The sequence below is a fragment of the Sphingomonas naasensis genome, from assembly GCF_004792695.1.
Classification (GTDB): Bacteria; Pseudomonadota; Alphaproteobacteria; order Sphingomonadales; family Sphingomonadaceae; genus Sphingomonas; species Sphingomonas naasensis.
The window spans coordinates 1,057,085-1,113,566 of sequence record NZ_SRXU01000001.1 but is presented as its reverse complement, the minus strand read 5'-3'; the positions used below and the strand labels follow the sequence as shown (position 1 = coordinate 1,113,566).

At 66.7% G+C, this 56,482-nt stretch carries 52 protein-coding genes and 1 pseudogene (2 of these 53 cut by a window edge); 22 read left to right on the top strand and 31 right to left on the bottom strand.

All coding sequences use genetic code 11. The features are described 5' to 3' along the window. Together E5A74_RS05130 and E5A74_RS05125 are read right to left on the bottom strand one after the other, a co-directional pair. On the bottom strand, positions 1–119 hold the start of the coding sequence (locus E5A74_RS05130; protein WP_135983140.1) for a substrate-binding domain-containing protein. 913 nt of this gene lie to the left of the window's left edge; only the first 119 of its 1,032 coding nucleotides appear in the window; its start codon is at positions 117–119; its stop codon lies beyond the left edge, outside the window. Between the two features lie 75 nt (positions 120–194). Further along, complete coding sequence (locus E5A74_RS05125; protein ID WP_135983139.1) at positions 195–1,397, bottom strand: ATP-binding protein; 1,203 nt, start codon at positions 1,395–1,397, stop codon at positions 195–197. Between the two features lie 62 nt (positions 1,398–1,459). On the opposite strand from E5A74_RS05125, the gene E5A74_RS05120 reads away from it, so the two are divergent. The 5 genes from E5A74_RS05120 to E5A74_RS05100 all read left to right on the top strand — a co-directional run bounded on the left by E5A74_RS05120 (position 1,460) and on the right by E5A74_RS05100 (position 5,018). Next, positions 1,460–1,849, top strand: coding sequence for a hypothetical protein (locus E5A74_RS05120; protein ID WP_135983138.1), 390 nt, complete (start codon positions 1,460–1,462; stop codon positions 1,847–1,849). A 355-nt stretch (positions 1,850–2,204) separates the two neighbouring features. Continuing rightward, a complete protein-coding gene (locus E5A74_RS05115) occupies positions 2,205–2,483 on the top strand; it encodes an HPr-rel-A system PqqD family peptide chaperone (protein ID WP_135983137.1) in 279 nt (92 codons plus the stop codon). Continuing rightward, a complete protein-coding gene (locus E5A74_RS05110) occupies positions 2,471–3,331 on the top strand; it encodes an HprK-related kinase A (protein WP_135983136.1) in 861 nt (286 codons plus the stop codon). Before E5A74_RS05115 ends, E5A74_RS05110 begins: the two co-directional genes overlap by 13 nt. Continuing rightward, on the top strand, positions 3,328–4,326 hold the full coding sequence (locus E5A74_RS05105; RefSeq protein WP_135983135.1) for a nucleotidyltransferase domain-containing protein: 999 nt from the start codon (positions 3,328–3,330) through the stop codon (positions 4,324–4,326). Before E5A74_RS05110 ends, E5A74_RS05105 begins: the two co-directional genes overlap by 4 nt. Positions 4,327–4,703: 377 nt before the next feature. Then, entirely contained in the window at positions 4,704–5,018 is a 315-nt protein-coding gene (locus E5A74_RS05100; protein WP_135983134.1) for a hypothetical protein, read from the top strand. On the opposite strand, the gene E5A74_RS05095 is transcribed toward E5A74_RS05100, so the two are convergent. From E5A74_RS05095 to E5A74_RS05085, 3 genes are all read right to left on the bottom strand, one after another. Further along, the gene (locus E5A74_RS05095; protein ID WP_135983133.1) at positions 5,003–5,473 is read right to left on the bottom strand and encodes a GAF domain-containing protein; all 471 of its coding nucleotides are present in this window, start codon (positions 5,471–5,473) and stop codon (positions 5,003–5,005) included. The two genes, E5A74_RS05100 and E5A74_RS05095, sit on opposite strands and share 16 nt — an antisense overlap. Positions 5,474–5,606: 133 nt before the next feature. Further along, the gene (locus E5A74_RS05090; protein ID WP_135983216.1) at positions 5,607–6,167 is read right to left on the bottom strand and encodes a manganese efflux pump MntP; all 561 of its coding nucleotides are present in this window, start codon (positions 6,165–6,167) and stop codon (positions 5,607–5,609) included. An 8-nt stretch (positions 6,168–6,175) separates the two neighbouring features. After that, positions 6,176–6,853, bottom strand: coding sequence for an HAD-IA family hydrolase (locus E5A74_RS05085; RefSeq protein ID WP_135983132.1), 678 nt, complete (start codon positions 6,851–6,853; stop codon positions 6,176–6,178). Between the two features lie 74 nt (positions 6,854–6,927). Here E5A74_RS05085 and glmU point away from each other — a divergent pair, with 74 nt between their 5' ends. From glmU to glmS, 3 genes are read left to right on the top strand one after another with little or no spacing between them, the layout of a single operon-like run. Beyond that, positions 6,928–8,280, top strand: a complete 1,353-nt coding sequence (glmU, locus tag E5A74_RS05080) for a bifunctional UDP-N-acetylglucosamine diphosphorylase/glucosamine-1-phosphate N-acetyltransferase GlmU (protein ID WP_135983131.1) — start codon at positions 6,928–6,930, stop codon at positions 8,278–8,280. Next, positions 8,277–8,588, top strand: coding sequence for a hypothetical protein (locus E5A74_RS05075; protein WP_135983130.1), 312 nt, complete (start codon positions 8,277–8,279; stop codon positions 8,586–8,588). The genes glmU and E5A74_RS05075 overlap by 4 nt, the downstream gene beginning before the upstream one ends. A gap of 23 nt (positions 8,589–8,611) precedes the next feature. After that, complete coding sequence (gene glmS / locus E5A74_RS05070; RefSeq protein WP_135983129.1) at positions 8,612–10,435, top strand: glutamine--fructose-6-phosphate transaminase (isomerizing); 1,824 nt, start codon at positions 8,612–8,614, stop codon at positions 10,433–10,435. Positions 10,436–10,460: 25 nt separating this feature from the next. On the opposite strand, the gene E5A74_RS05065 is transcribed toward glmS, so the two are convergent. Both E5A74_RS05065 and E5A74_RS05060 read right to left on the bottom strand, forming a co-directional pair. Beyond that, positions 10,461–14,600, bottom strand: coding sequence for a beta strand repeat-containing protein (locus tag E5A74_RS05065; protein WP_135983128.1), 4,140 nt, complete (start codon positions 14,598–14,600; stop codon positions 10,461–10,463). 360 nt (positions 14,601–14,960) lie between these two features. Next, positions 14,961–15,347 (bottom strand): winged helix-turn-helix transcriptional regulator, encoded by a 387-nt coding sequence (locus E5A74_RS05060; RefSeq protein WP_135983127.1) that lies wholly within the window; start codon positions 15,345–15,347, stop codon positions 14,961–14,963. An 89-nt stretch (positions 15,348–15,436) separates the two neighbouring features. Here E5A74_RS05060 and E5A74_RS05055 point away from each other — a divergent pair, with 89 nt between their 5' ends. Further along, on the top strand, positions 15,437–16,012 hold the full coding sequence (locus tag E5A74_RS05055) for an FMN-dependent NADH-azoreductase (RefSeq protein ID WP_135983126.1): 576 nt from the start codon (positions 15,437–15,439) through the stop codon (positions 16,010–16,012). Positions 16,013–16,141: 129 nt separating this feature from the next. Continuing rightward, a complete protein-coding gene (locus E5A74_RS05050) occupies positions 16,142–18,172 on the top strand; it encodes an elongation factor G (protein ID WP_135983125.1) in 2,031 nt (676 codons plus the stop codon). Positions 18,173–18,182: 10 nt separating this feature from the next. Here the strand turns inward: E5A74_RS05050 and E5A74_RS05045 are convergent, their stop codons facing one another. The 6 genes from E5A74_RS05045 to cysD form a co-directional block, all read right to left on the bottom strand. Further along, positions 18,183–18,536, bottom strand: coding sequence for a response regulator (locus tag E5A74_RS05045; protein ID WP_135983124.1), 354 nt, complete (start codon positions 18,534–18,536; stop codon positions 18,183–18,185). Continuing rightward, positions 18,533–20,677, bottom strand: a complete 2,145-nt coding sequence (locus E5A74_RS05040; protein ID WP_135983123.1) for a PAS domain-containing sensor histidine kinase — start codon at positions 20,675–20,677, stop codon at positions 18,533–18,535. Before E5A74_RS05040 ends, E5A74_RS05045 begins: the two co-directional genes overlap by 4 nt. Positions 20,678–20,748: 71 nt before the next feature. Beyond that, positions 20,749–21,621, bottom strand: coding sequence for an HpcH/HpaI aldolase/citrate lyase family protein (locus E5A74_RS05035; protein WP_135983122.1), 873 nt, complete (start codon positions 21,619–21,621; stop codon positions 20,749–20,751). Between the two features lie 278 nt (positions 21,622–21,899). Further along, complete coding sequence (locus tag E5A74_RS05030; RefSeq protein ID WP_135983121.1) at positions 21,900–22,619, bottom strand: 3'(2'),5'-bisphosphate nucleotidase CysQ; 720 nt, start codon at positions 22,617–22,619, stop codon at positions 21,900–21,902. Continuing rightward, positions 22,616–24,529 (bottom strand): sulfate adenylyltransferase subunit CysN, encoded by a 1,914-nt coding sequence (gene cysN / locus E5A74_RS05025; RefSeq protein ID WP_135983120.1) that lies wholly within the window; start codon positions 24,527–24,529, stop codon positions 22,616–22,618. Before cysN ends, E5A74_RS05030 begins: the two co-directional genes overlap by 4 nt. Further along, a complete protein-coding gene (gene cysD / locus E5A74_RS05020; RefSeq protein WP_135983119.1) occupies positions 24,529–25,446 on the bottom strand; it encodes a sulfate adenylyltransferase subunit CysD in 918 nt (305 codons plus the stop codon). The genes cysN and cysD overlap by 1 nt, the downstream gene beginning before the upstream one ends. A gap of 120 nt (positions 25,447–25,566) precedes the next feature. Here cysD and rfbA point away from each other — a divergent pair, with 120 nt between their 5' ends. Together rfbA and rfbB are read left to right on the top strand one after the other, a co-directional pair. Beyond that, entirely contained in the window at positions 25,567–26,499 is a 933-nt protein-coding gene (gene rfbA / locus E5A74_RS05015) for a glucose-1-phosphate thymidylyltransferase RfbA (protein WP_135983118.1), read from the top strand. Next, entirely contained in the window at positions 26,496–27,557 is a 1,062-nt protein-coding gene (rfbB, locus tag E5A74_RS05010) for a dTDP-glucose 4,6-dehydratase (RefSeq protein WP_135983117.1), read from the top strand. Before rfbA ends, rfbB begins: the two co-directional genes overlap by 4 nt. A gap of 3 nt (positions 27,558–27,560) precedes the next feature. On the opposite strand, the gene E5A74_RS05005 is transcribed toward rfbB, so the two are convergent. After that, positions 27,561–28,877, bottom strand: coding sequence for a UDP-glucose dehydrogenase family protein (locus E5A74_RS05005; RefSeq protein ID WP_135983116.1), 1,317 nt, complete (start codon positions 28,875–28,877; stop codon positions 27,561–27,563). 668 nt (positions 28,878–29,545) lie between these two features. Here E5A74_RS05005 and E5A74_RS05000 point away from each other — a divergent pair. The 3 genes from E5A74_RS05000 (at position 29,546) to E5A74_RS04990 (ending at position 33,650) form a co-directional block, all read left to right on the top strand. Further along, complete coding sequence (locus E5A74_RS05000; RefSeq protein ID WP_240699651.1) at positions 29,546–30,748, top strand: putative bifunctional diguanylate cyclase/phosphodiesterase; 1,203 nt, start codon at positions 29,546–29,548, stop codon at positions 30,746–30,748. Continuing rightward, positions 30,745–33,195 (top strand): ATP-binding protein, encoded by a 2,451-nt coding sequence (locus E5A74_RS04995; protein ID WP_135983115.1) that lies wholly within the window; start codon positions 30,745–30,747, stop codon positions 33,193–33,195. The genes E5A74_RS05000 and E5A74_RS04995 overlap by 4 nt, the downstream gene beginning before the upstream one ends. Positions 33,196–33,263: 68 nt before the next feature. Continuing rightward, positions 33,264–33,650 carry a response regulator gene (locus E5A74_RS04990; RefSeq protein ID WP_135983114.1) on the top strand — a complete coding sequence of 129 codons (387 nt, stop codon included), beginning with the start codon at positions 33,264–33,266 and terminating at the stop codon, positions 33,648–33,650. Positions 33,651–33,653: 3 nt separating this feature from the next. On the opposite strand, the gene E5A74_RS04985 is transcribed toward E5A74_RS04990, so the two are convergent. From E5A74_RS04985 to E5A74_RS04970, 4 genes are all read right to left on the bottom strand, one after another. After that, the gene (locus E5A74_RS04985) at positions 33,654–34,937 is read right to left on the bottom strand and encodes an MFS transporter (RefSeq protein WP_135983113.1); all 1,284 of its coding nucleotides are present in this window, start codon (positions 34,935–34,937) and stop codon (positions 33,654–33,656) included. A 218-nt stretch (positions 34,938–35,155) separates the two neighbouring features. Next, positions 35,156–36,058 carry a dioxygenase family protein gene (locus E5A74_RS04980; RefSeq protein WP_240699650.1) on the bottom strand — a complete coding sequence of 301 codons (903 nt, stop codon included), beginning with the start codon at positions 36,056–36,058 and terminating at the stop codon, positions 35,156–35,158. A 116-nt stretch (positions 36,059–36,174) separates the two neighbouring features. Further along, positions 36,175–37,440, bottom strand: coding sequence for an ATP-binding protein (locus E5A74_RS04975; RefSeq protein ID WP_240699649.1), 1,266 nt, complete (start codon positions 37,438–37,440; stop codon positions 36,175–36,177). Then, positions 37,437–38,174, bottom strand: a complete 738-nt coding sequence (locus E5A74_RS04970; RefSeq protein ID WP_135983111.1) for a response regulator — start codon at positions 38,172–38,174, stop codon at positions 37,437–37,439. The genes E5A74_RS04975 and E5A74_RS04970 overlap by 4 nt, the downstream gene beginning before the upstream one ends. A 240-nt stretch (positions 38,175–38,414) precedes the next feature. On the opposite strand from E5A74_RS04970, the gene rpsU reads away from it, so the two are divergent. Together rpsU and E5A74_RS04960 are read left to right on the top strand one after the other, a co-directional pair. Further along, positions 38,415–38,621: a 30S ribosomal protein S21 gene (rpsU, locus tag E5A74_RS04965; RefSeq protein ID WP_019368605.1), complete on the top strand. Its 207-nt coding sequence runs from the start codon at positions 38,415–38,417 to the stop codon at positions 38,619–38,621. Positions 38,622–38,709: 88 nt separating this feature from the next. Beyond that, on the top strand, positions 38,710–39,348 hold the full coding sequence (locus tag E5A74_RS04960; protein ID WP_135983110.1) for an FKBP-type peptidyl-prolyl cis-trans isomerase: 639 nt from the start codon (positions 38,710–38,712) through the stop codon (positions 39,346–39,348). Between the two features lie 75 nt (positions 39,349–39,423). Here the strand turns inward: E5A74_RS04960 and E5A74_RS04955 are convergent, their stop codons facing one another. Both E5A74_RS04955 and E5A74_RS04950 read right to left on the bottom strand, forming a co-directional pair. Next, the gene (locus E5A74_RS04955) at positions 39,424–40,155 is read right to left on the bottom strand and encodes a metallophosphoesterase family protein (RefSeq protein WP_240699648.1); all 732 of its coding nucleotides are present in this window, start codon (positions 40,153–40,155) and stop codon (positions 39,424–39,426) included. A gap of 229 nt (positions 40,156–40,384) precedes the next feature. Beyond that, complete coding sequence (locus tag E5A74_RS04950) at positions 40,385–40,606, bottom strand: hypothetical protein (protein ID WP_240699647.1); 222 nt, start codon at positions 40,604–40,606, stop codon at positions 40,385–40,387. A gap of 491 nt (positions 40,607–41,097) precedes the next feature. On the opposite strand from E5A74_RS04950, the gene E5A74_RS04945 reads away from it, so the two are divergent. Beyond that, a complete protein-coding gene (locus tag E5A74_RS04945) occupies positions 41,098–42,024 on the top strand; it encodes a M48 family metallopeptidase (protein ID WP_166745608.1) in 927 nt (308 codons plus the stop codon). A gap of 4 nt (positions 42,025–42,028) precedes the next feature. Here the strand turns inward: E5A74_RS04945 and wecC are convergent, their stop codons facing one another. Together wecC and wecB (E5A74_RS04935) are read right to left on the bottom strand one after the other, a co-directional pair. Beyond that, positions 42,029–43,324, bottom strand: coding sequence for a UDP-N-acetyl-D-mannosamine dehydrogenase (gene wecC / locus E5A74_RS04940; protein ID WP_135983106.1), 1,296 nt, complete (start codon positions 43,322–43,324; stop codon positions 42,029–42,031). Beyond that, positions 43,308–44,438 carry a non-hydrolyzing UDP-N-acetylglucosamine 2-epimerase gene (gene wecB / locus E5A74_RS04935; protein WP_135983105.1) on the bottom strand — a complete coding sequence of 377 codons (1,131 nt, stop codon included), beginning with the start codon at positions 44,436–44,438 and terminating at the stop codon, positions 43,308–43,310. The genes wecC and wecB (E5A74_RS04935) overlap by 17 nt, the downstream gene beginning before the upstream one ends. A gap of 102 nt (positions 44,439–44,540) precedes the next feature. Between wecB (E5A74_RS04935) and galU the strand changes: the two genes are divergently transcribed. Then, positions 44,541–45,416: a UTP--glucose-1-phosphate uridylyltransferase GalU gene (gene galU, locus E5A74_RS04930; RefSeq protein ID WP_135983104.1), complete on the top strand. Its 876-nt coding sequence runs from the start codon at positions 44,541–44,543 to the stop codon at positions 45,414–45,416. Between the two features lie 121 nt (positions 45,417–45,537). On the opposite strand, the gene msrB is transcribed toward galU, so the two are convergent. Next, a complete protein-coding gene (gene msrB, locus E5A74_RS04925; protein ID WP_135983103.1) occupies positions 45,538–45,987 on the bottom strand; it encodes a peptide-methionine (R)-S-oxide reductase MsrB in 450 nt (149 codons plus the stop codon). Between the two features lie 92 nt (positions 45,988–46,079). Here msrB and E5A74_RS04920 point away from each other — a divergent pair, with 92 nt between their 5' ends. Continuing rightward, positions 46,080–46,346 carry a hypothetical protein gene (locus tag E5A74_RS04920; protein WP_135983102.1) on the top strand — a complete coding sequence of 89 codons (267 nt, stop codon included), beginning with the start codon at positions 46,080–46,082 and terminating at the stop codon, positions 46,344–46,346. Positions 46,347–46,457: 111 nt separating this feature from the next. Continuing rightward, positions 46,458–46,968: pseudogene (locus E5A74_RS04915) on the top strand (hypothetical protein). A 33-nt stretch (positions 46,969–47,001) separates the two neighbouring features. Here the strand turns inward: E5A74_RS04915 and E5A74_RS04910 are convergent. The 6 genes from E5A74_RS04910 to E5A74_RS04885 all read right to left on the bottom strand — a co-directional run bounded on the left by E5A74_RS04910 (position 47,002) and on the right by E5A74_RS04885 (position 52,659). Further along, positions 47,002–47,481, bottom strand: a complete 480-nt coding sequence (locus tag E5A74_RS04910) for a WbuC family cupin fold metalloprotein (RefSeq protein ID WP_135983101.1) — start codon at positions 47,479–47,481, stop codon at positions 47,002–47,004. Next, on the bottom strand, positions 47,478–48,668 hold the full coding sequence (locus tag E5A74_RS04905) for a glycosyltransferase family 4 protein (RefSeq protein ID WP_135983100.1): 1,191 nt from the start codon (positions 48,666–48,668) through the stop codon (positions 47,478–47,480). Before E5A74_RS04905 ends, E5A74_RS04910 begins: the two co-directional genes overlap by 4 nt. Before the next feature lie 4 nt (positions 48,669–48,672). Continuing rightward, positions 48,673–49,803, bottom strand: coding sequence for a non-hydrolyzing UDP-N-acetylglucosamine 2-epimerase (wecB, locus tag E5A74_RS04900; RefSeq protein WP_206365762.1), 1,131 nt, complete (start codon positions 49,801–49,803; stop codon positions 48,673–48,675). Positions 49,804–49,821: 18 nt separating this feature from the next. Next, a complete protein-coding gene (locus E5A74_RS04895) occupies positions 49,822–50,676 on the bottom strand; it encodes a dTDP-4-dehydrorhamnose reductase family protein (protein WP_135983099.1) in 855 nt (284 codons plus the stop codon). An 11-nt stretch (positions 50,677–50,687) separates the two neighbouring features. After that, positions 50,688–51,722: a polysaccharide biosynthesis protein gene (locus tag E5A74_RS04890; protein WP_135983098.1), complete on the bottom strand. Its 1,035-nt coding sequence runs from the start codon at positions 51,720–51,722 to the stop codon at positions 50,688–50,690. A gap of 100 nt (positions 51,723–51,822) precedes the next feature. After that, positions 51,823–52,659: a 2OG-Fe(II) oxygenase gene (locus E5A74_RS04885; RefSeq protein ID WP_206365761.1), complete on the bottom strand. Its 837-nt coding sequence runs from the start codon at positions 52,657–52,659 to the stop codon at positions 51,823–51,825. A gap of 87 nt (positions 52,660–52,746) precedes the next feature. Here E5A74_RS04885 and E5A74_RS04880 point away from each other — a divergent pair, with 87 nt between their 5' ends. Next, positions 52,747–53,649, top strand: a complete 903-nt coding sequence (locus tag E5A74_RS04880; RefSeq protein ID WP_135983097.1) for a hypothetical protein — start codon at positions 52,747–52,749, stop codon at positions 53,647–53,649. A 16-nt stretch (positions 53,650–53,665) separates the two neighbouring features. Here the strand turns inward: E5A74_RS04880 and E5A74_RS04875 are convergent, their stop codons facing one another. Together E5A74_RS04875 and asnB are read right to left on the bottom strand one after the other, a co-directional pair. Beyond that, positions 53,666–54,799, bottom strand: coding sequence for a glycosyltransferase family 4 protein (locus E5A74_RS04875; protein WP_135983096.1), 1,134 nt, complete (start codon positions 54,797–54,799; stop codon positions 53,666–53,668). Between the two features lies 1 nt (position 54,800). Further along, positions 54,801–56,482 carry the 3' portion of an asparagine synthase (glutamine-hydrolyzing) gene (gene asnB, locus E5A74_RS04870; RefSeq protein ID WP_166745607.1) on the bottom strand. Its footprint extends 160 nt past the window's final position, so 1,682 of the gene's 1,842 nt are visible here — the last part of the coding sequence; the start codon falls outside the window, past its right edge — the gene reads right to left on this strand; it ends in the stop codon at positions 54,801–54,803.

Sequence of the window (56,482 nt, the reverse complement as noted above, 5' to 3'; positions counted from 1 at the left end):
GCGGTGGTGAAGGGATAGACCGTCGACGATCCCACGGCGCGGATCTCGCGCGCCGTGTTGCTGTCGCAGCCGGCGAGCGTGAGCGCCGCCGCTGCAATCAGGCCGAACCTGCCGAAAATGTCGCGAACTCCCGCTTACCCCGAGTCGTGCGCTCCGGCACGTCAAAGCGCGTGTCTTGCAAGTCGGTTACGGCTTTATGACAATCGCTGCACCGGCAGCAGGATGGTGACGGTGGTGCCCTTGCCGACCGCGCTGGCGATGTCGAGCCGCCCGCGATGGCGCTCGACGATGTGCTTGACGATCGCGAGGCCCAGCCCGGTCCCGCCCAGCGAGCGGCTGCGCCCGGAATCGACGCGATAAAAGCGCTCGGTCAGCCGCGGGATGTGCTGCGGCGGAATGCCTTCGCCTTCGTCGGCGACGCTGAGGCGCACCATCGCCTCGCCCTCGGGCTGCAGCGTCACGGTCACCGGGGTGGCGTCGCGGCCATATTTCATCGCGTTGCCGATGACGTTGTGGAGCAGCTGGCTGAGCTGGGTCGGATCGCCGACGACCGCGGGAACGTCCGCAATCTGGATCACCAGATCGGCGGCGCGCGGGCTGCCCGAAAGCTCGACGGTCACCTGATCGATCAGATCGGCGAGGTCGACCGCCTTGTCGGGGACGCGGTATTTCTCGGCCTCGATCCGGCTCAGCGAGATCAGGTCCTCGATCAGCCGCTGCATCCGCTGCGCCTCGCCGAACACGATCTTGAGGAACCGCGCGCGCGTCCCCGGATCGTCGCCGGCATCCTCGCGCAGCGTCTCGACATAGCCGAGTAGCGAGGCGAGCGGGGTGCGCAGCTCGTGGCTGGCATTGGCGACGAAGTCGACGCGCATCCGCTCGGCGGCATAGCTGCCGGTGCGATCGATCAGATGCACCACGCGGCGTCCGTCGCCGAGCGTGCGCACGCGCATCTCCCAGCGCTGATCGCGCGTGCCGAGCCCGACGAGATGGATCGGCGCACCCGGCGCGCCGTCGTCGCTGCGCATCAGCCGCTCCGCTGCCGCCGGGTGGCGGATCGCGACGCGGACGTCCTCGCCCAGCACGTGCCGGCCGAGCAGCTCGCGCGCGCCGTGATTCGCCGCCTCGACGCGATTGTCGGCGATCACCAGCACCGGCTCGGCGATCGCCTCGATGACGTCGGCGATCGCCGGCTCGCCGGGCGCCGGCGCGGCAACCGGCAGCGGGGGAGCGGGGGCCGCGTCGCCGCCGCTCGCCGCGACGAGCACCGCGGCGACCGCGCAGACCAGCACGACGAGGCTCGCCTGCACGTCGCCGCTCAGCAGCAGCCCGGCGCCGGCGGCGATCGCCGCCACCACGAGTGCCAGCGCTGTCCGAACCCCGAGAAACGATTGCATATGTCCCGTTCTAGGCACGGATTTACGATTGCGAAAGCCGCCCGGGCGCAGGACAAGGCATCATGGCCGACGAAAGCTCCGGACCCGTCGCTTCGCGCCGCCGCGCATTGATGCTCGGCGCCGCCGGCGCGTCGGCGATCGTCTCGATCCGGCCGGCGCTCGCCCAGACCAGCGCCTCGGTGATGAATTGCGAGATTCCGGTCCCCGATCCCGCGCGCGCCGGCAGCTATATCGCCGCCGACGGCACTTTGGTGCCCGCCGGCACCCCGGGCGCCTATCCGCCGCCGGGAACCGCGTTCAAGGCCGAGGACGTCAAGCGCGCGCTCTCGGGCGGCACCTTGCCCGGCACCGATTACGAGCGCAGCCGCGCCTATACCAACTATATCCGCCGCCTGCAGTCCGGCACCAGCGGCTTCACCTGCTTCGCCTCGCTGCAGATGCCGCGCGGCTGAGGCCGCTCGCGCTGGCTTGTCGAAGGGCGGTTCTTTCGTCAAACCGCAGGCTGAGCAAGCGCAGCACGACGGGGGCGGGCGTGACATTTTACCGCGCGTCTCGAGCTGATTGGTTCACGCGGAGACGCGAAGACGCGGAAAAGACGTTGTTCGCGCGGAGGCGGGGAGGCGGGGAGCGTTTCGCTCGCCGCGTCAGCGGCGCGAAAACCACCCTGTTTGCCATGCCGCCCGGCGCGAGAATGGCGGCCAACGCCGCCGGCGCCCATGCCTCCGCGCCTCTGCGCCTCCGCGCGAACCCCCTTCTTTTTCTCCGCGTCTTCGCGTCTCCGCGTGAACAAGACAAGGCCCGGCGCCGATGACGCGCTTCAAGACCGCGGCTCCCGAGACGCTGCGCATCGTGCCGCTCGACGCGCTGACGCTGATCTATCACCGCGCTTCGGGGATCACCCATATCGTCGACAGCCCGGTGCCCGAGATTCTCGCAGCCCTCGCGCCCGAACCGCTCGCCGCGTCTGATCTGATGGCGCGGCTTTCCGAGCGCTTCGATCTCGTCGACGCCGATCCCCTGGCGCTGGCGGCGCGGCTCGACGAGCTCGTCGCGACCGGGCTGGTGGAGCGGCTGTGCGCCATCTGACCCGGCTCCGCATCGGCCCGGTCGGCTTCCGCGTCGGCAGCGACTGGCGCGGGCCGATTGCGGCGCTCGACGATCTCTACCGCGATTATCCGCAGCCCGAGGGCGGCATCCCCGATTTCAACGTCCATCTCTTCGCCGCGCGGCCGTGGCGGCGCGTGCTGCGCCCGTCGGTGCAGATCGGCGGCGATTTCGTCATCCCCGATGCCGCGCCGCTGCCGCTCGCGCAGGGGCTGCTCGCCGCCGAGATGGGGATGAACCTCCAGATGGCGCTCGGCCAGCGCCGCTATCTGCTGCTCCATGCCTCGGCAGTGGAGCGCGACGGCAAGGCGCTGCTGATGACCGGCATGTCGGGAGCGGGCAAGTCGACGCTCGCCGCGCTGCTGATGGCCAGGGGCTGGCGGCTGATGGGTGACGAGTTCGCGTTGCTCGATCCCGCCACCGGGCTGCTCCACGGCTTCCCGCGCCTGATCAGCCTCAAGAACGAAGCGATCGCCGTGCTCGAACGCGCACTGCCCGGGGGGCGCTTCGGCCCCATGCTCGAGGGCACCCCCAAGGGCACGATCCGCCACCTCGTCCCCGATGCGCGGGCGATCGCCGCGATGACCGAGCCGGCAGTGCCGCGCCTGATCCTCTTCCCCAATTACGGCTTCGCCGCCGCCGAGCGCGCGGTGCCGCCGAGCGAGACCTTCGTCCGGCTGACCCAGGCCTCGACCAATTATGTCGCGCTCGCCGAACGCGGCTTCGACGCACTCACCCGGCTGGTCCGGACGGTGCCGGCCCAGGCGCTCGACTATCCCGACACGGCGACGGCGCTCGCGCAGGTCGAGCGCCTGTGGGAGGCGGCATGATCGACGCCCGCATCCTCGCCGAAGCCCTGCGCGATCCCGCCACCACCGCCGCGCTCGACACGACGGGCTGGCCCGCGCTGCTCGCCATCGCCCGCGCCGAGCAGCTGATCGGCACGCTCGCGCACCGGCTCGACGGCCTGCCGATGCCGGGCGTCGCCGCGCGCATCCTCGCCGATGCCCGCGCCTCGGCGGAGCAGGGGCGCGTCGCCGCCCTGTGGGAGGCCGAGATGGCCCGCCGTGCGCTCGCGCCGCTGGCCATGCCGGTGATCCTGCTCAAGGGCACCGCCTATGCCGCCGCCGGGCTCGCCGCGGGCAGCGGGCGCTCGATCGGCGATCTCGACATCCTCGTGCCCCGTGCGCGTCTCGACGAAGCCGAGGCGGCGCTGCTCGCTGCCGGCTGGGAATGGGTCAAGCCCGATCCCTATGACGATGCCTATTATCGCCGCTGGATGCACGAGCTGCCGCCGCTGATCCACCGCGAGCGCGATCGGATGATCGACGTCCACCACACGATCCTGCCGCGCACCGCGCGCGTCACCCCCGATGCCGATGCGCTGATCGCCGACAGCGTCGCGCTGGCGAACGGGCTGCGCGTGCTCAGCCCCGACGACATGCTCTGCCACGCCGCGGCGCATCTGATGGCGGACGGCGATCTCGCCGGCGGCATGCGCAACCTGTGGGACATCCATTGCCTGATCGCGGAATTCGGCACCGCCGGCCTCGAGGCACGCGCCGCCGTGCACGGTCTGGGCCCGGCGGTCGCCCGCGCGGCGCGTCAGGCGCATGCGCTTTACGGCACCGTGATCCCGGGAAGCTGGCGGGTGTGGGACAGCCACGATCCGCTCTACCGGCGCCGCATCCTCGCGCGCGACGGCTGGGGCCGGCCGACGCGGAAATGGACCCGGCTCGGCTTCTACATCCGCAGCCACGCGATCCGGATGCCGCCGATGATGCTGGCGCGCCACTTGTTTATTAAGTGGCGCAAGGAAGGTTAGCTAAATTAAACATTAATCGCATTCGGCAGGATTAGGTAGTAATCCTCGGTATATACGAAAAGTCCCGTATTGATTAGCTATGCGTTCTGCCTATGGTATTTTACGCAAAGGATAGTGGAGGTCAGCGGCTGGCAGCGATAAGATGGTCGGATGCGCGTTGCTCCGGCCGCCGCGAAACCAGATTATATCTTTAAAATATTGAAAAATAGAAACAATATTTGCAATTAGACGAACTTCGTCAACGAACGAAGGGGCTGTCTTCCTGGTGTTAGGGATTTGTTAACCTCCGTTATGCGAAGGTTAATCGCGACCGGGACAGACGGGGCAAAACAATAGGGGGCGCAGGTACGATGTAGTTCAGGGCAGTGAGGCAAGTTGTGATCGACGATCCCGTGCAGGCTTTTGAGAGCGCCGATGCCAGAAAGGTGGTCGATGCGCTGTGGTCGAGCTGGCCGATCGTCGTGACACTGGGCCCTGCCGAGGTCGGGATGGACGAATCCCCCGATCGGCTCATCGATTTCATCAAGACTGTTCAGGAGCTATGCGACGCGGGCCTCGTCACCTTCGAGGCGTTCGTCGTCGGCCCGGGCGGGCCGCAGGCGATCGACGCGGCGCTCACCGCGCGCGGTCGCGCCCTGCTTGGATCACGCGCGCCGGCACCTCCGGCGACGATTACTCAATTGGCCAGCTGAGGCTGCCGGATCAGGTCGGCGACGAGATCCGCCGCGGTCCGCAATATCTTCAGATCATGCCCGTCGAACTGGCGCTGCCCGCGCTGGATCGCCACGATCCGGCCGAGCGGGGTTCCGTCGATGTCGTGCAGCGGCACCGCCGCATAGGCCTGGAAGCCGAGCTTCCCCACAGCGACCGGGTCGGCGAGCTGCCACAGCAGCTCCTCGGACGATTCCGCCGCGCCGCCGGCGAGCAGGATTCCCGCGGTGTCGAGCCGCTCGCCGTCACCGGTCGCGCGCTGGCGCTCGGCATAGTGGCGAAGATCGATGATCACGCCGTCGGCGACCAGCGTCAGCTGGACCAGTTCGGCAAGTCTGGCGGAAGCGATCCGGCCGCCCGCAGGCAGCTCGGCCGCAGCCTCTCGTTGAGAGGCGGGTTGTGGCCCCTTCAATATCATCCCCCCGAAACGACCCACGTTCTCTTCCCCAAGTCGCAAGCTTTCACGTCTTGTAGAGCGAATGCAAGCGTCCGCGGAACTCAGGTAAAACACAGGTCGCAAGCCCTTCAAAAAGAGACGAAATTAAGTCTCTCTTTGCAACCGGACCAGATCAGCCGCCGAAGAACAGATGCTGGATCAGGATCTTCGCGCCGATGAGGATCAGCAGCGTGCCTCCGGCGATCTCGGCGAGCTTGCCCAGCCGCGCGCCATAGGTCGCGCCGATGCGCACCCCGGCGACGCACAGCGCCGCGGTCACCAGCCCGATCACGGCGCAGGCGATCGCGATCGGCGCGCCGATCATCGGCAGCGTGATTCCGGCGGCGGCGGCGTCGACGCTGGTCGCCACCGCGGCGCCGAGCAGCGCCCAGCCGATCAGCGCGGGCGCCGGGGTGGCGTCTTCGCCGGCCAGCCCCTCGCGCAGCATCTTCGCGCCGAGCAACCCGAGCAGCACGAACGCGACCCAATGGTCGACATTGCGGATCCAGCTCTCGAACGCGGCGCCGAGCGCCCAGCCGAGCAACGGCATGAGCCCCTGCGCGATACCGAATGCCGCGCCGATGCGCAGCGCGCCCGCGGTGCTCCGCCGCATCGCGCCCTGCGCCACCGAGACCGCGAACGCGTCCATCGCCAGCCCGAGCGCGAGCGCGAGCAGCGAGAAGAGCGGGAGCATGGTGTCATTCATGCCGTGCCCAGCTTCTCGAGCGTGGGGACCAGTTCGTCATAATGGTCGATCACCGCGTCCGCCTGCAGCTCCTCGATCGGCTGCATCAGGAAGCCGAAGCTGACCGCGATCGAGGGGATGCCGGCGTTCTTCGCCGCCTGGGTGTCGAAGATCGAGTCGCCGACGAACGCCGCGCGCCCGCCGCCGCAGCGGCGGATCATCTCGTGGATCCCCGCCGGCGAGGGCTTGCGCCCGTCCGGCCCCATCGTGTCGCCGCCGATCACGCAGGCGAAGCGGTGGTCGAGGCCGAGCTCGGCGACGAGCTGGACGGCGAGCTGCTCGGACTTGTTGGTGACGATGGCGAGCTTCGCGCCGCGCGCGTCGAGCGCGTCCATCGCCGCGGCGAGCCCGGGAAAGGCGTGCGTCCCGCGCGTGAGGTTGTCGCCGTAGAAGGCGAGAAGCGCGGGATAGGTGCGTTCGAGCGTGTCGGGATCGCATCCGCCCGATGCCTCGAGCCCCTGCTGGAGCATGTATTTCCCGCCGCGCCCGATCATCGGCTTGACGGTTTCGACGTCGAGCGGCGGCCGCCCGAGCAGCGCCAGCGCGTGGTTGAGCGCCGCGGTCAGGTCTGCGCTGGTGTCGAACAGCGTGCCGTCGAGGTCGAACCCGACGATGTTGAAGGGGAAGTCTGTCATCGCGGCGGCGCCTGCCAGCAAGACTATGGAATTGGCAAGCTTGTCATGGCAGGGGGGCTGCACCGGAGGGTTCGATGACATTCCCGATTGCCGCGATCATCCTTGCTGCGGGCAAGGGCACGCGGATGAAATCCGATACGCACAAGGTGCTGCACCCGCTCGCCGGGCGGCCGATGCTGCTGCATCTGATCGATGGCGTCGCGGCGCTCGATCCGGCGCGGACGATCGTTGTGGTCGGCGCCGGGCGCGAGCAGGTCGAGGCGGCGGTGCGCCCGCACGGCGCCGAGACGGTCCATCAGGCCGAGCAGCTCGGCACCGGCCACGCCGTGCGCATGGCCGAGGATGCGCTCGCCGGGTTCGAAGGCGATGTGCTGGTGCTGTTCGGCGACGTGCCGCGCGTCACCGCCGACACGCTGCGGCGCATGCTCGCGCGGCTCCACGCCGCGGACGCGCCTGCGACGGTCGCGCTCGGCTTCCGTCCGGTCAATCCGGCCGCCTATGGCCGCGTGATCGCCGATGCCGACGGCCGGATGGATCGCATCGTCGAGTTCAAGGACGCCTCGCCCGAGGAGCGCGCGGTGACCTTGTGCAATTCGGGGCTGTTCGCGGCGCGCGCGGCCGACCTGTTCGACTTGCTGGCCCGGATCGACAACGACAATGCCGCGGGCGAATATTATCTTCCCGACATCGTCGCCGTCGCCGCCGCCGACGGGCGCCATTCGGCGGTGATCGAAGTCGCCGCGGCCGAGGTCGCCGGGATCAACAGCCGCGGCGAGCTCGCCGCGGTCGAGGCCGATTGGCAGCAGGCCCGCCGCGCGCAGGCGATGGCCGACGGGGCGACGCTGATCGCGCCCGAGACGGTGTGGTTCGCCTATGATACCAGCCTCGGCCGCGACGTGCTGATCGAGCCGAACGTATTCTTCGGCCCCGGCGTCACGATCGCCGACAACGTCACCATCCATGCCTTCAGCCATATCGAGGGCGCGACGATCGCGCGCGGAGTGAGCGTCGGGCCCTATGCGCGGCTCCGCCCCGGCACGGTGCTCGGCGAGGGCGCGAAGATCGGCAATTTCGTCGAGACCAAGAAGGCCGTGCTCGGCAAGGGCGCCAAGGCCAACCATCTGAGCTATCTCGGCGATGCCGAAGTGGGGGCAGGGGCCAATATCGGCGCGGGCACGATCACCTGCAATTACGACGGCTTCCTCAAATACGGCACGAAGATCGGCGACGGCGCTTTCATCGGCTCGAACAGCGCGCTGGTCGCCCCGGTCGCGATCGGCGCGGGCGCGATCGTCGGTGCCGGATCGGTGGTGACGCGCGACGTCGAGGCCGATGCGCTCGCGCTCACCCGCGGCGAGCAGACTTCCAAAGCCGGCTGGGGCGCGCGGTTCCGCGCGCGCATGGCCGCACGAAAGGCAGCCAAATGAGCGATCGCTACGCCGGCAAGCCGTTCCTCAAATTGCTCGAAAGCTATGTGCTCGATGCGATCGGCCATCTCGATCCGGCGGCCGATGCGGCGCTGCGCGCGATGGAGCCGCACTATCGCACGCTGTTCGGCGCCACCGGCAGCTGGCGCGAGATCGTCGTCGGCCGCATGCAGTTTCAGGACGGCATGCAGGGGGCGATCCGCGAGGTCTGGCAGTCGGGCCGCGTCCGCTTCCGCGAAGCCAATGGGCGCGAGCCCGATCCGATGGAATTCACGCGGGTTTTCATCGACAGCAAGTTTCCGCACTGATTGCGGCAGGGGGATAGGGTTCGATGTGCGGAATTGTCGGTATCGTTGGCAACCAGGATGTCGCGGGGCGCCTGTTCGACGGGCTCAAGCGGCTCGAATATCGCGGCTATGATTCGGCCGGGATCGCCACGCTCCACGACGGCGAGATCGAGCGCCGCCGCGCCGAGGGCAAGCTCGTCAATCTCGCCGCGCGCCTCGCCGAGAGCCCGCTTCCGGGCAGGATCGGCATCGCCCACACGCGCTGGGCGACGCACGGCGCGCCGACCGAGGACAATGCCCATCCGCACATCGTCGGCGACGTCTCGATCGTCCACAACGGCATCATCGAGAATTTCAAGCCGCTCCGCGACGCGCTGATCGCCGAGGGTCGCGAGTTCAGGAGCCAGACCGACACCGAGGTCGTCGCGCACCTCGTCAGCCGCGAGCTCGAAGGCGGCAAGAGCCCGCGCGAAGCCGTCGCCGCGGTGCTGCCCCAGCTGCACGGCGCCTTCGCGGTCGCGTTCCTGTTCCGCAATCAGCCCGACATGCTGATCTGCGGCCGGCTCGGCGCGCCGCTCACCGTCGGCTATGGCGAAGGCGAGAATTATCTCGGCTCGGACGCGCACGCGCTCGCCTCGCTCACCCAGCGCATCGCCTATCTCGAGGAAGGCGATTGGGCGGTGGTCACCCGCGAGAAGATCGAGGTGTTCGATCGCGACAACCAGCCCGTCGATCGCCCGATCGTCCATTCGGGCGCCAGCGCCGCGCTGATCGACAAGGGCAATCACCGCCACTTCATGCAGAAAGAGATCTACGAACAGCCGGTCGTGGTCGCCCAGACGCTGCAATCCTATATTCGCCCGGTCGAGCAGAAGGTCGCGCTTCCCGACATGGGGTTCGATCTCAGCAAGATCGAGCGCGTCGCGATCGTCGCCTGCGGCACCGCCTCCTATGTCGGGATGATCGGCAAATACTGGATCGAACGCTTCGCCCGCCTGCCGGTCGAGGTCGATGTCGCCTCCGAGTTCCGCTATCGCGATCCCGTGCTGCTGCCCAACACGCTCGGCGTGGTGGTCAGCCAGTCGGGCGAGACCGCGGACACGCTGGCGGCGCTGCGCCACATGAAGGCCAATGGCGTCACCACCGCGGGCATCATCAACGTGCCGACCAGCTCGATGGCGCGCGAAGTCGATCTGCTGCTCTCGACGCATGCCGGCCCCGAGATCGGCGTCGCCTCGACCAAGGCGTTCACCTGCCAGCTCGCGGTGATGGCCGCGCTCGCGGTGAACCTCGCCCGCGCCAGCGGACGGCTCGCCGAGGACGAGGAGCGCGCGATCGTCCGCCACCTGATCGAGGCACCCGCCGGCATCAACGCCGCGCTCGCGCACGATGCCGAGATCGAGGCGATGGCGCACACCATCGCGCAGGCGCGCGACGTGCTCTATCTCGGCCGCGGCCCCGATTATCCGCTCGCGCTCGAGGGCGCGCTCAAGCTCAAGGAAATCAGCTACATCCACGCCGAAGGCTATGCCTCGGGCGAGATGAAGCACGGCCCGATCGCGCTGATCGACGACAGCGTCCCGCTGATCGTCCTCGCCCCCTCGGGCCCGCTGTTCGACAAGACCGTGTCGAACATGCAGGAAGCCAAGGCGCGCGGCGCGCGCGTGGTGCTGATCTCCGATGCCGAAGGGCTGGCCCAGGCCGGCGACGATGCGGTCGCGACGATCGAGATGCCGAGCGTCCACCCGTTGATCGCGCCGCTGGTCTATGCGGTGCCGGTGCAGCTGCTCGCCTATCACGTCGCGGTGGCCAAGGGCACCGACGTCGATCAGCCGCGCAATCTCGCCAAGTCGGTCACCGTCGAATAGCGCCCGGCTTACGGACCCTCGCCGGTCAGAGCACGAACTCCGCCGTCGTCAGCAATATCGAGCCGTTGAGCTGGAGCGCGAAATCGGCCGCGCCGTCGCCATTGACGTCGGCCGACACGAAGGTGCTGCCGTCGTGCTGCTCGTAGCGCAGCTGCCCGGCCACGTGCGAGAAGGCCGCGGTGCCGATAAAGGCGAAGCTCTGGTTGCCCGTCGTGGTGCTGCGCGCGTCGATCGCCGAAAGATCGATTCGGTCGGTCTGGCTGCGGCTGAAGTCGGTGATGACGTCCATCGCCCCGAACTGGCTGTCGCCGGTCGCGGTGTAGATGAAGCGATCCGCGCCCGCGCCGCCGGTCAGGATGTCCGCGCCCGCGCCGCCGGTGATCTTGTCGTTGCCCGCGCCGCCATCGACGAAGTCCGCGCCGCCCGCGGCCGAGATCGTGTCGTTGCCGCCCAGCCCGTAGATGCTGTCCTCATATTGCGTCGCGCGCGGCTGGCCGGATGCGCTGGTGCTCGTCGAGATCGTGTTCGCGGCGTTGGTGCCGGTGATCACATTGCCCTCGCGCAGGTCGAGCACGGTCACCGCCAGCGCCTGCGTGTCGACGAAGCCGCCATCGCTCGCCGAGACGATCACGTCATAGACATTGTCGCCGCCGGCATCGCCGGGCGCCTCGAAATCGGGCGCGGCGACGAAGCGCAGCGCACCGCTGTTCGCATCGATCGCAAAGCGTGCCGCGTCCGCGCCGCCGGCGATCGCATAGGAGATCGCGTCGCCGTCGCTGTCCGTCGCGAACACGGTGCCGATCGCCGTCCCGTTCTCGGCGATGCCGATCCCGGCCGAGGCGCCGCCGCCGAACGAGGCGATGGCGAGACCTTCGTTGACGTTGCCGATAGTCACCGCCAGCGCCTGCGTCGTGACGAACGCGCCGTCGCCGGCCGAGACCACGACATCATAGACATTGTCGCCGTCGGCATCGCCGGGCGCCTCGAAATCGGGCGCCGCGACAAAGGCGAGCGCGCCGGTCGCCGCGTCGATGCTGAACAGCGCCGCATCGGCGCCGCCGGCGATCGCGAACACCGGGGTGTCGCCGTCGAGATCGCTCGCCGTCACGGTGGTGACCGCAACGCCGTTCTCCGCCACGCCAATCGCGCCGCCGCCGGAGGTGATCGCAAGCCCTTCGTTCACATTGTACACGCCGACCCCGACATCGCGGCTCGCGGAGAGCGCGCCGTCGCTCGCGGTGACGGTGAAGAAGTAGTTGTTGGTCCCACCGCTGCTGCCCGGCGCCTCGAAATCGGGCGCGCCGACGAAGCTGACCGCGCCGGTCGCCGCATCGATCGCGAACAGCGCGGCATCGGCGCCCGACAGCGAATAGCTCACCGCGTCGCCATCGGCATCGGCCGCGGTGAAGGTGAAGACCTCGCTGCCATTCTCGGGGCGGAACAGCGCCACCGCCTCGCCGGCCGGCAGCGTGGTGAACGCCACGCCTTCATTGACGTTGCCCACGCTCACCGCGAGCGTCTGCGCGGTGACGAAGCTTCCGTCGCCGGCCGAGACCACGACATCATAGACATTGTCGCCATCGGCATCGCCGGGCGCCTCGAAATCGGGCGCCGCGACAAAGGCGAGCGCGCCGGTCGCCGCGTCGATGCTGAACAGCGCCGCATCGGCGCCGCCGGCGATCGCGAACACCGGGGTGTCGCCGTCGAGATCGCTCGCCGTCACGGTGGTGACCGCAACGCTGTTCTCGGTCGCGCCGATCGCAGCGCTCACGCCGCCGCCATTGGACGTGATCGAAAGGCCTTCGTTCACATTGTACACGCCGACCCCGACGGCGCGGCTCGCCGAGAACACGCCGTCGCTCGCGGTGACGGTGAAGACATAATTGTTGGTTCCGCCGCTGCTGCCCGGCGCCTCGTAATCGGGCGTGCCGACAAAGCTGACCGCGCCGGTCGCCGCGTCGATCGTGAACAGCGCGGCATCGGCGCCCGACAGCGTGTAGCTCACTGCGTCGCCATCGGCATCGGCCGCGGTGAAGGTGAAGACCTCGCCGGCATTCTCCGGGCGGAACAGCGCCACCGCCTCGCCGAGCGGCAGCGAGGTGAAGGTCACGCCTTCATTGACGTTGCCCACGGTCACCGTGAGCGCCTGATCGGTGGAAAGCGATCCGTCGCTCGCGCGCACCACCACGTCATAGACATTGTCGCCATCGGCATCGCCGGGCGCTTCGAAATCGGGCGCGTCGACGAAGCGCAGCTCGCCGGTGGTCGCGTCGATGCTGAACAGCGCCGCGTCGGCGCCGCCGGCGATCGACCAGCTCGCCGCGGTCCCCTCGGGATCGCTGCTCGTCATCACGCCGACCAGCGTGTCGTTCTCGCTCGCCGCGAACGATGCCGGCGACGTGATCGCCGGCGCCTCGTTGGCGTTCTGCACGGTGATGGTCAGCGTCTGGGTGTCGACGAGGCTGCCGTCGCTGGCGCGGACGATGACGTTGTAGACATTGTCGCCGCCGCTATCGGCCGGCGCCTCGAAATCGGGATTGGCGACGAAGCTCAGCACGCCGGTCGCCGCATTGATCGCGAAGCGCGCAGCGTCGACGCCGCCCGAAATCGAATAGACCAGCGTCGTCGATTCGGGGTCGGCCGCAACCACCGTCGCCGCCACGCCGCTGTTCTCGGCAAGCGTGATCGCGGCCGTGGTGCCGCCGCCGTTCGACGAGATCACCGGCGCCTCGTTGACGTTGGTCACCGTCACGGCGATCGCCTGCGTGTCGGCAAGCGCGCCGTCGCTGGCGCGGACGATCACGTCATAGACATTGTTGCCGCCGGCATCGGTCGGCGCCTCGTAGTTCGGCGCGACCGCGAAGCGCAGCGCGCCGGTGGTAGCGTTGATCGTGAAGCGCGCGGCGTCGGCGCCGCCGAAGATTGAATAGGTCAGCGCCGAAGGGCTGCCGTCGTCGGTCGCGGTGATCGTCGCGACGGTCGTGCCGTTCTCCGCGATCGCAATGTTGCGGGTTGCCGCGCCCAGCTCGGGCGCGACGTTGGGCAGCGGCTGGAAGATCTGGACGCGAACGTCCTGGCCCGTCCCGGTGCCGGAGGAACCGCTCGACGAGAAGCTGGCAAAGCCGCCGCCGGCGAGCCCGACCAGCGAACCCTCGATCCCGGTATTGGTGTCGGTGTTGAGCGTGAACGCGGCGCTGGTCGCCACGCCCGTCGCATCATAGGCGCGCGCCTGCATCTGGCTGCCGTTCGCGCGCCAGCCGATGACGAAGCCGCCCTCGGTCAGCGTCGCGATCTCGGGCAGCAGCCCGTCGCCGACATAGACTTCGGCGCCGACCTTGGCGCGCGCCGCGTCGAAGCGCTGGAAGAAGATGCCGCTGCCGCGCGCATAGGCGACCGCGAAGCCGCCATCGGCCAGCGCGACGACAGTGGTGTCGAGCTCGCCCACGGAATTCGTCACGAGGATGTCGTTGCCCTGCGCCACGCCATTGGCGTCGTAGACCCGCGCGGTCGCGTTCGACGAACCGGAGTTGCCAATCTGCCAGGTGACGACGAAGCCGCCATTGGCCAGCGCGGCGATGTCGGCGTTGTTCTGCGATCCGAACGCGCTGCTGTTGATGCGAAACTCGCTGCCGAGCGCGGCACCGCTGGCGCTGAAGCGCTGCCCCTCCAATGCCCAGCCCGCGCCGTCGCGGCTGGTGTCGGTCGAGTGCCACGCCACCACGAAGCTGCCATCGGCGAGCCCGGTCACCGTCGGTTGCAGCTGGTCGAGCGAGGTAAAGCTGTTGACCCGGAACTCGCTGCCGACGGCGGCGCCCGCGGCGTCGAAGATCTGCGCCTTCACTGCGGTGCCGCTGCCGTCCTGCGTCGTATCGGCGGTCTGCCACGTCACGACATAGCCGCCGCCCGCGAGCGCGCTCACCTGCGCCTTGGTCTGGCTACCCGCGGTCTGGCTGTTGACGACCACCTCGCTTCCGATCGGAACGCCGGTGGCGGAGAGGTGCCGCATGATGATTGCCGAGCCGCTGCCGTCCTGCGTCGTGTTGGTCGTTTCCCACACCGCGATCAGGCTGCCGTCGGCAAGCCGGGTCACCGATTGGCGAAGCTGGTCGCCCGCCGTCTGCGTGTTGACGTTGCTCGCTGCACCGACGCCGCCATAGCTCGACATGATATTGATCCCCCCGAAGTCGTTGTGCGAACGCTAGGGGCAAGTTGTTGAGGAGATATTACACGGCCAAGGTTGATTTCTTGGTCACGATTTCGAATTTCATCGTCGGGCCAGTAGATGTGACGCGGTCGGGCGCAGCGACCTGTTGCCCCAACTCTAACTTGCAATGTAGGATTATGCATGATGCGATGCGCGTCGGCGCCGTCTGTCCGCGCCCGCTCTTTGACCTCGTCGATCTCCTACAGGCCGCGCGCAATAATATTTCCCACTCGCGCAACGCACGAGTCATTCTATCGCGACTCTTGCGACTCTAGACGCTGGAAATCCTACATTTGCCGGGCGCGACTCGGCTCGAAATGCCTACACGCCGGCATCGAACGCAGCGCGGTTCGCAGTCAGCGCCGGCAGGTTCGTCTGCACCCAGCCGCCGAGCTGGCGCGCCTGGTCCGCCAGCGAGTTGCCCAGCGGGGTCAGCGCATATTCGACCTGCGGCGGCACGGTGGGGTGCACCGTCCGGCTGACGATCCCGTCGCGCTCGAGCCCGCGCAGCGTGCGGGTGAGCATTTGCTGCGAGATGCCCGAAACCGCCCGGCGCAGCTGGTTGAAGCGCAGCGGTCCGTCGTCGAGCGTGACCACCACCGGCAGCGTCCAGCGGTCGCCGATCCAGGCGAGGTGGCGCGCGATGGCGATGCAGCGCTCGCCGCGATGATCGATCGGCACGAGCGCGGCGGTGGCAGTCAATTCCATGTGACCTGGTCCTGAAAATATGCGTTCTTGGCGGGGGTTAGCTACCTCCATAGCTAGTTGGGGACCGAAACGGATTTGGATAGTCCCCCATGAAACTTCTCCATCTCGATTCCTCGATCCAGGGCGAAACCTCGGCGAGCCGCGCCGTATCCGCGGCGATCGTCGCGCGGCTGCGCGCCACGCATGAAGGGCTCGACACGCGCTATCGCGATCTCGCCGCCGATCCGCTGCCGCATCTGACCCTGCCGGGATATGCGACCGGGGAGGCCGCGGCGGTGCTCGACGAGTTCCTCGAAGCCGACATCGTCGTGATCGGCGCGCCGATGTACAATTTCGGCATGCCCTCGCAGCTCAAGGCGTGGTTCGATCACATCCTCGTCGCCGGCAAGACCTTCCGTTACGGCGCGAACGGCCCCGAGGGGCTGGCCGGGGCCAAGAAGGTGATCGTCGCGCTGTCGCGCGGCGGCGTCTATTCGCAGGGCCCGGCCGCGCCGATGGAGCATGCCGAGGCGCATCTCCGCACGATGCTGGGCTTCATCGGCGTCAGCGATGTCGAGTTCGTCGTCGCCGAAGGCGTGGCGCTCGGCGCCGAGCAGCGCGAGACGGCGATCGAGGCGGCCTTCGCGCATGCCGGCCGGATCGCGCCGGTGGCGGCCGCGGCCTGAGCGGGGCGCCGGTATCCCGTCGCGGCGGGATGCCGGATCGCGGCTTGCGTTCGGCCGCGGCTGGGCCGATGGTCGCGACTCCCACGGACCCCTGCGCGACAGACGCGGGGCACGCAGGAGAGGCGCGCTATGGATCAGGCAAGCCACGGCACCAGAGCAATCGCGATCGTCGGCCCCGCCGGCGCAGGCAAGACCAGTCTTCTCGAATCGCTGTTGTTCGCGACCGGCACGAGCGCCCGGCTCGGCGCGGTGGATGCGGGCACGAGCGTGGGCGATGCCAGTCCCGAAGCCCGAACGCGCGGCGGCTCGACCGAGCTCAACCTCGCCCGCTTCGAATGGATGGGCGAAACCTATGTGCTGATCGACACGCCCGGCTCGCTCGCCTTCGCCGCCGATGCCGGGCGGGCGCTCGAGCTCGCCGATCTCGCGCTGGTGGTGATCGATCCCGATCCGGAGCGCGCGGCGCTGGTCGAGCCGCTGCTGCGCCGGCTCGAGACGCTCGGGCTTCCGCACGCGCTCTTCGTCAACAAGATCGATCAGGCCCGCGGCAGCATCGAGGATCTGCTGGCAGCGCTCCAGCCGCTCAGCGGCGCCGCGGTCGTCGCGCGCCAGATCCCGATCCGCAAGGGCGAGCGCATCACCGGATTCGTCGATCTCGCGCTCGAACGAGCATATCACTATCAGCCCGGCCGCGCCTCCGAGCCGGTGCCGCTGACCGACGATCTGCGTGACGACGAGACCGGCGCGCGCTTCCACATGCTCGAGCAGCTCGCCGATCACGACGATGTGCTGCTCGAGCAATTGCTCAACGACGAGGTGCCGCCGCCCGAGACGGTGTTCGGTGATATCGTGCGCGAGACCGCGGCGGGGCTGATCGTGCCGATGCTGTTCGGCTCGGCGCTCAACGGCTTCGGGATCCGCCGGCTGCTCAAGATGCTCCGCCACGACACGCCGGTGGCCGGGCAGGCCGCCGACCGGCTCGGTGTCGACGGCGCCGCGGCGCAGGTCTTCAAGGTCTCGCACGGCAGCACGGTCGGCCGGCTGGCGCTCGCCCGGATCTTCGGCACGTCGCTGGCCGAGGGGGCCGAGCTGCGCGATTGCGAGGGCAAGACGCTGCGGACCGGCACGCTGTTCGCGCTGCAGGGCACGGCGACGACCAAGACCACGCGCGCCGAGCCGGGCGACGTGGTCGGCATCGCCAAGGTCGATTCGGCGCGTGCCGGCGATCGGCTCGGCATGGCCGGGCGGACTCCGGCGGCACCGTCGGTCGCGATCCCGCCGCTCACCCATTCGACGCTCGCCATCGCCGCGAAGGATCACAAGGACGAGGTGCGGCTGTCGACCGCGCTCAATCGCCTCGCCGAGGAGGACCCGGCGCTGCAATGGGGATTCGAGGAGGCGACCCGCGAGACGCTGCTGCACGGCACCAACGAGGAGCATCTCGCGGTGGTGCTCGCGCGGCTCGAACGGCGCTACGGCGTCGCGGTCGCGTCGCGCCAGCCGACGATCGCCTATAAGGAGACGATCCGAACCGGCGTCACCCAGCATGGCCGCCACAAGAAGCAGTCGGGCGGCCATGGCCAGTTCGGCGACGTGATCATCGAGATCCGCCCGCGGCCGCGCGGGGAGGGGTTCCATTTCGAGGAGAAGATCACCGGCGGCGCGATCCCGCGCCAGTGGATCCCGGCGGTCGAGCAGGGCGTGCGCGACGCGATGCAGCGCGGTCCGCTCGGCTTTCCGGTGGTCGACGTCGCGGTGGCGCTGGTCGACGGCTCGTTTCACAGCGTCGACAGCTCCGAGCTCGCCTTCCGCACCGCAGGCCGGATCGCGATGACCGAGGCGCTGGCCGCGGCCGCGCCCTATCTGCTCGAGCCGATCGCCCGGGTGACGATCCGCGCGCCGGGCAGCGCGGTCTCGCGGATCACCTCGGCGGCGACCAGCCGGCGCGGTCAGATGCTCGGAATCGCCCCGCTCGATGGCTGGTCGCGCTGGGATGCGATCGAGCTGCTGATGCCCGAGGCCGAGCTGTCGGGGCTCGACCCCGAATTGCGCTCGCTGAGCCAGGGGCTGGCGCAATTCGAGGCGCGGTTCGATCACCTTGCCGAGCTGAGCGACAAGCTGGCGAAAGAAGTGCGTCAGCGCATGCCCGAGCCGGCCTGACGCCCTTGCCCTAGCCGAGCAGCGCCTTCAGCGCCGCGTCGATATCGGCCTCGCGATAGGGCTTCTCGATCAGGGGCCAGGTCTCGAACCCCTCGGGTGCCGCGCCATAGCCGCTCGCGAAGGCGAAGGGCACGCCGCGCCGGCGCAGCGCCTCGGCGATCGGCGTGCTGCGCTCGCCGGCGAGGTTGATGTCGAGGATCGCAGCGCCGAGAGCCTCGCGCTCCGCCAGCACGAGGCCTTCCGCGAGCCGGCCGGCCGGGCCCACCGGGTGGCAGCCGAGCCCGTCGAGAATGTCCTCGAGGCACATCGCCACCACCGGCTCGTCCTCGACCACCAGCACGCGCAGACCCTGCCAGCCGTTCATTCGGCGCCCTCCGGAAGCGGGGCATCGACGGTGCATACCAGCCCGTCCGGCCGGAAATCGATGGCGACCGTGCCGGCGAGCTCGGCGGCGAGGCCGCGCTCGATCATCCGGGTGCCGAAGCCGCGGCGCGTCGGCGCCGTCACCGCGGGGCCGCCGCGCTCTTGCCACACCAGCGCGAGCCTCGTGCCGCCGTCGCGCTCGATGCGTTCCCAGCGGATTGCGACCCGGCCTTCGGGCCGGGAGAGCGCGCCATGCTTGACCGCATTGGTCGCGAGCTCGTGCATCGCGAGCGCGAGGCTGATCGCAGTCTTGGGGAGGATCGGCAGATCAGGACCCTCGAAGGTGAATCGGCCGGCATCGCCGTGCGGCGCCACCGCGTCGCCGATGATCTGTGCCATCGACACGGCGCCCCAATGCTCGCGGGTCAACAGATTGTGGGCTTCCGAGAGCGCCGCCAGCCGGCCTTCGAACGCCCTTCGCGCCGTTGCGGGATCGACTGCGCCCTTGAAGCTCTGCTGGGCGACGCCCTGGACGATCGCCAGCGTGTTCTTGACCCGGTGGTTCAGCTCGTCGACCAGCAGGCGCAGATGCGCCTCGGCGCGCTTGGCCTCGGTCATGTCGCGTCCGATCGCGTGGAGGCCCGTCGGCTTGCCCTCGGCATCGGTGGTCAGCCGCGAATTGATCTCCCAGATCAGCGGACGGCCGTCGCGTGCACGCACGGTGACGGTCAGCCGCGTGCTGCCGCCTTCGCGCATCTTCTGCTCGAATGCGGCCATCGCCAGCGCGAGCTGGTCCGGATCCATGAAATCGCCGATCTTCGCCCCGACGATCTTCTCCACGGGATAGTCGAGCGCCGCGACCACCGCAGGGTTCACCGACGTGATCACCTGATCAAGCGAGGTGGTGAGGAGGAAGTCGTTGGCCTGCTCGAAGATCGTCCGGAAGCGCCCCTCGCTCGCGCGCAGCTCCTCCTCGGCGCGCTTGCGGTCGGTGATGTCGAACGAGACGCCGACGAAGCGGCTCGGGCGCCTGTCGTCATAGTCGATCCGGCTGCCATGGCTCTGCAGCCAGCGCTCCTCGCGATTGTCGGCCCGGCAAACGCGATATTCGATCGTATAGGGCTGGCCGGTCCGGAAGCAGCGTTGCGCCGCGGCACGCACCCTCTCGCGATCGTCGGCATGGATGCGCGCGATCCACTCGTCGAAGCTCCCCCGGCTATCCGCCCGGCGATCCAACCCGAGAAGATCGAAGCGATTGGGCGACCATTCACCTTCCATCGTCTCAAGGTCGAGCTCCCAGCTCGCCATGCCGGCGCTCTCGGTGGCGAGGCGCAGGCTTTCCTCACTCTTGCGCAGCCGGCCTTCGGCTTCGCGGCGCCCGGTGACGTCGAGCGTCACCGCGAGCACCCCGAAAGGCTCGCCGTCAGGGCGGCGGATCACCGAGACCGAATTGTTGACCCAGACGATGCTGCCGTCCTTGCGGACATAGCGCTTCTCGTGCGTGTAGGGCGTGCCCACCGCCACCGCGCGCTCGAACAGCGGCCGGTTGCGGTCGCGGTCCTCGGGATGAGTGATGTCGAGCATCCGCATGCCCATCAGCTCGTCGCGGCTCCAGCCGGCGATTTCGCAGAAGCGGTCGTTGAGCAGAGTGAAGCGGCCCTCCAGATCGACCTGCGCGAACCCCGCGGTCGATTGCGAGATGAACGCCGAAAGCTGTGCCTCGCGGTCGCGCAGCGCCAGCTCGGCCTCCTTGGCCTCGGTCACGTCGTGGGCGACGCCGATGAAACCGATATGCCGGCCCTGCATGTCGCGCCGCGGCGACGAGGTCGAACGCAGCCAGCGCCATTCGCCTTTGGCGTTACGGTAGCGCCCCTCCAGATCGAAGGTGCCGAGGCTGGCTTCGCCGGCGACCGATTGGGCGAGCAGGTGCGCGGCGTCCTCGGGATGGATGATCCGGCGCCAGTCGAACGCCAATGCCTCGTCATAGGGCACGCCGACGAACTCGACATAGGCGCGGTTGACGAAGCTTCGGGTGCGATCGAGCCGCGTCACCCAGACCGCGACCGGGGCGCTGTCCGCGATCATGCGGAACTCGTCCTCGCCAACCGGCAGCGGTTCGTGCGCGGGCTCGGCCTCGATCATCTTATGGTACGCGCCCCAACAGAACCCCCACCCCTATCTAGTTGGAAACTATGAATACTCAATCGTCGTAATCAGCCACGCACCATCGCCAGCACGGCCTGTGCGCGTTTCAGATGCGGCATGTCGAGCATCGCTCCATCGAGCCCGATCGTGCCCGCCCCGGGGCTGGCGGCGAAAGCCGCGACGATCCGCTCGGCCTGCGCGATCTCGGCTTCCGAGGGCGAGAAGGCGCGATTGATCACCGGCACCTGATCGGGGTGGATCGCCATCATCCCGCGAAACCCGGCGCGGCGCGCTTTGGCGGCGACCTTTTCGAGGCCGGTGAGGTCGCGGAAATCGCCATGGATCGTCTCGATCGGCGTCACCCCCGCGGCCGCGGCGCCGGCGAGGCAGAGCGCGCGGAATAGCTGATAGGGGAATTCATAGTCGCCATTCTCGTCGCGATTGTCGGTGGCGCCCAGCGCCGTCGCGCTGTCCTCGGCGCCCCAGGTCAGCGCCGCGAGCCGCGGGCAGCCGGCATAGTCGCCGAGCCCGAACAGGGCAGGGGCGGTCTCGGTCGCCACCACGATCGTGCGGATTCCGCCCGGCGCGAGCCCGGCGGCGGCCTCGAGCGCGGTCAGATAATGGTGGAGCCGTTCGGCTTCGGCGCGGGTCGCCTTGGGCAGCATGATGCCGTCGGGCCGTGCCGGAACGATCGCGGCGAGATCGGCAAGGGCGTGCGCGCTATCGAGCGGGTTGATCCGCACCCATTGCGGCTGGGCGCGCGCGGCGGTGCGCAGATGCTCGGCAACGAGGTGGCGGGCCTCGCCTTTGTTCGCCTCGGCCACGGCGTCCTCGAGATCGAGCAGCACGAGATCGGCGCCGCTCGCGCCCGCCTTGACGAGCTTGCGCGGGCTATCCCCCGGCGCGAAGAGCAGCGAGCGTGCGGTCAGCGGTTCGGGCAAAAGATCCTCCCTGTCGGCCGACAGACGTAGAGCGCGGCGCGGCGCGGGTAAACCGCGGTCAAGCCGAAGCCGCGCAGGGATCGTGGCGGCTTCGGCTTGCTCCCAGGCAATGCCGGCTCCGGGGGAGAAGAGGCGGCACGCTTTACTGGCGGAGCCCTGGGAGACGAGGCATCCGCGCGCTGCCCCTAGCCGCGCAGCGCATTTCTGTCCGTTCGGGAGTTGCCCGCTATGGAATTATACCGGGGTGCCAACGAACCGCGCGTCCCGGCGCGCGCCGCTCAGGCCGTGCAATCGCGCACGGTGGCGAGCACGCGTTCCGCCCATTCGGGACGGCAGATCAGCAGATCGGGAATGCTGGTCTCGCGTTGGTTGTAGACGATCGGCGATCCGTCGATCCGCGAGGCGTGCAGCCCGGCCGCGAGCGCGACCGCGACCGGCGCGCAATTATCCCATTGATGCTGCCCGCCGGTATGGAGATAGATCTCCGCTTCGCCGCGCACCACCGCCATCGCCTTGGCGCCCGCCGAACCCATGCCGACCCGTTCCGCGCCGATACGGTCCGCGACATCGAGGCAGAGCGCGCTCGGCCGGGTGCGGCTGACCAGCAGCCGTGGCGGGGCGTGCGGCGCCGGAAGCGCGGGCGGGGCATCGCTCGACAGCGTCAGCCCGAGCCTCGGCAGAGCGACCGCGCCGATCGCGGGGTGCCCGTCGATGGCCAGCGCGACATGCACTGCCCAGTCGTCGCGCCGCTCGGCGAATTCACGCGTGCCGTCGAGCGGATCGACGATCCAAACCCGGCTGGACTGGAGCCGGGCGAGATCGTCGGCCGATTCCTCCGACAGGATCGCGTCGTCGGGCCGCGCCGCGCGCAGGCGCTCGAGGATCAGCGCATTGGCCTCGCGATCGCCGCGATCGCCGCCGGCGCATTCGGACTGGACGCGCAGCAGCAGCGCGCCCGCCTCGGCTGCGACTTCGCGCGCGAGCTCAGCATCGGTCAAATCACCGGGCTCCACGTTCCCATGATCGTCTCGACGATGCGCTCGGCCGCCGCCTCGGGCGTCTCCTTCGTTGTGTCGATCCGGATTTGCGGGTTCTCGGGCGCTTCGTACGGGCTCGAGATGCCGGTGAAGTTGGTGATCTCGCCGGCGCGCGCCTTGCGGTAGAGACCCTTGGGGTCGCGCCGCTCGGCTTCCTCGATCGGCGTGTCGATAAAGATCTCGAAGAACTCGCCGGGCGCCAGCATCGCGCGCACCATCTCCCGCTCGGCGCGGAAGGGCGAGATGAAGGCTGTCAGCACGATCAGCCCGGCATCGGTCATCAGCTTGGCGACTTCGCCGACACGGCGGATATTCTCGACCCGATCGGCATCGGAGAAGCCGAGATCGCGGTTGAGCCCGTGGCGGATATTGTCGCCGTCGAGCAGGAAGCTGTGCTTGCCCATCGCGTGCAGCTTCTTCTCGACCAGATTGGCGATGGTCGACTTGCCCGAGCCCGACAGGCCGGTGAACCAGAGCAGGCGCGGCTGCTGGCCCTTTTGCGCGGCGTGCGCCTCGCGGGTGATCTCCATCGCCTGCCAATGGACGTTCTGCGCGCGGCGCAGCGCGTGGTGGAGCATGCCCGCGCCGACCGTGGCGTTGCTCGCCTTGTCGATCAGGATGAAGCCGCCGAGATCGTGGCTGTCGGCATAGGGCTCGAACACGATTCCGCGGTCGGCGGCGATCTCGGCCACGCCGATATCGTTGAGCTTGAGCGTCTTGGCGGAGACATGGGCGAGCGTGTTGACGTCGATCGCATGCTCGGGCTCGCGCACGGTGACGCTCACCGTTTGCGTGCCGAGCTTGAGCCAATAGGCGCGGCCGGGGAGCAGATCGTTCTGGTCCATCCAGACGATCGTCGCGCGGAACTGGTCGGCGACCTGCGGCGGTGCGTCGGCCGCGGCGATGACGTCGCCGCGCGAGCAATCGACTTCGTCGGCAAGCGTGAGGGTGACCGATTCGCCGGCGCCCGCCGCGTCGCGGTCGCCGCCCATCGCGACGATCCGCGCGACGGTGCTGGTGCGCCCCGAAGGCAGTATCCGCACCGCGTCGCCGGGCTTGACGGTGCCGCTCGCGATCAGCCCGGCGAACCCGCGGAAATCCAGATTGGGGCGGTTGACCCATTGCACCGGCAGCCGGAACGCCTTGGCGCGGTCGGCCTCGGTGTCGACCTCGACCTGCTCGAGATGCTCGAGCAGCGCCGGACCCGCGAACCATGGCGTGTTGTTGGACAGGCCGGTGATGTTGTCGCCCCGGAACCCCGAGATCGGGATCGGGGTGAAGTCGCGGATGCCGATCGATTCCGCGAAGCCGCGATAATCCGCGACGATCGCGTCATAGGCGCTCTGATCATAGCCGATCAGGTCCATCTTGTTCACCGCGAGCACGATGTGTCGGATGCCGAGCAGATGCGCGAGATAGGAATGGCGCCGCGTCTGGGTGAGCACGCCCTTGCGTGCGTCGATCAGGATCACCGCGAGGTCGGCGGTCGAGGCGCCGGTGACCATGTTGCGGGTATATTGCTCGTGCCCGGGGGTGTCGGCGACGATGAACTTGCGCTTCTCGGTGGCGAAGAAGCGATAGGCGACGTCGATTGTGATGCCCTGCTCGCGCTCGGCGGCGAGGCCGTCGACGAGCAGCGCGAAATCGATCTCGCCGCCCTGCGTGCCGACGCGCTTGCTGTCGGCCTCGAGGCTGGCGAGCTGATCCTCGAAGATCATCTTCGAATCGTAGAGCAAGCGCCCGATCAGCGTGGATTTTCCATCGTCCACGCTGCCGCAGGTGATGAAGCGCAGCAGCGACTTGTTCTGGTGCAGCGTCAGATAGGCCGAGATGTCGGACGCGATCAGCGCGTCGGGGCGGTAGGAGGTCATCAGAAATAGCCCTCCTGCTTCTTCTTCTCCATGCTCGCCGCCTGATCGTGATCGATCGCCCGGCCCTGGCGCTCGGAGGTGGTGGTGAGCAGCATCTCCTGGATGACGTCCTCGAGGTTCGCCGCCTCGCTCTCGACCGCGCCGGTGAGCGGGTAGCAGCCGAGCGTGCGGAAGCGCACCGAGCGCTCGACCGGCGTCTCTCCGGGCTTCAGCCGGAAGCGTTCGTCATCGACCATCAGCAGCAGCCCGTCCCGCTCGACGGTGGGGCGCGGCGCGGCGAAATAGAGCGGGACGATCTCGATCCCCTCGGCGCGGATATACTGCCAGATGTCGAGTTCGGTCCAGTTCGAGATCGGGAACACCCGCATGCTCTCGCCCTTGTTCTTGCGGGCATTGTAGAGATGCCAGAGCTCGGGGCGCTGGTTCTTGGGATCCCAGCGATGCGAGGCGGTGCGGAACGAGAAGACGCGTTCCTTGGCGCGGCTCTTCTCCTCGTCGCGCCGCGCGCCGCCAAAGGCGGCGTCGAAGCCATATTTGTCGAGCGCCTGCTTCAGCCCCTCGGTCTTCCACAGGTCGGTGTGGAGGCTGCCATGGTCGAACGGGTTGATCCCGCGCGCCAGCGCATCGGGATTGTGGTGGACGATCAGCTCCATCCCCGCGGCCTTCGCCGCCTTGTCGCGCAGATCGTACATTGCCTGGAACTTCCACGTCGTATCGACATGGAGCAGCGGGAAGGGCGGCGGCGCGGGGTAGAAGGCCTTTTTGGCGAGGTGGAGCATCACCGCGCTGTCCTTGCCGACCGAATAGAGCATCACCGGGCGCTCGGCCTCGGCGACCACTTCGCGAAGGATATGGATGCTCTCGGCCTCGAGACGCTGGAGATGGGTAAGGGGAGAAGACGGCAATGCAAATCCCATTCGCGCGCGCTGCGCGCGGCTAAAGCTTCGTGAACCTTCTGCCGCTATTCGGCAATGTGGATGTAGGGGGCAGGAGGCCTTGCTTGCGAGGCGTTCCTAATTCGGAGCGGAGAAGAAAAATTGTCAGCCCATTTCCGCCGCAGCGGTGATCGCCGGCCCGAGCCGCACGGCGTAAAGGGCATCATCCTCGCCGGCGGATCGGGCACGCGGCTCTATCCCGCGACGCTGTCGATCTCGAAGCAGCTGCTGCCGGTGTTCGACAAGCCGATGATCTATTATCCGCTGTCGGTGCTGATGCTCGCGGGCATCCGCGACATATTGATCATCTCCAGCCCGCGCGATCTGCCCGCGTTCGAGGCGCTGCTCGGCACCGGTGCGGCGTTCGGAATCAATCTCAGCTATGCCGAGCAGCCGAGCCCCGACGGGCTGGCGCAGGCGTTTCTGATCGGCGAGGAATTCCTGAACGGCGGCCCCGCCGCGCTGATCCTCGGCGACAATATCTTCCACGGCGACGCGATGGGCGCCAAGGGGCACATGGCCGCCACCGAAGCGGCAGCGGGCGGCGCGACGGTGTTCGCCTATCAGGTCGACGATCCCGAGCGCTATGGCGTGGTCAGCTTCGATCCCGCGACCGGACGCGCCACCAGCATCGTCGAGAAGCCGGCGAATCCTGAATCGCGCTGGGCGGTCACCGGCCTCTATTTCTTCGACCGCGAGGTCACTGCGATCGCGCGCGGGCTCAAGCCGTCGGCGCGCGGCGAGCTCGAGATCACCGATCTGATCCGCACCTATCTCGATCGCGGCACGCTGACCGTGAACCGTCTCGGCCGCGGCTATGCATGGCTCGATACCGGCACGCATGACAGCCTCCACGAAGCGGGTGCGTTCGTCCGCACGATCGAGCATCGCCAGGGCATCAAGATCGCCTGCCCCGAGGAGATCGGCTTCGATCTCGGCTATCTCGGCGCCGACGCGATGCTCGAACGCGCCGCCTTGATGGGCAAGACCGGCTATGCCGACTATCTCCGCCGCTGCGTGCAGGACGCGGCATGATCCGGCGGGTTCTCGTTACCGGCGCCGCCGGGTTCATCGGTTCAGCGGTGTGCCGTCGGCTGGTGGGGCAGGGCTGGCACGTCGTCTGCCTCGACAAGCTGACCTATGCCGGCAACCGCGCCTCGCTTCGCGAAATCGAGGCCGCGCCCAATTTCCGCTTCGTCGTGGGCGATATCGCCGATAGCGAGACCGTGCTGCGGCTGCTGCGCGACGAGCAGCTCGACGCCGTCCTGCACCTGGCTGCGGAGACGCATGTCGATCGCTCGATCGACGCGCCCGCGGCTTTTGTCGAAACCAATGTCGTCGGCACGGTGCGGCTGCTCGACGCGGCGCTCGCGCATTGGCGCACGCTCGATCCGGCCGGGCGCGCGCGCTTCCGCTTCCATCATGTCTCGACCGACGAAGTGTTCGGCGATCTGCCGTTCGACAGCGGCGTCTTCACCGAGACGACGCCCTATGCCCCGTCCTCGCCCTATTCGGCGTCGAAGGCCGCATCGGATCATTTCGTCCGCGCCTGGCACGAGACCTATGGCCTGCCGGTGTTGCTCTCGAACTGCTCGAACAATTACGGGCCCTATCACTTTCCCGAGAAGCTGATCCCGCTGACGATCCTCAATGCGCTCGAGGGGCGGAAGCTACCGGTCTATGGCCGCGGCGCGAACGTGCGCGACTGGCTCTATGTCGAGGACCATGCCGAGGCGCTCGAGCAGATCCTCACGCGCGGTAGCGTTGGCGAGACCTATCTGGTCGGCGGCAGGGCCGAGCGGACCAATCTGAGCGTGGTAGAGACGATCTGCGATCTGCTCGACGCGCGGGTGCCGCTGCAGGCGGGCAAGCCGCGCCGCGCGCTGATCGATTTCGTAGCGGATCGGCCCGGCCATGACCGGCGCTATGCGATCGACCCGTCCAGGCTCGAAGGCGATCTGGGCTGGCGGCCGCGCGCGGATTTCGACACCGGTCTCGCCCGCACGGTCGACTGGTATCTCGCCAATCGCTGGTGGTGGGAGCCGATCTGCGCCTCGGCCTATGCCGGCGAGCGGCTCGGCAAGGTCGCCTGACGCTCAGCCGCGCTGCGGCTTGCCGACGCCGACCAGCTTGAGCCCCGCCCGCTCGGCCTCCGCCGGCGGATAGATGTTGCGCAGATCGACGAGCAGCGGCGTGTTGAGCAGCGACTTGATCCGCCCGAGATCGAGCGCGCGGAACGCATCCCATTCGGTGACGATCACCAGCGCGTCGGCGCCCTCTGCCGCGGCATAGGCGCTTTCGCTGAACGCGACATTGGGAAGCAGCGGCCGCGCCTGCTCGAACCCCTCGGGGTCATAGGCCTTCACCGTCGCGCCGGCATCCTCAAGCGCGGCGACGATCGAAAGGCTCGGCGCGTCGCGCATGTCGTCGGTGTTGGGCTTGAAGGTCAGGCCGAGCAACCCGACGGTCTTGCCGCGGACGTCGCCGCCCATCGCCCGGATGACCTTGCGGCCCATCGCGCGCTTGCGATTGTCGTTCACCTGCACGGTAGATTCGACGATGCGCAGCGGAGTCTCATGGTCCGCCGCGGTCTTGAGCAGCGCCAGCGTGTCCTTGGGGAAGCACGAGCCGCCATAGCCGGGGCCGGCATGAAGGAACTTGCCGCCGATGCGGTTGTCCATGCCGATGCCGCGCGCGACTTCCTGCACGTCGGCGCCGACCTCCTCGCACAGATCGGCGATTTCGTTGATGAAGGTGATCTTGACCGCGAGGAACGCGTTCGCGGCATATTTGATCAGCTCGGAGGTGCGGCGTCCGGTGAACAGCAACGGCGCGTTCTGGTTGAGCGAGAGCGGACGATAGATCGCGCGCATCACTTCGCGGGCGCCTTCGTCGTCGGTGCCCACCACGACGCGGTCGGGACGCTTGAAGTCCTCGATCGCGGCGCCTTCGCGCAGGAATTCGGGATTGGAGACGACCTTGGCGCCGCTGTCCGGCGCGACTTCGGCGATGATGCGTTCGACTTCGTCGCCGGTTCCCACCGGTACGGTCGACTTCGTGACGATCACGCTCGGCCCGGTCAGATTCTCGGCGATCTCGCGCGCTGCGGCATAGACATAGGAGAGGTCGGCATGGCCATCGCCGCGCCGGCTGGGGGTGCCGACCGCGATGAACACGGCGTCGGCATTCTTCACGCCTTCGGCAAGGTCGGTGGTGAAGGTCAACCGGCCGGCCTTGACGTTCGAGGCCACGAGCGCGTCGAGCCCCGGCTCGTAGATCGGCATCACATTCTGATGGAGCAGTTCGATCTTGCGGGCGTCCTTGTCGACGCAGACCACGTCATGGCCGAAGTCCGAGAAGCAGGCGCCGGAAACCAGCCCCACATAGCCCGTGCCGATCATCGCGATGCGCAATGCCAATCCCTCCAGAATGCGGATGACAGCGCCTTAGCCAAGCGAGCGCGGAGGGCAAGGGCCCTGCCGTCGGCACATAGGCCAGGCGGCAGGCAAGAAAAAAGCGGCTGGAGCCCCCAGCCGCTTCTCAAGAGTCGTCCGGGCCGGTCAGCGCGCCCTCACTGCTGAAGTCGCCTCACTGCCGGCCCGGATGGCACGAATTCAGAACGGACGAATGTCTTCGCCGGTCTTATCGCGAAAAAGAAGGTCAAACGCCAACATCATTGATCTCCCATCGGTGCGCATGACGCGCAATTCGAGTGGTTAAGGGGAGATTAACGACTACGCAATCAGGATTTCTGCGGAAGCGCGCAGGTTGGAGCGCTGTTCCAAAGGCTTGCGTTTAACCGTTCCTTCAAGGGTCGTGGCCTAGCGTCCTCGCTATGTCGGCAGGGTCTGAGCCTTCGGTGCACCTCGGGGGGAACGCGACGCGTGTGTTTGCGTCTTCCGCGGAAGCCAATGGAATCGCTGTAAAAGCGAGCAGCTGTGGCGTGTTCGACGCGCGCGGCAGGGGCGGCGTGGACGTGCCGGTTCCCCCGCGCGGCGATGCGTCCCCGATCGGGATGGCCGCCGAAAAGAACCCGCGCACCGCTCCCGCGCTTTGGCGAATTCTGTCCCAATGTGAGATTTTGAATTTCGCGACGCTGCGCCGCCATCTCGGTCGCCCGCGCGCCGATGCACTCGTGCTCGACGTCGGTGCGCGAATCGCGAGTGTCCTCCCCGAGGTGCGCATCCTCACCGCGGGACGCGCCCTGATCGAAGTCGCTTTCGAGCGCGAATCGCCCGAGGCGGGCGCGGCCGACATCGACCGGCTGCGCAAGGCGCTGGCGCTCCCCTTCGATCTCGACGGCGAATCGTGGCAGCTTCAGATGCAGTTCGGCGTCGCCGCGGCACCCTGCCACGAATGCGACGACGTGCGGCTCACCGAAGCGGCCGAATCGGCGCTCGAGCAGGCCCGCGGCGAGAAACGCGTGGTGATGCTCGATCTGTCGCGTGCCGATCTCGCGTTCGATCGCCTCACGCTGATGCGCGAGCTGCCGCGTGCGATCACCGAGGGAGAGATGTTTCTCCAATATCAGCCCAAGGTCCATGTCCGGCGGCAGGAGATCGCCAGCGCCGAGGCGCTGGTGCGCTGGCAGCACCCGCAGCGCGGGCTGATCCTGCCGGGCGACTTCATCTCGGTTGCCGAAGAGGCCGGCGAGATCGGCGCGCTCACCATGTGGACCCTGCGCCAAGTGATCGCCGATCAGAAGCGGCTCGCCGCCGAAGGGCACGATCTCACGCTGTTCCTCAACATCTCGGGCATGCTGCTCGCCGACGCCGATTTCGTGAAGGAGGCCTGCGCGATCGTCGCGGTCAGCGGCGCCAAGCTCGGCTTCGAGATCACCGAGACCGCCGTGATCCGCGATCCGGACAGCGCGATCCAGCATCTCCAGCAGTTCGCCGACATCGGCGTCCAGCTCGCGATCGACGATTATGGCGCGGGGCTCTCCTCGCTCGCCTATCTCAAGCGGCTGCCCGCCAGCGAGCTCAAGATCGACAAGATGTTCGTGATGCAGCTGACCAGCAGCAATCGCGATCCGCTGATCGTCCGCTCGACGATCGACCTCGCGCACGCGCTCGAGATGGAAGTCACCGCCGAAGGCGTCGAGACGCCGTCCGCGCTCGCGCTGCTCAGCGTGATGGGCTGCGACATGGTGCAGGGCTTCCTGCTCTCGCGCCCGCTCGGCTTCGAGGCGTTCCGCAAATATCTCGCCGAGGAAGCGCATCTCGCCAGCTCGGCGAACGTGCAGTCGTTCATCCGGCCCGAGAGCTTCTGGAAGCGCGCGTGATCCGCGCGCTGATACGCACGCTCGCGCTCGCGCTCTGTCTATCGACGATTCAGCCGGCATTCGCCGCTGGGGACTTCCCGGCGCCGTTGCAGGCGCAGATCGACGCCGCGAAGGGCAGCATGATGGCGGATCAGGCGCAGGCGCTGCGCCATATCGCGCTGATCGATTCGCTGGCGCGGCGCCTCCCCGATCCGCGGCAGCGCATGCTCGCGCTCGCCACGGCGCGCTGGCTCGGCGCGGAAGCCTATTTGCGCAGCAATGCGGCGGCGCGCGCTAGGCCGCTGCTGGCCGAGGGGCTTCGCCTCATCGGCGGGATTGCCGAGCCGACCAAGCTGCGCGGCGACCTGCTGATGTCGCAGGGCATGCTGTACATGCAGGACAACGACGCCGTGCAGGCGTTGGCCAACTATCAGGAATCGTTCCGGGTCTTCGCCGCGGTCAAGGAGCCGCGCAGCCAGGCGATCGCGCTTCAGAACATCGGCGCGCTCTACAGCGTCGCCAGCGACGACAATCGTGCGCAGCAATATTTTCTCCAGGCATCCGAGCTCTACGACGACGATCCGGCGCTTTCGCTGTCGCTGCACAATCGCCGTGCGAACATCCTCGCCCAGGCCCGGGAAGGCAGCGTCGAGGCGGAGCGCGAATATGAAGCGGCGCTCGTTATCGCGCGCCAACTGGAAATGCCGCTGCTGGAAGCCCGCATCCTGACGAATTTGGCGCGTAACCAGATCAAGCTGAAGCGGCTCGATGCCGCGGATCGCACGCTCGCCCGCGGCTTCAAGCTGGTCGCCGATGCCGATGCCGATCTGCTGCGCCGCCATCTGCTCGCGACCGCCGCCGGGCTGGCCGCGGCGCGCGGCGACAAGGCGAAGGCGCTGCGGCTCATCGAGGCGTGTTTCAACGGCGTGGACCTGACGACCACGACCGGCGAATATCGCAGCTCGCACACCTATGCCTATGAAATCTTCCGCGATGCCGGTGCGCCGCGGCTGGCGCTCGCGCATCTCGAGGCGATGAAGCGGCTCGACGAGGAATCGACCAAGGTCGCCACCTCCACCGGCGCGGCGCTGATGGCTGCGCGGTTCAACTATGCCGAGCAGCAGACCCGCATCCAGACGCTCAAGGCCGAGGAGGCGCGCCGCACCGCCGCGTTTCAGCGCACCCTGTTCATCAGCATCGGCGGCGCCACGCTGGTCATCATCGCGCTGCTGAGCTTCGGCTTGGTCACGATCCGCCGCAGCCGCAATCAGGTGCGCGCCGCCAACGTCGTGCTCGCCGATACCAATGTCGCGCTCGAAAAGGCGCTCAAGGCGAAGACCGAGTTCCTCGCGACGACGAGCCACGAGATCCGCACGCCGCTCAACGGCATTCTCGGCATGACGCAGGTAATGCTCGCCGATCCGAAGCTGGAGCCCGAGACGCGCGACCGGATCGGCATCGTCCACGGCGCCGGCGTGACGATGCGCAGCCTCGTCGACGACATTCTCGACGTCGCCAAGATGGAGACGGGCAATCTGACCGTCGACGCGGCACCGCTCGATCTGGGCGCGACGCTGCGCGAGGTCACCCGGCTCTGGGAGGAGCAGGCGCGCGCCAAGGGGCTCGGCTTCCGGCTCGAGCTCAGCCATGCGCCGGGCTGGATCGTCAGCGACGCCGGACGGCTCCGCCAGATCGTCTTCAATCTGCTGTCCAACGCGATCAAGTTCACCGCGCGCGGCGGCGTGAGCCTGCGCGCGGTCGCCGAGGGCGTGGGCGATGCCCGCCGCCTTCGGCTCGTCGTCAGCGATACCGGGATCGGCATTCCGGCGGAGAAGTTCGAGGAGATCTTCGAATCCTTCCGCCAGGTCGATGCCGGCACCACCCGCCAGTTCGGCGGCACCGGGCTCGGGCTCACCATCTGCCGCAACCTCGCGCGTGCGCTGGGTGGCGAGATCAGCGTCGAGAGCATCGAAGGCGAGGGCGCGGTATTCACCGTCGAGCTGCCGCTGATCGATGCCGAGGCCCCCGCCGAGGCGGCCCCGAACGGCGCGTCGGGCGCCGCGATGCTGATCGTCGACCGCAACCCGATCGCCCGGAGCATGCTGCGCACCCTGCTCGAGCCCAAGGCCTCCTCGCTGCGGTTCGCCGGCGGAGCCGAAGAGGCGCTGGCCTTGATCGCCGAGGCCCCGGTAACGCACCTGCTCGTCGACGAAGCCACGCTGAAGGCCGGCGAGGGCGAGCCCGTGGAAACACTGCAGACACTCGTCGTTGCCAGCGAGGCGGCCGTTTCCGCGGTGCTGTGGATGAAGCCGGACGAAGCGACCCTGTCTCAACTTCGCACCACGGGTGTCGGACATATCATCGAAAAACCGGTATCCGGCGCGGCGCTGGTGCAGGTATTCGTTACGCCTGCGGAAGAAAATTCTCGCCCCGCGGGCAGCGAGCCGCTTGAGTCTGAAGCGGCTTAGCGCGATAGCACACCAGATATGATAAAATCGGTCGCCGATCTCCTCTCCGTCCGAAGCGGCGGTATGCCATGAACATCCTCTTTATCGAGGACGATCCGATGAACCGTCGGGTCGTGAAGGACATGCTCGACGTCGCGGGCGCGACGATGGCCGAGGCGAGCTGGGCCGAGGAGGGGCTTGCCCGGATCGACGCCGAGAATTTCGACGTCGTCCTCGTCGATCTGCGCATGCCCGGCACCGACGGCTTCGAGACGATCCGCCGCATCCGCGCGCGCGATGACGAGCGGGGCAAGCTGCCGATCATCGTGGTGACCGCCGATACCGCAGTCGATCTGCGCGAGCGCTGCCTCGCGCTCGGCGCCGACGACGTGCTGTTCAAGCCGGTGGCGATGGATGCGCTGTTCGATTCGATCGGCCGCGTGCTGGCGAGCCGCGGCGGCGGGATGATCGCCTGACGCTCAGTCCTCGAGAATGCGCGAATGCCGGGCGGTGTCGCGCATCCGCAGATAGGTGATCAGCGAGATCGCGATCATCGCGGTGACGTACCAGTAAAATCCGCGTTCCCAGCCCGAATCCTTGAACCACAGGGCGACATATTCGGCGGTTCCGCCGAACAGCGCATTGGCGAGCGCATAGGGTAGCGCGACGCCGAGCGTGCGGATGTGCGCGGGGAAGAGCTCGGCCTTCACCACCGCGTTGATCGAGGTGTAGCCGGTGACGATCACCAGCGCGCCGAACATCAGGCCGAACGCCGCCAACGGGCTCTGCACGGTCTCCAGCGTCGTGAAGATCGGCAAGGTCAGCAACACGCCGAGCACGCCGAACCCGACCATCAGCGGCTTGCGCCCGATCACATCGGACAGCGCCCCCGCCAGCGGCTGGATCAGCATGAAGCCGAACAGCGCCGCGGCATTGATCTGCGAGGCGGTCGCGCGATCGAAGCCGGCGGTGTTGACGAGGAATTTCTGCAGATAGATCGAATAGGCATAGAAGGCGAGCGTGCCGCCCGCGGTGAGCAGCATCACCACCGCCGCCTCGCGCGGATGCTCGCGGAACAGCGCGCCGAAGCTCGATCGGCGCCCCGCGCGCTTCGCATTCTCGAAGCTCTCGGTCTCGGCGAGCCGCCGGCGAAGCCAGAACACCAGCACCGCCAGCGCGCCGCCGATCGCGAACGGGATGCGCCAGCCCCAGGCGTCGAGCTCGGCCTCGCTGAGCACTGCCTGCAGCACCAGCAGGACGAGCAGCGCCACCAGCTGCCCCGAGATCAAGGTGACGTACTGGAAGCTCGAGAAGAAGCCGCGATGGCGCTTGCCCGCCATCTCGGAGAGATAGGTCGCGCTCGCGCCATATTCGCCGCCGACCGACAGCCCCTGGAGCAGGCGCGCGAGCACGAGCAGCACCGGCGCCGCCGCGCCGATCGTGGCGTATCCCGGAGTCAGCGCGATGATCAGCGATCCCGCGCACATCAGGCTCACCGACAGCGTCAGCCCCGCCTTGCGTCCGTGGCGGTCGCCATAGACGCCCATCAGCCAGCCGCCGATCGGCCGCATCAGAAAACCGACCGCGAACACCGCCGCGGCGTTGAGCAGTTGCGCGGTCTGATCGCCTTTGGGGAAGAAATGATGGGCGAAATAGAGCGTGAACGCCGAGTAGGCGTACCAGTCATACCATTCGACGAGATTGCCCGCCGAGCCGCCGAGGATCGAACGGAGGCGGTGCCGCGCGGGAGAAGGGGATGCCATCGCGGGGCACTATAACGGCGCCCCGCCTGCCGGGAAGTGGTACAGAGGGGAATCCACCTCGGCAGACGGGGCGCCCCGGCCGGTGGGCTTCCGGCCGCTCCACCCCCGTGGAGATCGTTGAACGGGAAAACCGTGCTCCGGCGAAGACCGGAGCCCTGGCCGCGAATGCTGTCCTTGCGGCCAGCGCTCCGGCCTTCGCCGGAGCACGGTGGGAAATGCTAGCGCGCGAGGCCGATCACCGCGGTGGCGGTGTAGCCGGCGGTCGCGCTGCCACTCATCGTCGGCGTCTGCTGCGCCACCTGCGCGCTCGAATTGTCGCCGAACACATTGTCGCCCGAGAGCGACACGCCGGCGAGGTTGCGCACGCTCGTGGTGTAGCCGCTGGCGTTGTTGTAGACCTCGGTGCAGGTCGCTGCGGGCATCGCCAGCTGCGAGACCAGGGCCGCATAGCGTCCGCTGGTCGCCGTGGTCAGGCTCGAGAAAACCTCGAAATGAATGTGCGGCCAGCGCCCGGCATAGCAGCCGGGGAAGATCGTGGTGAACGTCACCTGGCCATTGGCGTCGGTCACGCCGACGCCGCGCAGATAGCTTTCGTTGGGCAGATCGTAGAGCGAATATTTCCCGTCGCGATCGCAATGCCAGATGTACACCGCATAGCCGGCGAGCGGCGCGCAGGCGGCGTTGACGTTGACCACGGTGAGCGTGAGCGTCACCTGCGCCCCCGCGGCGATTGCGGTCGACGTGCCGATGAAGCTCGGCCTGATGTCGCTGCGGACGACATTGGCTGCAGTCAACGCGTTCGAGGTCAGGCCCGACGAGGTGTTGGTGCCGTCGGCGGGGTAGGGACCGTTGGTCTCGCTCGGGTCCGCGACACAGCCGCCGCTCGGCGTGGGTGTCGGACTGGGGCTGGGGCTCGGCGTGGGCGCGTCGCTCGCGGCCGGTGTCGGCGTCGGCGTGACCACCGAGCCGGTGGCCGAGCCGCCGTCGCACCCGGTCAGCAGCGCCCCCGCGCCGGCGCCGGCGAACCAGCGCAGCGCGCGGCGCCGGCTGGCGAGCGCGTTGATGACTTCGAGGTCGTGCGCGAGACCAAGATCATGGTCGTCGTGGTGGTCGTGATGCAATGCGATACTCCCGCTGGTTGATCGCAGGAGTGGCGGCGCCAGCATGCCGCGCGATTTCGCGGGATCGCCGAATATTTCAACGCATCTCAACCGTGCCGCGCGCGGCCGTGCGGCACCTACTCCGCCGGAAGCCGCACGCGCACGCGGCCGCCGCCCGCGGCCCGGGTCTCCAGCGCCACCTCGCCGCCATGCGCCTCCGCGATCGAGCGGACGATCGCGAGCCCGAGCCCGGTGCCGCCGGTCGCGCGATTGCGCGAGGCCTCGCCGCGCACGAAGGGCGCGAACAGCGCCTCGGCGCGCCCGGTGGGAAAGCCCGGGCCTTCGTCCTCGACCAGCACTTCGGCCCAGTTGGCGGAAACCGACCAGCACAGCCGCGCGCGATCGCCATAGCGGACGGCGTTCTCGACGAGGTTGGTGAACAGCCGGCGGAGCGCGGCGGGATCGCCTTCGACGATCACGCGCGGACCGAAATCGACCTCGACCGGCATCCCCGCAGCGGCGAGATCGTCGCCAAGGCTCTCGATCAGGCTTCCGAGGTCGAGCCGCGCATGCTGCGTCTGGTTGCGATCGTCGCGGGTAAAGCGCAGCACCGCGCCCAGCATCGCGCGCATCTCGTCGATATCGGCGGCAGCGCGGTCGCGTGCGGCCTCGGGCAATTGCTCGACCCAGAACGCGATCCGCGAGAGCGGCGTGCCGAGATCGTGCGCGATCGCGGCGAGCATCGCGGTGCGGCCCTCGGCTTGCTGGAGGATGCGATCCTGCATCGCCTCCACCGCCTCGGCGAGCTCGCGCACCTCGCGCGGGCCGCCGCGCGGGATCGCCGGCCGGGCGCCGAGCCGCGCGCGCGTCGCGGCGTGCGCGAGCTCGCGGATCGGCCGCGAGATCCGCCTCGCGACGTACCAGGCGAGCACCGAGAGCACCGCGAGCGTCAGCAACATCCCCGCCAACCGCCGCAGGTGCCAGCCAGTGAAGGTCGGCGGCGCGGCGGTCGAGACGATGATCCAGCCATCGCCAGCGCGGCGCCCGACCGTGAAGCTGCCGTGCAAATCGCTGTCGGGGTCGTGCGGCGGAAATTGGTAGAAGCCCTGCACTTCGTCGGCGGGGGCGGGGATCAGCGCCGCGATCGCGGCGTCGCGCGCGGCCGAGGGTTGCTCGTCACTGCGGCCGAACCGATCCTCGTCGATCCGCGCGACTTCGATCCCGCGCACGGTTTCGGGCACCTGTCCGGTCCGCAACGCATCGGCGACGCGCGCGATCGGGGTCGGGCGGAACCAGGGCGGCGGGCCGCTGAACATCGCCGTGAACTGCACCGTCGTCGCGATCAGCGCCGCAGCGATCACCAGCAGCACGATCGGGACGGTAATCGAGCGCGCCTTGCTCACTTGGTGGTGACCTCGGCGACGAACATATAGCCTTCGTTGCGGATCGTGCGGACCAGCTCCTCGCGTCCGGGCCGTGCCAGCTTCTTGCGCAGCCGGCTCATCTGGACGTCGATAGCGCGATCGAAATGCTCCGCCATCGGACCGCGCGAAAGATCGAGCAGCATGTCGCGGGTGAGCACCCGGCGGGGGCGCTCGACGAGCGCGAGCAGCAGGCGGAACTCGCCGTCCGAAAGGTTGATGATCACATTTTCGGGGTCGTAGAGCTGCCGCGCCACCGGATCGAGCCGCCAGCCGGCGAAGCGCAGGAAGTTGCGTTCGGGCAGCCGCGCGGCGGTGCGCTCGCCGCTCCCGGCGCGGCGAAGCACCGAGCGGATGCGCGCGAGCAGCTCGCGCGGGTTGGCCGGCTTGGCGACATAGTCGTCGGCGCCCATCTCGAGCCCGACGATCCGGTCGATGTCCTCGCCGATCACCGAATGGAGGATCACGGCGGGGCCGGTCGCGCGATCGAGCGACCGCAGGATGCTGAGCCCGTCCTCACCCGGCATCATCAGGTCGAGCACGACCAGCGCATAATCGTGCGCGGCCAATTTCTCCCGCATCTCGATGCCACCGTCCGCGGTATCGACGACATAGCCATGCTGTGACAGGAAACCCGCGGTCAATTCGCGGATGCCGGGATCGTCGTCGACGATGAGGAGGCGGGTCTCGAGGTCCAGGGCGTAGGCTAACTGCATGCGTTTGGAATGGCACGCGAACCTATCGGGAGCGTTGCAGCGCTGCAATGCGGTGTAATGTGGGCGCAGTGTTGCCGAACGGTCACACCCGTTCGGCGCATCCGGCCCGAGATTCTCGTCGCCACACCGCGTCGGACCTTGAAAAATCGGATTCACGCTGATAGGTGGCCGCGACGACGCCGCAGCCCGCGCTCCGGCGAACCCTATTCTATTGTATCGAGATCGGAGCTGTACGGCCTTATGCAAATCATCGTTCGCGACAATAACGTCGACCAGGCGCTGCGGGCGCTCAAGAAGAAGCTGCAGCGTGAAGGCGTGTATCGTGAGATGAAGCTCCGCCGTCACTATGAGAAGCCCAGCGAGAAGCGCGCCCGCGAGCGTGCGGCTGCGGTTCGCCGTGCACGCAAGCTCGAGCGCAAGCGCGTGGAGCGCGACAGCGCCCGGTAAGAATATTGCGGGCTTCCGCAATCGTCGGAAAGCTTTTGCGGGAAAAGTGCGAAGTTAAGCGGCGGAACGCCGATCGAGGATGTGACTCATGTCGGTGACCGCCGTTCCGCTTCAGCCCGTCAAGCGCGCCTACAAGGTGTGGCTGTGGCTCGGCGTGCTGCTCGCGGTGGTGCTGGCCTTCGGCCTCGCCTGGCTGGGCACACGCGAGCAGGTCGCGCTCAAAGGCGCCGACACCGAGTATCTCGCGTGGAACAAGGGCCGGCCGGGCGTGCAGACCACGGCCTCGGGCCTGCAGTTCGAAGTGCTCAAGGCCGGTGATGGCGCGACGGCGGGCGAGGGCGATTACGTCATCGCCAATTACGAGGGCCGCTTCCGCGATGGCACGGTGTTCGACAAGAGCACCCAGCCGGTGCCCTTTCCGATCCAGCAGGGCAGCGCAATCCCGGGCTTCCTCGAGGGCCTCAAGCTGATGCAGAAGGGCGGCAAGTACCGCCTGTGGATCCCCGCTGACCTCGCTTATGGCGCGCCGGGCATGCAGAGCCCCGATCCCGAGCGCGTGCCGCCCGATGCGATGCTCGTCTTCACTGTCAGCCCCGAGCGGATCATTCCCGCGGCTGTCGTCCAGCAGATGATGATGCAGCGGGCGATGCAGCAGCAACAACAGCAGCAGGGTGGCGGCGCCGGCGCCGGCGCCGGGTCACCGCCGCAGGGCGTGCCGGGCCAATAAGACCCGGACCGATTGCCCTGAAGATCAGGGCGCGTCGTTTCCAATTCTGATCTGCGAGAGCGTGGCAGGCGTGGTTCAGGCCTCGATCGCAGTATCCAGTACCCAGCGTTGTTGGCCTTCGAAACCCATTGCGGTCAGCTTCCCGCTCGAATAGGCGCCGGTGTCGAGTCCGATGCGGTGCTGACGCAATTCGACCTCGTCGAAGATCGTGTGCCCGTGCACGATGATCTTCTCGAAGCCGTCGCGATGATCGAGAAACTCGTGGCGGATCCAGCGTAGATCGCTCACCCGCTGGCTCTCCAGTGCCTGCCCCGGACGCACGCCAGCATGGACGAAAGCGAAATCGCCCAGCACGATCAGATCCTCGAAGCTTTCGAGGAACGTGCGATGCGATTCGGGAACGCGCTCGACGAGAAGGGCGTGAAGCTCCGGAAAGTCGCTGTTCCGATAGTCTTCTTCAGAGATTGCGTAGCTGAGGATCGTCTCCCGCCCGCCAATGCGGACGAAGAATGCCAAGGCTTTCAGATCTCCTCCGAGTGCCCTGAGAAACACCTCCTCGTGATTGCCGAGGAGGAATCGGCAACGCCGCGGTCCTTCTGCCATTTGCAGAGCGCGCTCCACTACCTGTGCGGAGCTCGGACCCCGATCGATGAGATCGCCGAGGAAGATTATTTGCGACGCGCTGGGCGCCCTACTTGCGTCGTCCGCTTCGATCTTGGCGAGCAGGGTGTCCAGCAGGTCGACGCGACCATGGATATCACCAATCGCATAGATTCTCTGTCCGGCGGGCAGGCTGCCTGCCGGCATTGGGGCGGGGGAGCGTCGGCGGAAAAGCTTTCCAATCATACACTATGCATTTGAAGCCCTGAGATGCGGCTCTAGCGGGGCGCACCTGTACCCAAGCTTACGCTCCCTATCCGATAAAATCCCGGGGCGGAGGTGAGGCGGCGCCGCACCTGTCGGGGAACCTTCGGAAGACAAAATAAAAGTGGCGGCCACAAGGGCCGCCACTCAAAATCAATCCTTAAGACAGATCCTACGGGCTGTCGGGATCGTCGTCGTTGTTGGCGAGCGCAACCGCACCACCGATGATCGCGACAGTCGCGAGCACGCCGATGATCACGGCCGGAGCCAGCTCGCTGTCCTTCTCGCTCGCCGTCGAGGCGCGAGTCAGCGACAGCTTGGAGGCCGGAGCCGCCACAACCGGGGTAGCCGCCATCGTGACTACTGCGGCTGCCGTAAGAAGCTTTGACAACATTATTCTACTCCCTCTTCGAGCTCCGGTGTTCTCGTCAGGCGCTCCTATGACATAGGAGTCCGCCCACGGCAACACCTCAAAATCCAAGCTCACGACAAACTTAGCTCTGCCGTTGCCTGAACGCAACACCGGTTCGGTTGATCCGAACTCTGGGGCTCACAACGACGACCCGTGCCGCGAGCGCGCACGTTTCCATAACGCAGCGCAGCACTAGTGCCAAGGGGGTTAACGGAACGTGAGCGAAATGAAGAGCGCGACTATCGAACGAACTCCGTCAGTTGCAGCCGATTCCTTTGTCACTCGCCCAGCACCGATGTCGCCGGATTGTGATCGTCGGGAAGAAATGGCTAAAGGGCGGCATGTTTCCCGCTCCTCGCCCAACCCATGTTTGGCGCCTGACCTGGGTTTGCGTGGCGTTCGCCGCCGGGCTTGCGCTGCCGCAATCCTCTCTCGCCGATGCACCCCTGCAAAACCGGGATACCTTCGAGGCCGTGCGGGATGCAGATCTGCAACTCGCGACGATCGGTTGGCGGCTTTCGGTCGCCAACGCTGCGTTGTGCGATCGGCTCGAGCCGGGGCTGGGCCTGCAGCTCCATACGCTCGACCAGTTCGATTCGGCTTCTCGCGATGCAGCAAAAACGCATTTCGGATTCGCCACCCCGGTCGCGATCGAAGGCGTGATCGCCGACGGGCCGGCGGCGCGGGCAGGGCTTCGGCAGGATGATTCGCTCGTCCGGGTCGGGCCGGTCGCGATCGCAACGTTGACCGGAAAGCAGGGCACCACGCAGCGGCTTGTCGCCGCGCAACGCGCGATCGCTGCGCTGGCGCCCGACCAGCCGATCGAAGTCGAGGCGATCCGCGCGGGCGCGCCGATCAAGGCGACGGTGCAGCCGCTTCCTGCCTGCCGCACGCGGTTCGAGCTGCGCTTGTCGAGCGACTATAACGCCTCGGCGGACGGCACGATGGTGCAGATCAGCTCACAGTTTCTCGAAGCCTATACGCCCGAGCAGGTCGCCGGAGCGGTCGCGCATGAATTCTCGCACAACATCCTCCACCATCGCGATCGACTCGAAGCACGGGGGGTGGATTTCGGCATGCTTTCCGGGTTCGGCGCGAACGTGAAATATTTCCGCCAGACCGAGACGCAGGCGGATCTCCTGTCGGTCTATCTGCTCGCTAATGCAGGCTATCCGCCGCAGGCCTCGGTAGCGTTCTGGAAGCGCTTCGGGCCGAGCAAGGCGGGCGGCATCTTCCGCAGCCGCTCGCATCCGCACTGGCGCGACCGCATCGCGACGCTCGAGGCAGAGATCGCCAAGGTCGAGACGATCTCGGCGCGGCCGGCGATTCCCGGCCTGATCGCGGAGCGCAGCCAGCCCCTCGACGGCAACTGGCAGGCGATCCTGGTCCGCGCGCGCTAGGCGGTCAGCCGACCAGCCGCAGCGACTCGCCGCCCTGCGGCGCAGGCTGGTCGGGCCAGATCCCGCGGGTGTCGTAGACGCGCTTGTCGACGCGCTCGTCGAGCGGGATCGAGCGGAACACGTCGTGATCGACCAGCACGACGAAACTGCCGCAGGTCTCGATCGCGGCGTCGATGTCGGTCAGCACCGCGCCGGTGCCCTCGAAGCTCGCGGGGAGCGTGGCGGCATAGGGCTCGACGATGGCGACCCGCGGGCCGAAGCGCCTCGCCAGCGCGACCGCGACCTTGAGCGCCGGGCTTTCGCGGAAGTCGTCGATATTGGCCTTGAACGCGAGCCCGAGGCAGGCGACCCGTGCGGCGGGATCGGCCTCGATCATGGCCACGGCCCGGGCGATGACATGCTCGACCTTGCCGTCGTTCACCTCGCGCGCGGTGCGGATCAGCCGCGTCTGCTCGGGCGCGGCGCTGACGAGGAACCACGGATCGACTGCGATGCAATGGCCGCCGACGCCCGGGCCGGGGGAGAGGATGTTGACGCGCGGATGGCGATTCGCCAAGCGGATGACTTCCCAGACATCGACGTCCATCTGATCGGCGACCAGCGACAGCTCGTTGGCGAAGGCGATGTTGACGTCGCGGAAAGCGTTCTCCGCAAGCTTGGTCATCTCGGCCGCCTTGGCGGTGGTGGTGACGCAGGCGCCGCGGACGAAGCGGCGATAGAATTGCAGCGCCTTGCGGGCGCAGCGCGGCGTGACCCCGCCGATCACGCGATCATTGTCGATCAGCTCGACGAGGATGCGGCCGGGCAGCACGCGCTCGGGGCAATAGGCGATCGCGACATCGGCGCTGCCGGTGCAATGGCCGGGAATCTTCAGATCGGGGCGCAGCTGCGCGAGCTGTTCGGCGACCTTCCCGGTGGTGCCGACCGGCGAGGTCGATTCGAGGATGACCACGTCGCCGGGCTTGAGCACGATCGCGACATTGGTCGCGGCCTTGAGGACATAGCCGATATCGGGCGCGTGGTTCTCGCCGAACGGCGTCGGCACTGCGATGACGAAGACATCGGACGGTTCGATCTGGAGCGAGGCGCGGAGATTGCCGCGCGCGACGACGCCCGAAACGAGGCCGTCGAGGTCGATCTCCTCGATGTGCACCTTGCCCGAATTGACCGTGTCGACCACCGAAGGGTGGACGTCGACGCCGAGCACCTTCGCGCCGGTGCGCGCGATCACCGCGGCGGTGGGGAGGCCGATATAGCCCAGGCCGAGGACGGCGACCTTGAGCTCAGAGTCCGAAACCATGTGCGACGATCCCCGCAATCCTCTCTGCGGCATGGCCGTCGCCGAACGGGTTGTGGGCGCGTGCCATGGCAGAATAGGCATGGGGTACGTCGAGGAGGGTTGAGATTTCGGAAACGATCCGCTCGGGATCGGTGCCGACGAGCTTCGCGGTGCCCGCCGCGACGCCTTCGGGGCGCTCGGTGGTCTCGCGCATCACCAGCACCGGTTTACCGAGCGCCGGGGCCTCTTCCTGCACGCCGCCCGAATCGCTGAGGACGATCTCGGCCATGCCGAGCGCGCGGATGAAGTGCGGATAGTCGAGCGGATCGATCCGGGCGATGTTGGCGCGATCGCCGAGCACGCGGTCCATCACCGACACGACATTGGGGTTGGGGTGCATCGGGAATAGCACCGCGGTGTCGCTCCGCGCGGCGATCCGGCCGATCGCGTCGGCGATACCGGCCATGCCGTCGCCGAAATTCTCGCGGCGATGCGTGGTGACGAGGATCAACCGCTTGCCGGCGAAGCGCGCGGCGATCGCGTCGAGCCCGGCGGCGAGCGACGGATCGGCCTCGATGCGGGCGCGGGTGGCGTGGAGCGCGTCGATCACGGTGTTGCCGGTGACATGGATCGTCGCCGGATCGATATTCTCGCGGCGCAGCGCCTCCGCCGCGGTCCCGGTCGGCGCGAAATGCTGGTCGGCGATCGGCGCGACGATGCGGCGATTCACTTCCTCGGGCCAGGGCTGGTAGATGTCGCCCGAGCGCAGCCCGGCCTCGACATGACCGACGGGGATCTTGCGGTAATAGGCGACGAGCGCGCCGACCATCGCGGTGGCGGTATCGCCCTGGACCAGCACGCGATCGGGCTTTTCAGCGTCGAATACCTCGCCGAGGCCGGTGAGCAGGCGCGCGGTGAGCGCGTCGAGCGACTGGCCCGGGGTCATCACGTCGAGGTCGACGTCGGGGACGATGCCGGCGATGTCGAGCACCTGATCGAGCAGCCCGCGATGCTGGGCGGTGACGCAGGTCCGCACCGTCAGATCGCCGCGTCCCTGCAGCGCCTGGACGACGGGGAAGAGCTTGATCGCTTCGGGGCGGGTGCCGAATACGACGAGGACCTTGGGTGCCGACATGGCGCCTGCTTAGCGCGCGAGGCTTAAGAGCGATATAAGCCCCGCGGCACCCGCTTGATCGGAACTTTGGGAACGGGCAAGGCGCGGCCAAGGAGAGCCCGAATGATCAAGCCGTTGCGCAAGGCCGTATTTCCCGTCGGGGGCCTTGGCACCCGTTTCCTTCCCGCCACCAAGGCGATGCCCAAGGAAATGCTTCCCATCGTCGATCGCCCGCTGATCCAGTACGCCGTCGACGAGGCGATGGAGGCGGGGATCGAGCAGATGATCTTCGTCACCGGCCGGGGCAAGAGCGCGATCGAGGACCATTTCGACATCGCCTTCGAGCTCGAGACGACGATGAGCGAGCGCGGCAAATCGCTCGAGATCCTCGACGCGACGCGGCTCAAGCCCGGCGCGGTCGCCTATGTCCGCCAGCAGGAGCCGATGGGGCTGGGCCATGCGGTGTGGTGCGCGCGCGACATCGTCGGCGACGAGCCCTTCGCGGTGCTGCTCGCCGACGATTTCATGGTCGGCAAGCCGGGCTGCCTCAAGCAGATGGTCGAGGCCTACAACAAGGTCGGCGGCAATCTGATCTGCAACGAGATCGTCCCCGACGACCAGACGCATCGCTACGGCATCATCACCCCGGGCGCGCGCGACGGCTCGCTCACCGAAGTAAGAGGGCTGGTCGAGAAGCCGGCGCCCGGCACCGCGCCGTCGAACCTCTCGGTGATCGGGCGTTACATCCTCCAGCCCGAAGTGATGCGCGTGCTCGAAGGGCAGGAGAAGGGCGCCGGCGGCGAGATCCAGCTCACCGACGCGATGGCGCGGATGATCGGCGACCAGCCGTTCCACGGCGTCACCTTCGATGGCGTGCGCTTTGATTGCGGCGACAAGGCCGGCTTCATCCAGGCCAATATCGCCGTAGCGCTCGAGCGCGAGGATATCGGGCCGGCGGTGCGCGGCTTTATCGGATCGCGCTGCAGCGTGGAAGGTTAGGCGAAAGTGGGGCCAATGCGCGCTTTCGCGGCGACGCGCGGCTGACTCTGTCGAGGGGCGGCCGGCAATACCGACCGCCAGAGGCAGGCAGACCAAATCCTACATCGCGAGCGGCGCCGCGTCAGGCCGGCTGCCCGACCTGATCGAGATAGGCGCCATAGCCCTGCGCCTCCATCTCCTCGCGCGGGACGAAGCGCAGAGATGCCGAGTTGATGCAGTAGCGCAGTCCGCCGCGGTCGCGCGGGCCATCGTCGAAGACATGGCCGAGATGGCTGTCACCATTCGCCGAGCGGACCTCGGTGCGGACCATGCCATGCGTCTCGTCGCGCAGCTCGGCGACATTGGCGGGCTCGATCGGTCTGGTGAAGCTCGGCCAGCCACAGCCCGATTCATATTTGTCGGTCGAGGCGAACAGCGGCTCGCCCGAGACGATGTCGACATAGATGCCCGGCGCCTTGTTGTTGAGATATTTGCCGGTGCCGGGGCGCTCGGTGCCGCTCTGCTGGGTCACCCGGAACTCCTCGGGCGACAGCGCGGCGACGGCTTCGTCAGTCTTGCGATATTGAGTCATGCGGATCTCCGTTTCGCATGCCTATGTGGGGTGCGCGATCGCGGCTTCCAATCACGCTGCGCGATCGCGGCGAAAAGCGCTATCGGCGTCGCATGGCGAAGAAGAAACGCTACCTCACGGCCACGCTGCCCGACGGCTATGTCAAGACGATCGGGCCGACCGCGGCGCCGTTCACCCACTATTGGCGGATCGTCGCGCATCTCGGCGGCGGACGCACCGAAGTGTTCTGGGGGCACACCCGCTCGCTGCGCGAGGCGAGCGGCAAGAAAGCGGCGACCGCCGACGCGGCGAGGCAGCGTGGCTGGGAGCGGTACGAATTCGAGATCGTCGCGCTGGTCGAGAGCGGCGAGGCGCCCTAGGTGTCTGGCCCCGGCGATTGATGGTGCATCATCCACGAGTGGCTGGAAGGATGCACTATGGGCTAGGTTCTACACGGGAGCGCCCGCACGACAGAGGCGGTCCGTCGAACGATACAGCATAGTGAAGAGTGCCTGAGAGCGCTGGCCGAGCGTCACGGCGTCAACCTGAAGTGGAAGAAGCGCGGGTCGACGGCCGACCTGCCGACGGGTCCGGCGGACCCAGGATCGACCTCGCTGACGATCGAGGAGGAAGCAGTGGTCGCCTTCCGGCGCCACACGCTGCTGCCGCTGGACGACTGCCTATATGCGCTCCAGGCTACAATTCCCCACCTGACCCGCTTGTCGCTGCACGGCTGCCTTCAGCGCCATGGCATCAGCCGCTTGCCCGAGGTCGATGGCGACAAGGGACTCAGGCGCAAGTTCAAGCCGTACCCATCAGCAGCTCGAAACACACCTCAGCGACTTCATCGCTGCCTACAACGACGCACGCCGCCTCAAGACCCTGCGCGGCCTCACACCCTACGGTTTCATCTGCAAAGCTTGGGCTGAACAGCCACACCACTTCACGGCAAACCCGCATCATCAATTATCGGGACCAAACACCTGGCGCGCGCACCGCTGATAGTGGCTGGTGGACCGTTGCTTTTGGAACGCGTTAGAGCAACCTGAGCATATCGAGATAGGACTGAGCTTCCGGTGATCCCTCAGCGGGCGCCCATGGCGCCGCTTCCTTGGGTGCATCCGGATTGAATGGCCCCGCCTTCATTTCGAGGAGCACCGCTGATTCGGTCAGTGCGATAGCCGTGTGCCATTCGTCAGGAGCTACCTCGATGGCACAGGTGCCGACCGCCTTTTCCGTGCCTGCAGGCCCGATCAGGGTCACCGAAGCAGGCGTACCTTGACTGTCAAATGTCAGCACCTTGAAGACGCCGCTTAGCGCAAATAGCGTCTCTGCCTTCGGATCCTGCCTGTGGCGATGCGGCCGGATATAGGATTGCGCCAGTATCACGTTCAGGAGTCGCTGGCAGGGGTCGGCGTAGCTCGCGTGCAAGTTATGATGCTGGCGAAGGCGGGGCGATTGACGCGCCTGTTCCAGAAGCGAATCAAGCAGCTCGGTGGTGATCGCAGGGATCATTGCGCGAGCCCCCGGACGAGCTGCGCTGCGATCGCGTCGACGGAGAAAAGGCGTTTGGCAAGCGTCCTGCAGCGGCCCACCATGTCCGTGCCGCTTCGTAGCTCCTCTACCATTCCCATTGCCATCTCCGCGAGATCGGCGCCGGTCGGATCGGTCGAAACGCGTCCGACCTTCTCGTAGACGATCAGGTCTTCCAGATCATTTCCCGGGTTGATGCTCGCCAGCACGGGGAGGCCGGCGTGCATATAGGAAATGAATTTTCCGGGGATGTTGTGGCTCTGGTGGCGCGCGTCCAGCGCGACGAGTCCGACGCTCGCCTGGGCATATAGTGCCGGGATTTCGTCCGGATCGATTTCTTCGAAGAAGAGGACGTTGTCGAGCCCACGGCGCTCAGCGTCCGCCTGCAAAATCGGCCCGTCGGTACCCCGCCCGACAAAGGCGAAACCGATGCGCTGGTCGGCGCCTACTTGCTCGGCAAGATCAAGTAACTTGGACATGCCCTGCGCCACTCCCATGTTGCCGGCATAGACGAAGATCGTGCGTCCGGCGAGCGCGGTGGTCGACAGGTCGATGCTGCATTCCCGTGCGGGGGAGTCCGCCAGCCAGTTCTGCAGCACCTCCACGCGATGCGGGCCGGTTCTGCCGCGATGAGTGAAGTAGGCGAGATTACCGGGTGTCTGCACCCCGATAACGTCCGCCACGGAATATTGATACGCCGCCACCGCTTTGAGCGCGCGGTAAACAAGTCCGCGTTTGATCAGACCCATATCGGCCATCCACTCGGGGAAAATATCGCGAAGGATCAGATAGCTGCGACATTTGTCTCGCTTCTTGAGCGCTTTGACCATCGGCCCGAGGAAGATGTTCGGGGAATACCAGGCGACGCCGTCGAACTGGTGGGCGGCTGCCGGGGATTTGCGCAAGTTCCGCAACATCAGAAACGGCATCAGCAACTCGCTGATTGCGCGTCGCGCATAGTTCATATCGCGCGTTGAGAGCGCCCGCAGCCGCACGACTTCCACGCCGCCCTGCATTTCAATCTCCCAAGGCCGGCTCTGCCCTGGTGCCGAGGTGAGGACCGTCACACGATGGCCCTGCCGCACCAGTTCGCGCGAAAGGTCGCGCAACTGGACGGCCCCGGAGGAGCGCATGGGCGGAAACGCATCGGCGATCAGAGCGACATGCATGTGCCTAACTCTGGTAACGCTTCCACACCACGCGGTTCACATAGCCGGTATAGCTGAGGATGATCCGCAGGACTTTTTCGGAGAGGTTGGGCGCGACATAGTCGGCGACTTCGAGCAGCGTGCGATCGACCCCGCGACCTTGGGTCGACAGGATTTCGAGACCCTGCAGCACCCGGTCCAGGTCGAGACCGGTCATCATCACTGCCGCCTGTTCCATCGCTTCCGGGCGCTCATGCGCCTCGCGCAGGTTCAGCGCGGGGAAGTTCATGATCGACGATTCCTCGCTGATCGTCCCGCTGTCTGACAATGTCGCCCGCGCTTCGCATTGAAGCTTCACATAGTCGCGAAAGCCGAGCGGCTTCAGCGCCTGCACAAGCGGATGCAGCGTCGCGCCCGTTGCGTCCAGCTTCTTGCGCGTCCGCGGATGCGTCGAGAGGATGACCGGGAGCTGGTGCTTCTCGGCAACCGCGTTTACGATGTCGATCAGCGCCTCAAACATCCGGTCGGATTCGATATTCTCCTCCCGGTGGGCGCTGACCACGAAGAACTCGCCTGACTTGAGCCCCAGCCGGTCCAGCACGTCCGAGCCGTCGATTGCGGACCGGTGGTGCATTAGCACTTCGTAGATCGGGCTGCCCGTCTTTATCACCTGATCGGGCGGAAAGCCTTCGCGCAGCAGATACTCGCGTGCGATCGAACTGTACGTCATGTTGATGTCGGCGATGCTGTCGACGATCCGTCGATTGATCTCCTCGGGCACGCGCTGATCGAAACAACGATTGCCCGCTTCCATGTGGAACACGGGGATTTTGCGGCGCTTCGCGGGGATCGCCGCGATACAGCTATTGGTATCGCCGAGAATCAGGACCGCGTCCGGCTGGTCTTCCTCCAGAGCTGCGTCGGCCGCGATGATGACCCTGCCGATCGTTTCCGCCGCCGTCTTTCCCGCGGCTTCGAGGAAGCGGTCGGGCGTGCGGATGCCGAGATCTTCGAAGAAGATCTGGTTCAGTTCATAATCGTAATTCTGGCCGGTGTGCACCAGCCGGTGATCGCAATGCTGATCGAGCAGCGGAATAACCCGGGAAAGCCGGATCAGCTCGGGGCGTGTGCCCACAATCGTCATCACTTTGAGCATAACATTCCCCGCTATCGCTCAGCCGAAATCGTGCATGTCGCGGATCATATCGGGCCATGCCGGCGGCATATAACCGGTGGCTTCGCGGAAGCGCGTCGAATCGAGTGATCGATCGATCACCAGCCGGTCGTCAGGCACTATTTCGATCTGCTTGCCATACTCGGCGGCTATCAACCGGAGCAGCTCATATTTCGTGATGGGCGCAGCCGAGACGTGATAGAGGCCGGAGAGATCGAGGCGTGGCAGCACGTAAACGCGCACGATCCGCGCGAGCTCGGCCGTGGGCACACCGCTGAAGATCGCTCGTGTGAAGCCCTTCACGCTGCCGTTTTGACCGAGAAACCATTCGAGCAGGCTCAATCCGCCGCGCAGCTCATGGCCGATGATCGACGTCCGCAGCGTTATGGCGTGCGGCGCGCTGACTTCGCCGAGATATTTGCTGAGGCCGTACACATCACTGGCATCTGGCCGGTCGGACTCGCGGTAGTTCCCGGCAGTTCCCGAGAAAACGCAGTCGGTGCTGATGTGAATGAGGCGCGCGCCCGTAGCTTTGCAGAGCTCCGCGAGCCGGTGCGGCAGCAGCGTGTTGATCGGGACGGCGGCCATCACGCTCTTCGAGTCCTCGATCTGCTTTACCAGACCGACGCAATTGACGACGACATCGGGCTGCGCGGCGGCGAAGATGCGAACAAGGCTGTCGGGAGCTTCGGCATCGACGTCGCCAATGAATCGGAGGGGGAGGGTGGCGGAGAAATGTCGCGCAGCCTCCCGAGAGCGCGTGGCCGCTATAATTTCCAGGTCGGCATCCTCGGCCAGCAGACGCGCCATCGCGTTGCCGAGCATGCCTGTCGCGCCAAGGACAAGAATTCTCATCGTGGCGGAGCCTATACTTCGGGAAGCGTGGTGTCGCCGCGAACCGCGGCCTGCATGAACGGCAGCGACATCAGCAGCTCGCTGGTCTGCGCAAGGTCCAACCTCCGGGTGTTGTGCGAGTTGTAGTCGGGGGCCTCGCTGATGCTCTTCTCGCCTTCTTCGAAATAGGCGCCGTAGTTGAGATCGCGGTTGTCGGGCGGAATGCGATAATAGGCGTCCTGATCTTCAGCGCCGGCCGTCTCCTCGCGCGTCAGCAGCGTCTCGTAGAGCTTTTCCCCATGTCGCGTGCCGATCACGTCGATCGGGTGCTGTGGCTTGCCCAGTAGCTTCCGGATCGCGTCGGCGACGTCGCCCACCGTCGACGCCGGCGCCTTCTGGACGAAGATGTCGCCATTCGATCCTTGGGAGAATGCGTGAAGCACGAGTTCGACAGCTGAATCGAGCGACATCATGAAGCGAGTCATGTTGGGGTCGGTGACCGTGATCGGCCGTCCCTCGTTGACCTGGCGCACGAATAGCGGAATCACCGATCCGCGCGAGGCCATCACGTTGCCGTAACGCGTGCCGCAGATCACACTGTCGGTGCCCTTCAGGAGGCGCGACTTGGCGATCATGACCTTTTCCATCAATGCCTTGGACATGCCCATCGCATTGATGGGATAGACGGCCTTGTCCGTGCTGAGGCAGATCACCCGCGACACGTTATTGGCGACCGCGGCCTCGAGCAGGTTGGCGGTGCCCATGACATTGGTTTGCACCGCCTCCATCGGATGGAATTCGCAGGACGGCACCTGTTTCAATGCCGCTGCATGGAAGACGTAATCGACACCGCGGGTTGCGTTGGCGATGCTCACGGCGTCGCGCACGTCCCCGATGATGAAGCGCAGCTTGTCGTTGCGGTATTTGGCCCGCATGTCGTCTTGCTTCTTCTCGTCGCGACTGAAGATGCGGATCTCACCGATGTCAGTATCGAGGAAGCGGCGCAGCACGGCGCCACCGAAGGAACCGGTACCGCCGGAGACGAGCAGTGTCTTGTCTTTGAACATGGTTCGCCTGATTTGTGAAAGATTAGCGCGCTGATGCAAGTGGGCGCCTATTTTGCTGCGACGGCAATCGGGATCGACCGCCTCCGCGGAAAGCGCCAGGCTATTCGTCGTTGGCCAGCGTGCCCGAGTAGCCCTTGTCGGTAGCGCGCGTCATCCCGAGGCGCTCGCGCGCATAGTTCCGCGCCGCATTGTCGACCAGGCCCAGGGCGCGCCGGATTTTCTGCTCCGGCCGTCCCGTGAATGAAGTAACATGATAATAGTCATCTCCGGTTGGTGATTTTTCGGAGAAGTAATAATTTGATACACAACAGCGCGGCCCCCGGCCTGGCACGACCTGACTCACGGAGTGCCACGACAGCTTGTTCGTTTCCATCAAGACGAGCCGGTTGAACAGCGAAGGGATCGTCACCGGCGAAGTGACCTGATCGTCCCACAATTCAAGGTTTCCGCCATATTCGGGGCGCCATTCGGGTGTCACATAGTAAAGAAGGTTGATCCGGCGATACTTGCTTCGGCTTGATTCGTGGCTGTTGTCTATGTGAGGGTTGAGGAAATCGCCCGGGAACATCATCGAGAGCCCGCCGGCATAAAGATGCGGGTCGGGCTCCATGCCGTCCATCCCTGTCAGTTCTGAAATCCGTTGCGTGACGCGCGGATTCTGCAGGGCATAGGTGATGTCCGCCAGGATCAGCGGATACTGGTCCAAATTCGCCGATGTGCGCTTGTGTTCGCGAAAGGACTTGCGCGTCATGAAGCCCTCGCCGTCACGCGGGAAGGCGGCATGGATGGCCAGCGCAACATCGTCGGGCAAGAGGCTGTCGATCGCGCAGTGACGCGTCCGGGTGCCGCGGTCCGAAGCGTTCCATTCCGTTTCTATCGCTGACGCCTCCGCATCCAGGCGCTGCAGAATGAAATCAATCATTTCGGAACGGTCCACGCCGGGCTCCTCGGGTTAGAGCGACTGGCCATATGCGGCTTTTCTGATAAGCGGTAGCCACAAATGCAACGAGCGTGAGGGCCTTGAATGCTGAAGAAACTGCTGGAGCCGCGTATCTGGCGCCGGATTTACCGTGAACGGATGGGAGAGCCGGTCCTCTACAATCTCGCGTCGGTCTTCGTGCTTCTTTTCGGCAATGTGGTCCGCAAGATCGACTATGATCTGGTGCCGCGCCAACCCTATGCGTTCGGCCTCCAAAAGGCTTTCGAATTCGCCGCTGCCGAGCGGGAACGACTTGGTGTAGGGCGGCTGGTTTTCATCGAGTTCGGCGTGGCTTCGGGCGCGGGGCTGCTCAACATTTGCCGCGTGAGCGAGGCTCTGTCGCGGCACTACGGAATGCCTGCGCGCGTGATCGGGTTCGATACCGGCGCCGGCATGCCGCCTCCGGTCGATTATCGCGATCATCCGGAAAAATATCTCGATGGCGATTTCGTGCCCCATAACAGCGACGCTCTGCAGCAATCATTGCCGGGCAATGCCCATCTCATTTACGGCCCCATCGCAGAGACCGTTGGCAGCCTGGACACGCAGCTCGAACCGGGGGATGTCATCGGCTTCGTTTCGGTGGATGTCGACTATTGGTCTAGCACCATCGACTGCCTGAAGCTGTTCGATAACGAAAAGCTGGTCTTCCTACCTAGAACGCCGGTCTATTTCGACGATGTGAACAATATCGACCATAGTATTTTCGCTGGTGAGCTGCTTGCTATCAACGAATTCAACGAATCCCACGATCGCGCAAAACTTTCGAAGATGAACCAGATCCGAAACTGGCGAATATTCAAGAACGCGTTGTGGCTCGATCAGCTATATTGGTATCTTGACCTTTCGCACCGGTACTTCACGCGTGATTATCACGCGGATCGCGCGCGTACCAAGCTCTCCAATCCCTATCTGGGAATGAAGAGCGAACACCATGTCGGCGATTGAGGCTCGTCCTGCGCGGTCAAATGTCGCCGCCTCCGCAGCGGATGATCGCTTCCCAGGTGGCTGCAGCCGTCTTGGGCCAAGAATAGCGCGCTGACCGTTGATGGGCGGCCTCGGCGATCCGCTCGCGACGAGCTGAATCGTCGAGTAGCCGGGCAAGCGCCTCGGCTATGCCGCTGACGTCGTAGGGTTCAACATAGTCGAGATCCGGCCCGCCGAGCTCCGGCATGGGCTCGCGCGCCGACACCAGCAACGGCGTGCGGATCGCCATCAATTCGAGCAGGATGTTCGGGCAATTCTCGCACGACGACAGGAAGACGTTGAGCGTCGCGCGACGCGTGAGGTCGGAAATCTGGTCGTGCGGGATGTTGCCCAGCACGATCACTTCGCGCTCGAGGCCAAGCTTGGTAATCGCTGCGCGAACCTCGACGCCGTACCGGGGGTTCTCGGGGCCAGCTAGTACGAGCTTTTCAGCGCGGGGAGATCTGGCAATCAGCCTTCCCCAGGCTTCGACGAGCTCGACCTGGGCCTTGTATACGTCCAGGATCGACAAATAGAGGACGAACCGGTCGGGCAACTGCGCCGCGATCGTCGGCTCCAGTTGCTGCGTCGTAGGGGCGGTGCCATGCGGAATGACAACCGATGCGCCCCGCCGCCTGGGGATTGCGGCGTCTATGACCCGTCGCGCATATTCGGAGATGAAGATCACCAGATCGGCGCGCCGGAATGCCCAGCTCTGGATGTGACGCAGCAGCCAGACTCTAAGCCGCGTCCAGCCGAAGTGGAAACGTCGGCTCGCCTCCACGTCGAACGGGACCATGTTGCGGAAGGCGACAATCCGGCGCGTGTGCGGTGGCAATGCCAGGTCGAAGCTCCCCCCGGGAAAATAGACCGCATCGAAGTCGTGCCGCAATGGCCAGAACAGGCGGAAATAGAGGTATCCGAACAGAAAACGGGTGATGGGCCGGACGGTCCATGCAGGCGCCTGCAACCACTCGACGTTGTCGCGCGCGGGCAACCCCTCGATGGGCGCGGCCGAGAGGATATAGAGGCGGTGCCCTGCCTCAGCCGGAAAGTGGCCGACGATATGGCGGAGATAGGTGAGGCCGCCGCCGCGCCGGGCGGACAGTGCGCTTAGAAGTATCTTGGTCATGCTATTCCATCGTCACGCGATATTCGCGCCGCCACATCTCGAGCATCGCGAGCGCGTAGACCTGTTGGGCCATGTTCACGCTTTTGTCCTGCCGCAGGAAATGGCGGACTCCGGCCGGATCGAGAAGTCCGTCGCCGGCGCCTGCGGCGAGATCCTCGAGCAACGACGCCCATGGCCCGCGCAACCATGCGGCGAGCGGAATCGAGAAGCCCTGTTTGCGATGTGAATCGAACCAGTCGGGAAGGCGCCTCCGCGCAAGGCTGCGCAGCAGAAGCTTGCGTCTATTCCCGTCCGTCCGCTGGTGCGGGGCCAATCTGCCGAAGGCGAACTCGATGATCGCGGGGTCGAGCAGCGGCGCGCGAAGTTCGAGTGAGGTGAGCATGCTTGCGCGATCCACCTTCACCAATATGTCGTCGCACATATAGGTCTGGAAATCGAGCGCCATGGCACGGTCGCGCGGTTCATGACGACCGGCCATGAGCGCGGCGCGATAGTGTTCTGCCGCTCCCGCTGTGTCGCCGATTAGCGCGCGGCGCTGTCGCGGCTCCGCCAGCCGGGACACTGTGAGCGCGGGATCATATGGGTCGACCAGCCGAAGCGCCATTTTGCGCAGCGGAAAGCCGTAAGGGAGCAGTTTTGCCGCGGGACCCGACATACCCAGATGATGCAGCCCCAATCGCCGGAATCGGGCGATACGCTGTGCCCAGCCATATTGGCGGTAGCCTCCGAACAGCTCGTCGCCGCCATCGCCCCCAAGCGCGACGCGCGCCTTGCTTCGTACCAGCCGGCTCACCAGGAAGGTCGGAATCATCGAGCTGTCCGAAATCGGCTCGTCGAACTGCGCCGCGAGACTGGGGAGCAGATCAGCGGTATCGGCCTCCGCGGAAAGTTCGACATGCTCGGTGCCAAGTTCACCAGCCAGGCGCCGGGCGATCGGGCTTTCGTCGAAACCGGGATGATCTGGGAAACCAATCGTAAATGTCGTCACTTTAGAGGAAACGCGCGCCGCCGTCGCGGCGACCAAGCTGCTATCGAGGCCGCCGCTCAATAGCACCGCCACCGGGACGTCGGCATCGAGCTGACGACGCACCGCCGTATCGAAAAGCGGTTCGAAAGCGTCCAGCAGCGCTTCCATGGGCTCGGCGACGCCCCCCTTCCATTGCGGAAGATGCCAATAGGGCTCTACTTCGAGGCGGTCGGCGGCGATGTCATAGCGAAGCTTGTGTCCGGCTGGCAGCTTTGCGTAGCCCGTCAGCATGCAGAGCTCGCGCGGAACATAACCATAGGCGAGAAAGTGATCGAGCGCGATGGGATCGGCCTTCCGCGGCATTTCGGGATGCGCCAGAATCGCCTTTAGCTCGGACGCGAATATCAGCCGTCGGTCCGCATGCCGATAGAAGAAGGGCTTTTCACCAGCCCGGTCCCGCGCTGCGAACAGCTTTCGCGCTTCTCGATCGTAGATCGCAAAGGCAAACATCCCCGACAGCCGATCCAGCGCTGCCTCGCCCCATTGTTGATAAGCAGCAAGCAACACTTCGGTGTCGCTCGTGCTGCGGAATGCCCAGCCCAGCTCGCGCAACGTCTCGCGCAGTTCGTGATGGTTATAGATCTCGCCATTGTAGGTGATCACGAGTCTGCCGTCGTGGGAGGGCATTGGCTGATGGCCCCCAGCGCTTAGATCGA

Excerpts from the sequence above, each read along its gene's own strand:
- E5A74_RS05125 (WP_135983139.1), bottom strand. The coding sequence starts at position 1,397 with ATGCAATCGTTTCTCGGGGTTCGGACAGCGCTGGCACTCGTGGTGGCG.
- E5A74_RS05120 (WP_135983138.1), top strand. The coding sequence starts at position 1,460 with ATGGCCGACGAAAGCTCCGGACCCGTCGCTTCGCGCCGCCGCGCATTG.
- E5A74_RS05115 (WP_135983137.1), top strand. The coding sequence starts at position 2,205 with ATGACGCGCTTCAAGACCGCGGCTCCCGAGACGCTGCGCATCGTGCCG.
- E5A74_RS05105 (WP_135983135.1), top strand. The coding sequence starts at position 3,328 with ATGATCGACGCCCGCATCCTCGCCGAAGCCCTGCGCGATCCCGCCACC.
- E5A74_RS05090 (WP_135983216.1), bottom strand. The coding sequence starts at position 6,167 with ATGCTCCCGCTCTTCTCGCTGCTCGCGCTCGCGCTCGGGCTGGCGATG.
- E5A74_RS05085 (WP_135983132.1), bottom strand. The coding sequence starts at position 6,853 with ATGACAGACTTCCCCTTCAACATCGTCGGGTTCGACCTCGACGGCACG.
- glmU (WP_135983131.1), top strand. The coding sequence starts at position 6,928 with ATGACATTCCCGATTGCCGCGATCATCCTTGCTGCGGGCAAGGGCACG.
- E5A74_RS05075 (WP_135983130.1), top strand. The coding sequence starts at position 8,277 with ATGAGCGATCGCTACGCCGGCAAGCCGTTCCTCAAATTGCTCGAAAGC.
- glmS (WP_135983129.1), top strand. The coding sequence starts at position 8,612 with ATGTGCGGAATTGTCGGTATCGTTGGCAACCAGGATGTCGCGGGGCGC.
- E5A74_RS05065 (WP_135983128.1), bottom strand. The coding sequence starts at position 14,600 with ATGTCGAGCTATGGCGGCGTCGGTGCAGCGAGCAACGTCAACACGCAG.
- E5A74_RS05060 (WP_135983127.1), bottom strand. The coding sequence starts at position 15,347 with ATGGAATTGACTGCCACCGCCGCGCTCGTGCCGATCGATCATCGCGGC.
- E5A74_RS05055 (WP_135983126.1), top strand. The coding sequence starts at position 15,437 with ATGAAACTTCTCCATCTCGATTCCTCGATCCAGGGCGAAACCTCGGCG.
- E5A74_RS05050 (WP_135983125.1), top strand. The coding sequence starts at position 16,142 with ATGGATCAGGCAAGCCACGGCACCAGAGCAATCGCGATCGTCGGCCCC.
- E5A74_RS05045 (WP_135983124.1), bottom strand. The coding sequence starts at position 18,536 with ATGAACGGCTGGCAGGGTCTGCGCGTGCTGGTGGTCGAGGACGAGCCG.
- E5A74_RS05040 (WP_135983123.1), bottom strand. The coding sequence starts at position 20,677 with ATGATCGAGGCCGAGCCCGCGCACGAACCGCTGCCGGTTGGCGAGGAC.
- cysN (WP_135983120.1), bottom strand. The coding sequence starts at position 24,529 with ATGACCTCCTACCGCCCCGACGCGCTGATCGCGTCCGACATCTCGGCC.
- cysD (WP_135983119.1), bottom strand. The coding sequence starts at position 25,446 with ATGGGATTTGCATTGCCGTCTTCTCCCCTTACCCATCTCCAGCGTCTC.
- rfbB (WP_135983117.1), top strand. The coding sequence starts at position 26,496 with ATGATCCGGCGGGTTCTCGTTACCGGCGCCGCCGGGTTCATCGGTTCA.
- E5A74_RS04990 (WP_135983114.1), top strand. The coding sequence starts at position 33,264 with ATGAACATCCTCTTTATCGAGGACGATCCGATGAACCGTCGGGTCGTG.
- E5A74_RS04985 (WP_135983113.1), bottom strand. The coding sequence starts at position 34,937 with ATGGCATCCCCTTCTCCCGCGCGGCACCGCCTCCGTTCGATCCTCGGC.
- E5A74_RS04970 (WP_135983111.1), bottom strand. The coding sequence starts at position 38,174 with ATGCAGTTAGCCTACGCCCTGGACCTCGAGACCCGCCTCCTCATCGTC.
- rpsU (WP_019368605.1), top strand. The coding sequence starts at position 38,415 with ATGCAAATCATCGTTCGCGACAATAACGTCGACCAGGCGCTGCGGGCG.
- E5A74_RS04960 (WP_135983110.1), top strand. The coding sequence starts at position 38,710 with ATGTCGGTGACCGCCGTTCCGCTTCAGCCCGTCAAGCGCGCCTACAAG.
- E5A74_RS04955 (WP_240699648.1), bottom strand. The coding sequence starts at position 40,155 with ATGCCGGCAGGCAGCCTGCCCGCCGGACAGAGAATCTATGCGATTGGT.
- E5A74_RS04950 (WP_240699647.1), bottom strand. The coding sequence starts at position 40,606 with ATGTTGTCAAAGCTTCTTACGGCAGCCGCAGTAGTCACGATGGCGGCT.
- wecC (WP_135983106.1), bottom strand. The coding sequence starts at position 43,324 with ATGGTTTCGGACTCTGAGCTCAAGGTCGCCGTCCTCGGCCTGGGCTAT.
- wecB (WP_135983105.1), bottom strand. The coding sequence starts at position 44,438 with ATGTCGGCACCCAAGGTCCTCGTCGTATTCGGCACCCGCCCCGAAGCG.
- galU (WP_135983104.1), top strand. The coding sequence starts at position 44,541 with ATGATCAAGCCGTTGCGCAAGGCCGTATTTCCCGTCGGGGGCCTTGGC.
- msrB (WP_135983103.1), bottom strand. The coding sequence starts at position 45,987 with ATGACTCAATATCGCAAGACTGACGAAGCCGTCGCCGCGCTGTCGCCC.
- E5A74_RS04920 (WP_135983102.1), top strand. The coding sequence starts at position 46,080 with ATGGCGAAGAAGAAACGCTACCTCACGGCCACGCTGCCCGACGGCTAT.
- E5A74_RS04910 (WP_135983101.1), bottom strand. The coding sequence starts at position 47,481 with ATGATCCCTGCGATCACCACCGAGCTGCTTGATTCGCTTCTGGAACAG.
- E5A74_RS04905 (WP_135983100.1), bottom strand. The coding sequence starts at position 48,668 with ATGCATGTCGCTCTGATCGCCGATGCGTTTCCGCCCATGCGCTCCTCC.
- wecB (WP_206365762.1), bottom strand. The coding sequence starts at position 49,803 with ATGCTCAAAGTGATGACGATTGTGGGCACACGCCCCGAGCTGATCCGG.
- E5A74_RS04895 (WP_135983099.1), bottom strand. The coding sequence starts at position 50,676 with ATGAGAATTCTTGTCCTTGGCGCGACAGGCATGCTCGGCAACGCGATG.
- E5A74_RS04890 (WP_135983098.1), bottom strand. The coding sequence starts at position 51,722 with ATGTTCAAAGACAAGACACTGCTCGTCTCCGGCGGTACCGGTTCCTTC.
- E5A74_RS04880 (WP_135983097.1), top strand. The coding sequence starts at position 52,747 with ATGCTGAAGAAACTGCTGGAGCCGCGTATCTGGCGCCGGATTTACCGT.
- E5A74_RS04875 (WP_135983096.1), bottom strand. The coding sequence starts at position 54,799 with ATGACCAAGATACTTCTAAGCGCACTGTCCGCCCGGCGCGGCGGCGGC.